Source organism: Synechococcus sp. RC10B2, assembly GCF_047502635.1.
Map to the genome: position 1 here is coordinate 57,145 of NZ_JANSHO010000041.1, position 45,573 is coordinate 102,717.

The 45,573-nt window shown below is 63.1% G+C and carries 23 protein-coding genes and 1 pseudogene (1 of these 24 only partly in view); 11 read left to right on the top strand and 13 right to left on the bottom strand.

Annotation, left to right across the window (positions count from 1 at the left end; all coding sequences use genetic code 11):
- On the bottom strand, positions 1–947 hold the 5' portion of the coding sequence (locus NW855_RS04975; protein WP_414508466.1) for an exo-beta-N-acetylmuramidase NamZ domain-containing protein. Its footprint begins 175 nt before the window's first position; only the first 947 of its 1,122 coding nucleotides appear in the window; it begins with the start codon at positions 945–947; its stop codon lies off the left edge, out of view.
- Positions 948–1,047: 100 nt separating this feature from the next.
- Between NW855_RS04975 and NW855_RS04980 the strand changes: the two genes are divergently transcribed.
- A complete protein-coding gene (locus NW855_RS04980) occupies positions 1,048–1,458 on the top strand; it encodes a hypothetical protein (protein ID WP_414508467.1) in 411 nt (136 codons plus the stop codon).
- Here the strand turns inward: NW855_RS04980 and NW855_RS04985 are convergent.
- Positions 1,445–2,188: a DUF429 domain-containing protein gene (locus NW855_RS04985; protein WP_414508468.1), complete on the bottom strand. Its 744-nt coding sequence runs from the start codon at positions 2,186–2,188 to the stop codon at positions 1,445–1,447. The two genes, NW855_RS04980 and NW855_RS04985, sit on opposite strands and share 14 nt — an antisense overlap.
- Positions 2,189–2,261: 73 nt before the next feature.
- Here NW855_RS04985 and flgF point away from each other — a divergent pair, with 73 nt between their 5' ends.
- Positions 2,262–2,987, top strand: a complete 726-nt coding sequence (gene flgF, locus NW855_RS04990) for a flagellar basal-body rod protein FlgF (protein ID WP_414508469.1) — start codon at positions 2,262–2,264, stop codon at positions 2,985–2,987.
- Positions 2,988–2,998: 11 nt separating this feature from the next.
- Positions 2,999–3,787: a flagellar basal-body rod protein FlgG gene (flgG, locus tag NW855_RS04995; protein WP_414508470.1), complete on the top strand. Its 789-nt coding sequence runs from the start codon at positions 2,999–3,001 to the stop codon at positions 3,785–3,787.
- Here the strand turns inward: flgG and guaA are convergent, their stop codons facing one another.
- The gene (gene guaA, locus NW855_RS05000; protein WP_414508471.1) at positions 3,788–5,335 is read right to left on the bottom strand and encodes a glutamine-hydrolyzing GMP synthase; all 1,548 of its coding nucleotides are present in this window, start codon (positions 5,333–5,335) and stop codon (positions 3,788–3,790) included. It lies immediately after the preceding gene.
- Positions 5,336–5,413: 78 nt separating this feature from the next.
- Here guaA and NW855_RS05005 point away from each other — a divergent pair, with 78 nt between their 5' ends.
- The 3 genes from NW855_RS05005 to NW855_RS05015 are packed head-to-tail and all read left to right on the top strand — an operon-like array spanning position 5,414 to position 8,910.
- Positions 5,414–6,658: an iron-containing alcohol dehydrogenase family protein gene (locus NW855_RS05005; protein ID WP_414508472.1), complete on the top strand. Its 1,245-nt coding sequence runs from the start codon at positions 5,414–5,416 to the stop codon at positions 6,656–6,658.
- Positions 6,659–6,662: 4 nt separating this feature from the next.
- Positions 6,663–8,327 (top strand): hypothetical protein, encoded by a 1,665-nt coding sequence (locus NW855_RS05010; RefSeq protein WP_414508473.1) that lies wholly within the window; start codon positions 6,663–6,665, stop codon positions 8,325–8,327.
- A 4-nt stretch (positions 8,328–8,331) separates the two neighbouring features.
- Complete coding sequence (locus tag NW855_RS05015; RefSeq protein WP_414508474.1) at positions 8,332–8,910, top strand: RNA polymerase sigma factor; 579 nt, start codon at positions 8,332–8,334, stop codon at positions 8,908–8,910.
- An 828-nt stretch (positions 8,911–9,738) separates the two neighbouring features.
- Here the strand turns inward: NW855_RS05015 and NW855_RS05020 are convergent.
- A pseudogene (locus tag NW855_RS05020) lies at positions 9,739–10,221 on the bottom strand (helix-turn-helix domain-containing protein); the annotation flags it as partial.
- A gap of 53 nt (positions 10,222–10,274) precedes the next feature.
- Here NW855_RS05020 and rpoB point away from each other — a divergent pair.
- Together rpoB and rpoC are read left to right on the top strand one after the other, a co-directional pair.
- Positions 10,275–14,342 (top strand): DNA-directed RNA polymerase subunit beta, encoded by a 4,068-nt coding sequence (gene rpoB, locus NW855_RS05025; RefSeq protein ID WP_414508475.1) that lies wholly within the window; start codon positions 10,275–10,277, stop codon positions 14,340–14,342.
- A gap of 12 nt (positions 14,343–14,354) precedes the next feature.
- Positions 14,355–19,058: a DNA-directed RNA polymerase subunit beta' gene (rpoC, locus tag NW855_RS05030; protein ID WP_414508476.1), complete on the top strand. Its 4,704-nt coding sequence runs from the start codon at positions 14,355–14,357 to the stop codon at positions 19,056–19,058.
- A gap of 439 nt (positions 19,059–19,497) precedes the next feature.
- On the opposite strand, the gene NW855_RS05035 is transcribed toward rpoC, so the two are convergent.
- From NW855_RS05035 to NW855_RS05075, 9 genes are all read right to left on the bottom strand, one after another.
- Positions 19,498–25,962 (bottom strand): hypothetical protein, encoded by a 6,465-nt coding sequence (locus NW855_RS05035; protein ID WP_414508477.1) that lies wholly within the window; start codon positions 25,960–25,962, stop codon positions 19,498–19,500.
- Positions 25,963–25,988: 26 nt separating this feature from the next.
- Positions 25,989–30,647: a hypothetical protein gene (locus NW855_RS05040; protein WP_414508478.1), complete on the bottom strand. Its 4,659-nt coding sequence runs from the start codon at positions 30,645–30,647 to the stop codon at positions 25,989–25,991.
- A gap of 9 nt (positions 30,648–30,656) precedes the next feature.
- Positions 30,657–33,341, bottom strand: a complete 2,685-nt coding sequence (locus NW855_RS05045; RefSeq protein ID WP_414508479.1) for a hypothetical protein — start codon at positions 33,339–33,341, stop codon at positions 30,657–30,659.
- Entirely contained in the window at positions 33,338–35,167 is a 1,830-nt protein-coding gene (locus NW855_RS05050; RefSeq protein ID WP_414508480.1) for a PilW family protein, read from the bottom strand. The genes NW855_RS05045 and NW855_RS05050 overlap by 4 nt, the downstream gene beginning before the upstream one ends.
- Positions 35,168–35,217: 50 nt before the next feature.
- Positions 35,218–37,011, bottom strand: a complete 1,794-nt coding sequence (locus tag NW855_RS05055; RefSeq protein WP_414508481.1) for a type IV pilus modification PilV family protein — start codon at positions 37,009–37,011, stop codon at positions 35,218–35,220.
- A gap of 114 nt (positions 37,012–37,125) precedes the next feature.
- Entirely contained in the window at positions 37,126–37,953 is an 828-nt protein-coding gene (locus tag NW855_RS05060) for a type II secretion system protein (RefSeq protein ID WP_414508482.1), read from the bottom strand.
- A gap of 63 nt (positions 37,954–38,016) precedes the next feature.
- Positions 38,017–39,324 (bottom strand): MFS transporter, encoded by a 1,308-nt coding sequence (locus tag NW855_RS05065; RefSeq protein ID WP_414508483.1) that lies wholly within the window; start codon positions 39,322–39,324, stop codon positions 38,017–38,019.
- Positions 39,325–40,381: 1,057 nt separating this feature from the next.
- A complete protein-coding gene (locus NW855_RS05070; RefSeq protein ID WP_414508484.1) occupies positions 40,382–41,104 on the bottom strand; it encodes an SDR family oxidoreductase in 723 nt (240 codons plus the stop codon).
- Positions 41,104–42,318 (bottom strand): acyl-CoA dehydrogenase family protein, encoded by a 1,215-nt coding sequence (locus NW855_RS05075; protein ID WP_414508485.1) that lies wholly within the window; start codon positions 42,316–42,318, stop codon positions 41,104–41,106. Before NW855_RS05075 ends, NW855_RS05070 begins: the two co-directional genes overlap by 1 nt.
- 54 nt (positions 42,319–42,372) lie before the next feature.
- Here NW855_RS05075 and NW855_RS05080 point away from each other — a divergent pair, with 54 nt between their 5' ends.
- The 3 genes from NW855_RS05080 to NW855_RS05090 all read left to right on the top strand — a co-directional run.
- Positions 42,373–43,482 (top strand): LptF/LptG family permease, encoded by a 1,110-nt coding sequence (locus NW855_RS05080; protein WP_414508486.1) that lies wholly within the window; start codon positions 42,373–42,375, stop codon positions 43,480–43,482.
- A gap of 57 nt (positions 43,483–43,539) precedes the next feature.
- Entirely contained in the window at positions 43,540–44,769 is a 1,230-nt protein-coding gene (locus NW855_RS05085; protein ID WP_414508487.1) for an AAA family ATPase, read from the top strand.
- A 450-nt stretch (positions 44,770–45,219) separates the two neighbouring features.
- Positions 45,220–45,573, top strand: a 354-nt coding sequence (locus NW855_RS05090; protein ID WP_414508488.1) for a HEAT repeat domain-containing protein, incomplete at its 3' end; no start/stop codon positions are given.

Sequence of the window (45,573 nt, forward strand, 5' to 3'; positions counted from 1 at the left end):
AGGCAGTACGCCAGCCCGATCCCAAAGGCGAAGGGGCGCAACTGCTCGCGGTTCGTGATGAACACCGACACGCCCTGACACTCGACGCCCTTGTAGACGCTGCTGGTCGGGGTGAAGACCATCGGCACAACGCGCGCGCCTGCGCTGGTGGGCAGCTCGTTCAGCATCCCTGCCAGCGCGCGCCCGTCAATCCACGGCGCGCCGACCAGCTCGAAGGGGGTGTCCGTGCCGCGCCCGACGGACAGGTTCGTGCCCTCCCACACGCCGACGCCGATATACAGGAACGCCTGCTGCAGGCGGCGCATGTTCGGCGACGGGTTCGTCCAATACAGCCCACAGGCGTCGTAGGGCATGTGCCGCTTCCAGCCCTCGCAGGGAATGACTGTGAGGTCTGCGCCGATGCCGCGCTCCATGTTGAACATCTGCGCCAGCTCGCCGACGGTCATCCCGTGCCGCAGGGCAATCGTGTGGTAGGCGGTGAACGACAGGCGGTCGGGGTCGGCAAGCGGACCTTCCACCTGCCCGCCGATGGGGTTCACCCGATCCAGCACATAGAACGGGATTTTGCGCTCGGCGGCGGCTTCCATCGCCAGCCCCATGGTGGAGATGTAGGTGTAGTAGCGTGCGCCGATGTCTTGGATGTCGAACAGCAGCGCGTCCACACCCGCCAGCTGCTGTGGGGTAGGCTTTTTGCGCTCGCCGTAGAGGCTGTAAATCGGCAGCCCTGTGCGCTCGTCGACGCTATCGGGCACAGTCTCGTCCAGCTGCCCGCGAATGCCGTGTTCGGGGCTGAACAGCGCGCCGACCGTGATGCCCAGCCGTCGCAACAGGTCAATTAGCGGCTCGCGTGTGGCGGTCAGCCCCGTGTGGTTGGTGATCACGCCCAGCCGCGCCTTGCGCAACGGCTCCAGATGCGACTCCAGTCGGTCAATCCCGTTTCGAACCATGCCTGCGCCTCCTGCAAAATTGCGACGCGACTCCCTTCGCGAATGGCAGGAGGAGTATACCTGTCGCGCGAATTGTGGGGGCACTGGGGAGGCGTTCGCCATGACCGATCAGAAATTCGCTACGCTGAAGCGGAAGTTGCAGCAGGAACCGAACCACGCCGATGTGATGCGCTACTTCTTTGACCACTTCGCCGACCATCAGGCGTTTATCAAGATGAGCCAGCCCGTCTCGGACGAGCAGCGGCAGAAGGCGATTCACACTATGCTGCTGATTAACCTGCAGGTGCTGCTGGGCAAGCCGAATGTCGCGCTGATTAATCCGTTCGTTCTTGCCGTACCGAAGCACCGCTTGTTGCACGGCGCGTTTCTCACCGAGGGGATGAGTGTGGGCGCGTTCTTCTACTTCGAGGACATCGATTCGGGGCTGGTCGGCGTTTCGGGCGGGCGACTGGGCGACCAGCTTTTGACGGCGCGGTTCACGCTGGGGTTGCTGCCGCTCAGTACCGAATAGCCATCTGCAAGCCGCGCGCGTCGTGGGCAGGGTCGCCGAGGCACAGTTCCGACTTGCCGCGGATGTGGCGCAGCGCGCTCCATGCGAGGGCGCAGGCGTCCAGCAGGTCGTCGATGCCCGCGTGCGTGGGCGCGACCTTCTGCCGAAACGCCGCCATCAGGCTCGCCAGCGCGTCGCCCGACTCGCCCAGCGCGCGGCGCAGGGCGTCCATCCGCACGGCTTGCCCCGCTTCCGTGCGCTTCGGGGAGGCGATGGGCGCGCCTGTCATCGCCAGAAAGCTCAGCTCAGGGTGCGACTCCCACACCCGCGCCTGCAGGTCGGGGGTCAGTAGCGCGTCCAGCTCGCGGATGCGCGGGATCAGGTGGTACGCCTGCACGCTCAAGCCCTGCTCGCGCAGCGGCGCATACGACTCGGCGCACAGCATTGCGCGGGTCGGCGGGATGAACACACAGCAGGCGCGCCTGCCCAGCCGCTGGCGGGCAATCTGGTCGCAGGGACGCGCCCGCGCCCGACCCGACTCGTAGAGACCGATAGGCATATCTACCGCAATCGCCGCCGCGTCGAGATGTTGCTCCAGTATCGGCGCGAAGCGCGGGTGCAGCGCGTAGTCCAGCGTGAGGCGTCCGCCCGCTGCCTCCACAAGGCGCACTGCCAGCCAGCCTGCCCGACAGCCGTCTATGCCCAGCACAACGCGCGGGGATTCATGGGTGTCTCGTCGGTCTGTGCCCACTGCGCGGGTTAGTATACCAAGGCAAACGCGCAGAACTGCAGAAAGCCTATCCCTGCGCCGATAATGCCCGCTGATGCTACGCGGACTGTATGTGGCAGCCGAGGGAATGGCTGCCCGACAAAAAGCGCAGGACGCGATTGCCAACAATCTGGCGAATCTGAACACCACAGGCTTCAAGGCAGACCGCCCCGCCTTCGGGGCGGTCTACGAACGACAGATCTATCGCGTGCAGGGGACGCGCTCGCAGCCGATTGGCGCGCTTTCGGCGGGGGTAATCCTGCGCGAACTCTACACTGATCTGCAGCAGGGCGCGCTCACCACGACGGGCAACCCGCTCGATGTCGCCATCGACGGCGCGGGCTTTTTCGCGGTGCAGACCCCACAAGGCATCCGCTACACGCGCAACGGCGCGTTCCAACTGAACGCGGGCGGTATCCTCACCACCCGCGCGGGCGACCCCGTGCTGGGCGAGGGCAACCAGCCGATTCGTGTGCCCCCGAACGCGACCGTACACATCGGCGAGGACGGCGCGGTACTGGCGAACGGGGCGCGCGTCGGGCGACTGCTTATCGTGCAGGGCAACCTCGCCAAAGCGCCCGACGGCGACTTCATCGGCGCAGCGCAACCCATCGCCAACCCGCGCGTCGTCGCAGGCGCCCTCGAAGCCTCGAATGTGAACATGGTGCGCGAGATGGTCACGATGATCGAACTCATCCGCGCCTACGAAACGCACCAGAAAATCATCCACGCGCACGACAGCACGCTCGAACGCGCCATCAACGAACTACCGAAGGTATAGGAGGCAACCCGATGATACGCGCACTCCACACTGCCGCAGCGGGTATGGAATCGCAGCAGTTCAATATCGATGTGATTGCGAACAACTTGGCGAATGTGAACACGAACGGCTTCAAGACCGTGCGTGCGGACTTCGAGGACTTGCTGTACCAGACGCTGCGTCCTGCAGGGGCGACGGCGGCGGGGGGCGCGCAACTGCCCAGCGGCTTGCAGGTCGGGCTGGGGTCGCGCCCAGCGGCGACCTACGGGCTGTTCACGACAGGCGCGCTGCAGGTCACGGGCAACCCGCTCGATATGGCGATTGAGGGCGACGGCTTTTTCAAGGTGCTGCTGCCCGACGGCGCAATCGCCTACACACGCGACGGCGGGTTCAAAATGGACGCGCAGGGCAGGCTGGTCACCTCCAACGGCTACCCGCTGGAACCCGAAATCATCATCCCGCCCGACGCCGAACAAATCATGATCGGGCGCGACGGGGTGATTAGCGTGCGGCGCGGCGGACAAGACGGCGTCGAGGAACTCGGACAAATCACGCTCGTGCGGTTTGTGAACCCTGCGGGGCTGAATCGGATTGGCATGAACCTGTACCGCCTCACGCCCGCCGCAGGCGAACCGATTGAGGGCGCGCCGGGCACCAACGGCATCGGCAGCATCGCCAGCAGCGCGCTGGAAGCCTCGAATGTGCAAATCGTCGACGAGATGGTGCGCCTGATTATGGCGCAGCGCGCCTACGAGGTCAACTCCCGCGCGATTCAGACCGCCGACGAGATGCTCAGCGTCGCCAAGGACTTGAAGCGGTAATCACTCCCACTCAATCGTCGCAGGGGGTTTGGAACTGAGGTCGTACAGCACGCGGTTGACGCCAGGGACCTCGTTGCTGATGCGGTTGGCGACGCGCAGCAGCAGGTCCCATGGCAACTCGGCAGGCTCGGCGGTCATCGCGTCCTCGCTATGCACCACGCGCAGCACAATCGGGTACTGGTAGGTGCGCTGGTCGCCCATTACGCCGACGGAACGCACATCGGGCAGTACGGCGAACGCCTGCCACACGCGCTGCGCCCAGCCTGTGCGCGTGAGTTCCTCGTTCAGAATCGCGTCCGCCGCGCGCACAATCGCCAACTTCTCCGCCGTCACCTCGCCCAGCACGCGCACCGCCAAGCCCGGTCCAGGGAACGGCTGCCGCCACACGATTTCGGGGGGCAGCCCCAACTCCTGCGCGACGCGGCGCACCTCGTCCTTGAACAGGTAGCGCAGCGGCTCGATGAGTTCCATGCGCATCCAGTCGGGCAGCCCGCCGACATTATGGTGCGTCTTGATTTTCGCCGCAAGGCGCGTGCCGCTCTCGATGACATCGGGGTACAGCGTGCCCTGCGCCAAGTAGCGGCACTGCCCAATCGCGTCGGCATGCTCCTCGAACACGCGCACGAACTCCTCGCCGATGACCTTGCGCTTCTGTTCGGGGTCGACGACGCCTTGCAGTCGCTGCAGGAACCGCTCGCGGGCGTCCACGAAAATCAGGCGGCTGGGGAAGTGCTGCGTGAACAGCGTCCGTACCTGCTCCGCCTCGCCCGCGCGCATCAGCCCGTGATCGACGAAGATGCAGGTGAGTTGCTCGCCGATGGCGCGTTGCACCAGCGCGGCGACCGTGCAGGAGTCGACGCCGCCGCTGACGGCGCACAGCACGCGCTCGCTGCCCACCTGTGCGCGGATTCGGGCGACGCTCTCCTCGATAAAGTTGCGCATCGTCCAGTCGCCCTTGCAGCCGCACACCGCATACAGGAACTGGCGCAGCAGGTGCATGCCGAACGGCGTGTGCGCCACTTCGGGATGGAACTGCACGCCGTAGAGATGTCGCTGCAGGTCGCCCATCGCCGCGACGGGCGTGTTCTCGGTCTCCGCCAGCACGATAAAGCCTGGCGGGGGCGTCTGCACCATGTCGCCGTGGCTCATCCAGCAGGTCAGGTGGAAGTCCAGCTGCTCGAACAGCGGTTCAGCATGCACGACGGTCAGCAGCGTGCGCCCGTACTCGCGCTGCGCGGCGGGCTGTACTGTGCCCCCCAGCAGATGCGCCATCAACTGATGCCCGTAGCAGATGCCCAGCACGGGGATGCCCAGCATGAACAGTTCAGGGTCAACGCGCGGGGCATTCGGCTCGTAAACACTTGCGGGACCGCCCGACAGGATAATCCCCTTCGGTCGACGGGCACGCAGGTCAGGCAGAGGCGTATCATACGGCAGAATCTCGCAGAACACATTGCACTCGCGCACGCGCCGCGCAATCAACTGCGTGTATTGCCCGCCGAAGTCCAGAATCGCGACCTGCTCGTGCGCGCCGATTGGGGTCTCCATCGGGCAATAGGATACCATGCAATGCACGGGCGGCAGGGGTGGCACAATCGCCGTCGACGCCGCATAGCAGGAATCCCCGTGCCCGCGCCGAATGCCCATAGCGCCATGCTACGCACGATATTCGGCTTCGAAATGCCGACGCGCCTGCTGTTTGGGCAGGGCGCAGTGGAGAACTTGGGCTTCGAGTGCAGTTTGAACGGTTGGGCAAGCGCGCTCATCGTCACGGACGCGGGCGTCCACGCGGCGGGTCTGACGCAGCCTGTGGAGGCGCAGTTGCAGGCGCAGGGTGTGCGCTACAGCCTCTACACGGGCGTCGTGCCCAACCCCACGATTGAAAGCATCGAGTCGGCGGTTCCCGACGCGCAGGCGGTCGATGTGGTGATTGCTGTCGGCGGAGGCAGCGTGATGGACAGCGCGAAGCTCATCAACGCCATCCGCACGCATGGCGGGCGCGTGCGCGACTACGAGGGCACGGACACCGTCCCCGCGCCGTGCAAGCCGCTGGTCGCTATCCCTACTACGGCGGGCACGGGCAGCGAGGTCACCTTCATCGCGATGTTCACCGACGCGGGCAAACGCCAAAAGATGCCCGTGCTGAGTCGCCACCTCGCGCCCCACTTGGCGATTGTCGACCCCGAGATGACGCGCAACCTGCCCCCCGACGCCACGGCGCAGACGGGGCTGGACGCGCTCACACACGCTATCGAAGCGATTGTCGACCTGCAGGCGAACCCGTTCTCGGACATGCTGGCGTTCGAGGCGATACGGCTGATCACGCGCTACTTGCCGCGTGCCGTCGCCGACGGGGGCGAGGACATCGAAGCGCGTGGGGCGATGGCGTTCGCCGCGACGATTGCGGGTGCAGCGTTCAACAACAGCATGGTCGGGCTGGCGCACGCACTGGCGCACGCGCTGGGCGGGCTGTATAACCTCCCGCACGGGCTGTGCTGCGCGCTCGCGCTGCCTGTGGCGATGCACTTCAACCTCGAAAGCCGACGCGAGCGGTTCGAGGAAATCGCGCAGGTGATGGGCTACGCGCATGTGCAATCGGAGGTCGTGCCGATGCCTGGCGCCGTGGTGCAAGGCGGCGTGTGGGACAAGACCTTCACCGCCGAAGACGCCGTGCTGCGCGTGCGCCAACTGATGAGCGAAGTCGGGCTGCCCGCGCACCTGATCGATGTCGGGGTGGAGGTCTCCGAAAGCGACTTGGAGACGCTTGCCGACCTGACGCTGGCGGACGGCTCGATTCTGTTCAACCCCGTCTCGCCGACGCGCGAGCAGGTGAAAGACCTGCTGCGCCATATCGCCACCTACACGGAGTGAACGCATGCTACGGAGGGAGATTCTGGGCATCCCGCTTGGGATATGGCTGGGCAGCGTCGTGTACGCGCTGCTGTGCATCGTGTTGCGCTCGTACTATATCGACTACGAGGGTCTGCGCCAGATTGCGGCGGTCGCAGAGGGCATCAGTCGCGCCTCGACGACTTGGTGGAGCGGGCATAGCGTGTTGGGCGTGCTGCTATTGTGGTTGGTCACACTGCCGCTGAAGGTCGCGTTGCCGTTGGTGGACGCGGCGCAGATGGTGGGCGCGCTGAGCATCTGGGCGTCGGGGCTGATATTGTATCGGATCCTGCGTTTGGCGGGGCTGAGCGTGGGGTTGCGTGGTTGGCTCACCTTCCTGTTTTATGGGACGAATGTCGCGTGGGTGAGCGCGACGATGTTGCCTGTAGCGGCGCTTTCGCTGTTGCTAACGGCATGGTGGGGGCTAAACGCGATTCGCTGGCTGGCAGAGCGCGAGTTGGATGCGGCGGGCGGGACGCGGCTGGGCGTGTTGGCGGGCGTGCTGGGGCTGGTGAACCTGTTCGCGCTGCTGCCCGCGCTGGCGGTCGGCATCCTCGGTCTGCGTCGGGGCAGCGGCGCGGGGCTATTAGGCGCAGCAGTGGGCGTCGCGCTCGTGGGCTACCTGGTCGTCTACTTTGCCGTCTTGCCCAGCACAGTGCAGGTCGGCGGCGCGACGCGACCCAAACCGTCGATTGTGGAGTGGTTCTGGACGGGCGAGGGCGCAAGCGCGGCGGACATCCCACGCTATTCGGGGCTGTACTGGCGCGCGATGGGCGAGCAGGCGCAAAACGCGATCCTCGCGCTGGGGCAGCCGTTCCGCGTGCGCGATGTGTATCAATACTATGTGCAAGGGCGGTTCATCACGCTGATCAAGGGGCTGTTTTTGCTGTTGGCGCTGGCGTTCGTGATTGTGCTGGGAGTGATACGGTTGTCGGGCGAGCGCGTGCCGACCGAGCGGCTGGTGGGCGCGGTGCGCGGCGTGGGCGGGCTAACCCTGCTGCTCGCGCTGATTGTGCTGGTGCTGTGGCAGGGTGATCGGCAGGCGTTCTACTTATGGACGCTGTTTTGGGCGATTGTGGGGCTGGGCGGCTGGCTCGGCAGTTATGTGGATGAGGATGTGCGCCGTCTCAGTCTGGCAGCGCCTGCACTGGTGGTCGTGCTGCTGCTGTTCGGGCTGATAAAGGTCGCAACCCTGCGCTCCACCGAGTACGACACCGAGCGTCAAGAGGCGGAGGCGTTCGCTCCAGGGGCACGCACAGGCGATGTGATGGTCGCCGCCACGCGCTTGGCGGAGTGGTTGCGCTACTACAGCGCAGGCAGGGCGCGCGCCATCGACGCTGCCTGCTGGCTTGACCCCGAAACCGACTTTCAAGCGCTGCTCCAAGAAGTGCAGCAAGCGACCGAGCGCGCTTCTGAAGCCGAGCAAACAGTCGCCCGCATCATCGTGTGGGGCTACGCGCTCGACCCCAACCCCCTCAAAGAGGCGGGGTTCAATTCCAACCCAGCGTGGCTCGAATCGCTGGGCAAGGCGCAGGAACTGGCGCGCAACTCAGGCGGCGCGTACCGTCGGCGCTATGTGAACATGGTGGCATATCCCACCCTGATTCCGCTGACGGGTGAAGTGCATACTTTCGGCAAACCGCGTAATTAAGAGTATGAGCGACGATACCGAATTGATTGAGGCTGCTAAGCAAGGCGACAACGAGGCGTTCGATCGGCTCTGGGCGCGCCATCGCGACAAGGTGTTCCGCTCGCTGCTACGCGCCTGCGGGGGCAACCCCGACACGACGCACGATGTGTTGCAAGACGCGCTGCTGAACGCCTTCAAGGCGCTGCAGCAGTTTCGCGGCGACGCCAACTTCGCCACATGGCTCTATACTATCGCGCGGCGGCTTTGCATCCGCGCCCGACGCGACTTAGACCGCTTCTACTCGCTGGACGACCCACTGAACACCGAAGAGGGGCAAGCCATCCTGCGCCAACTGATTGACCAACACGCGCAAGACCCCGAGGCGCTTGTGATTGAGAACGACCTGCGCGAGCGCGTGCAGCAAGCCATAGCAGAGCTGCCCGATTCGCTGCGCCCCGTGCTGGTGCTGCGCGATATCGAGGAACTCTCCACCGAAGAGACGGCGCAACGGCTGGGCATCACACAAGCGGCGGTCAAAGCGCGCCTGCACCGCGCCCGCGAACTGCTCCGCCAGAAACTGGAAGCATACCTGCACGAGCCGTGAGAACCGAGCAACGCCTACAAGTAGTGGATTCAGGGGCAAATTCCCCCCACATAGCCGCCCAATGTAATGGGTCAACACATCGTTGACAGCTGGAACGCCCTGACGCGACCATTCTAACACTATATCGTCCAATAACACTACAGGCATCAACCCCACATACGCCGAACCCTCAAAACCCAACGCCACACAACACCCATACGGCGTCCGACCCTCCATCCCATACCCAGAATGCACACGCTCGTAGTTGTAGTGATACAGCCACCCCAAGCCCGCACCCAAAAACGCCTCCACCGTGTCCAACGACAACACGCACGGCAAGTAAAACTCCTCGTCGTCCGTCCGATGACTGCGCTCCACACGACCATTATACTCTTTGCGCCCCAGCGGAATGCGCCCCAACTGCGCCCCCAACGGACGCAAAAACTCTGCCTCCAAACGAGCGATTTTGTCAGGGTTCGACCCACCCCGCTCCTCGCCCCAGTCGGTCTGGATAGTCATTTCGGTTGGCACCCCGCACAGCCGCAGCCAACTCACTGCCAAACTCAAAAACGCCATCCCGTGCAGCGTAGAAATCTCACGGCTGAACGCTAAAAGGCGCAGGCGCGTGCGGCTCTCAAGGAAAGTCCACTGGTAGCGCGGCAAGCGACGCTTGCGCAGGTGATCCCAGCGTTCGGTGCCGAGCGTGCCCTTGTCGTAGATGGCTTTGACATCGGCTTGGATGAGCGTAAACGGTTCTTGGCTCTCCCACGCCCAGTGCGCGGGATAGAAGCGTCGGCGCGGTTTGCGGGGACGGCTGGTTGCTGGTGCGTGGCGTTTGAGGATGTGTCGGATGGTGTTGGGGGAGAGGTGAATGCCGTGTTGGGCGAGGTGTCGGGCGAGGCGTTGGCGTCCGTAGTGGGTTTTTTGGTGGCGTTGCAGCACACGCTGCTCTATGTCGGGGTCGGTTTTTCTGGGTTGGCGTTTGGGGGTTTTGGGCAGGTCGTGCAGTCCTTGCTCGCCGTATTGTTGGTAGCGTTTGACCCACTTGCGCACGAGTTGTGGGGAGGTGTGGCATCGTCGTGCGGTTTCGCAGTAGTTTTGGGTCTGTTGGTAGATGTGGATGATGCGTTTGCGTGCTTCGGTAGGGTTCATGTGGTATACCTCCTGATAGGTAAGTTCCATCGTTGGCGTGCCTCCTGTTGTGCGTGTTGCATAAGAGATTCTACAGGAGGTGCGCCTGCTTTTTTCAAGTGTGGGTAGAGGATGGGGAGCAGGGGCGGGTGTAAACGATGTGTTGGCGCATGCGCCCCTCCCCCTTGACAACCCCGCCATCGCGTAGGGTATACTTTTAGACTGGGCAAATTTGCGCCTGTGGAGGGTACCGTATGCGGATTGTGCGACACAACCGAAAGCGCATTCGTGAAGTTCTGGAGCCGCCGAACCTTATCGAGATTCAATACAACTCTTACCGCTGGTTTTTGGAGGAAGGACTCAAAGAGCTGTTTCAGACCTTTTCGCCCATCTACGACATGACGGGCAACTACTTCCTGGAGTTTGGCGACTATTGTCTGGGCGAGCCGAAATACTCGGTCGAGGAGTGCCGCGAGCGCGAGATGACCTTCGACATTCCGCTGCGCGTGAAGGTACGCTTCGGCAAAGTAGACGGCGAGGTGCAAGAGAGCGAGATTTACTTGGGCGACCTACCGCTGATGACGGATGGGGGTACATTTATCGTCAATGGGCGCGAGCGGGTGATTATCAGCCAGCTGAACCGCACGGCGGGTATTCACTTTCCGTCGCCGTACCTCTCCAGCACAGGGCGCGAGATGATGTCGCGCGCGTTCGGCAAGGTGCTGCAGATGCAGATCATCCCCGCCGAAGGACCGTGGCTGGACGGCGGCACCGACCCGCAGAATGTGATTCGCCTGAAGGTGCACCAGTCGAAGCACCTGCCCATCACGCAGATTATCAAGGCGTTTGCCCACTACGAGGAGGCGCGCGTGCCCGCCGAGCTGGAGCTGGAGCGCGCCGTCGGCTGGCGTATTCTGGAGGATGTAGTGCATGCGGGGCGCACGCTGCTGGAGCCTGGCGATGTGCTGACGCTTGACCTGCTGGAGAACTTGCCCGCCGACGCGCGCGCGCTGCGCGTCAAGTGCGAGCCGCCCTATGACCCCGTGCTGGGCTTGACCAACGACGCCATCGCCGCGATGTTCGGTCGCCCGCGCGAGCGACGCGAAATCCTGCACGAGTTCACCCTACACGCGCCGCGCGCGGCGGATCTGATTGGCAAAACCGCTGCCGCAACCATCAAAAACACGCGCGGCAAGGTCATCGTCGAGGCAGGCGCGACCATCGACGAAAAAGCCGCCAAAGCCATCGAGAAACTCAAGCTGCCCGAAGTGCCCGTGCGCTTCGTCGAGGTGCAGGGCGGCGATGTGGAGTTGCCCCCGCTGCTCAAGGCGACCTTCGACGCCGACCCGACCAGCGACTCGCGCGAGGCAGTGCTGGACTTCTTCCGCCGCATGCGCCCTGGCGACCCCGCCACCGAAGAGAGCGTGCGCAGCCTGTTCTACAGCCTGGTGCTGGATCCGCGCCGCTACGACTTGGGGCGCGTCGGACGCTACCAAATCACCCGCAAGCTGCGACACGGCATCCCCAACGAGGTGCGCCACCTGACCGTGCCCGACCTGCTGCTTGCGCTGCGCCACCTGCTGGAGATGGCGGAAGATAAGCACGACTACGAAGACACCGACCATCTGGCGAACAAGCGCGTGCGGTCTGTGGGCGAGCTGCTGCAGGCGCACCTGCGCGCGGCGTTCCTCAAACTCGAAAAGACCGCCCGCGAAAAGATGAGCGCCGCCGACGATGTGAGCCAAATCCTGCCGAATGTGGTGCTGAGCGTCAAGCCCGTCGCCAGCGCGCTACAAACCTTCTTCTCCCAAAACCCGCTCAGCACCTTCATGGATCAGACGAACCCGCTGTCGGAACTGGCAAACAAGCGACGCCTGTCGGTGCTGGGCCCAGGCGGGCTGAACCGTCAGAGCATCCCGCCCCAAGTGCGCAACATCACGCCCTCCCAGTACGGGCGCATCTGCCCCATCGAGACGCCTGAAGGACAGAACATCGGGCTGGTCAACCAGATGACGCTGTACGCCAAAGTGGACGAGTTCGGCTTTTTGCGCACACCCTACCGCAAGGTGGTGGACGGCAAGGTGACCGACGAGGTGGTCTACCTGCCCGCCGACGAGGACGAGAGCGCGTACATCGCGCCCGCCGACACCCCCATCGGCGAGGACGGCGCACTGCCCGAAATGGTGCAGGTGCGCTGGCGCGACGAGTACCCTATCGTGCCGCGCGAGCAGGTGCAATATATGGATGTCGACCCCGCGCAGGTGTTCTCTACCTCGGCAACGATGATTGCGTTTTTGGAACACGATGACGCGGGACGCGCGCTGATGGGCTCCAACATGCAGCGTCAGGGCGTGCCACTCATCAACCCTGAAGCACCGCTGGTGCATACGGGAATCGAACGATACGCCGCTAAATACGCACAGAGCCTGATCACCGCGCGCGCTGATGGGCGAGTCAAGTATGTCTCGGCAACCGAAATCCGTATCGAGCGCGAAGACGAAACAGACGAGAAAGGCAACCCGATTGAGGATATCTACAAACTGCCGCACCTGGTGCAATCGAACAAGGGCACCTGTTTCACTTTCCTGCCCAAAGTCAAGCTGGGGCAGCGAGTGCGGGCAGGCGATGTCATCGCCGACGGTCCTTCCACCGAGAACGGCGAACTCGCGCTGGGACGCAACATCTTGGTCGCGTTCCTGCCCGCAGGCGGCTACAACTACGAGGACGCCGTGTTCGTCTCGCAGCGACTGCTGTACGACGACACCTACACCAGCATCCACCTCGAAAGCCACCAGACCGACGCTACCGAGACCAAGCTGGGTCCCGAAGAGATTACCAGCGACATCCCGAATGTGGGCGAGGAGGCGCGACGCGACCTCGACGAGAACGGCATCATCCGACTCGGCGCGGAGGTCAAACACGAAGACCTACTGGTCGGCAAAATCCAACCCAAAGGGCAGACCGAAGCGTCCACCGAGCAGAAGCTGGTGCGCATCATCTTCGGCGGCAAAGCGGAAGAGATGCGCGATGTCTCGTTGCGCCTGCCGCACGGCGAGCGTGGTTATGTGGTGCGCGTGACGCAGTTCGCTCGCTTCCGCTACGAGTGCCAAAGCTGCAAGAGCCTGTTCTACCGTTCCAAACCGATGGAGACCAAATCCTGCCCGCGCTGCAACGGCGCGCTCAGGCAGCTGGAGGAGGACGAACTGCCGCCCAGCGTGAACCACCGCGTGCGCGTCACGGTCGCCACGCGCCGACCGCTCACCGAAGGCGACAAGATGGCAGGACGGCACGGCAATAAGGGCGTCATCTCCAAAATCCAGCCCGTCGAGGACATGCCCTTCCTGATGGACGGCACGCCCATCGACATCGTGCTGAACCCGCTCGGCGTGCCCTCGCGCATGAACATCGGGCAGATTCTGGAGTTCCACTTGGGGCTGGTCGCTAAGCAGCTGGGCATACGGTTCCGCACGCCTGTGTTCCAAAGCTCGACGCCCGAAGAGATCAAGCAAGAAATGCACCACCTCGCCGACCGCCTGCGCCGCAACGCGCTGCGCATCCTACTTGACCATGAGTTGAACCTGCGCGATGAGGCGGGCAACCCGATTGAGTGGGGCTATCGCGCGACCTTCGCAGACGCGCTGGATGCAGTGCGCCGCGCCATCGAGTCGGCGTCCGACGAAGCGCGCGCACACCTGGCGCGACGCTTGGCGTTCGCCGACAAAAAGACGCCCAGCGTCGACGCGCTGGTAGACGCCATCCGCCAGCGCGCCATCGACCGCGCGGGCTTCGACCCCGAAACGGGCAAGGTCATCCTGCGCGATGGACGCACAGGCGAACCGTTCGGCAACCCCGTCGCCGTCGGCTACCTCTACATCCTCAAGCTGGAACACCTTGCGGAGGAGAAAATCCACGCCCGCTCGATTGGACCCTACTCGCTGGTCACGCAGCAGCCGCTGGGCGGCAAGGCGCAGTTCGGCGGGCAGCGACTGGGCGAGATGGAGGTCTGGGCACTGGAAGCCTACGGCGCAGCGCACACCCTGCAGGAGATGCTAACCATCAAATCGGACGATGTGAACGGGCGCATCCACACCTTCGAAGCCATCATCAAAGGCGCGCCCGTGATTCAGCCCTCCGTGCCCGAATCGTTCAAGATTCTGGTCAACGAGCTGCGCGCGCTCGGTCTCAAGGTGCAAATCGTCGATGAGAACGATGTCGCGCACGACCTGCGCAGCCTCGAAGACCTCGACATGCTCGACGAACCGAAGCCCAAACCCGTGCTGGGCGACCTGCAGCCCAGCGCCGCAACGGACAGCACGCTGTGAGGTGAAGATTCTATGGCGGACATCTCGCGTATCAAGGCGCTCAAAATCGGTCTCGCCTCGCCCGATGATATTCGGGCGTGGTCGTATGGCGAAGTCAAAAAGCCCGAAACCATCAACTATCGCACCTTCAAGCCCGAACGCGACGGGCTGTTTTGTGAACGCATCTTCGGTCCCACGCGCGACTGGGAATGCTCCTGCGGACGCTATAAGCGCGTCAAAAACAAGGGCATCCGCTGCGAGCGGTGCGGCGTAGAGGTCACGCGCGCGCGCGTGCGACGCGAACGGATGGGACACATTGAACTCGCCGCGCCCGTGTGCCACCTGTGGTACCTCAAAGGGCAGCCGCCCAGCCCGCTGGGACTGCTGCTCGACATCTCGCCGCGCCAACTCGAAAAAGTCATCTACTTCACCAACTACATGGTCATCGACATCGACCGCGCGGGCATCGAGCAGAACCTCGGCGACCTGCAGCGGATGGTCGACGAAGCCAAGCGCAACTTCGACGACGAGATCGAGCGCGTGTTTCTGGAGCTGGACGCGCGGCTGGAACGCGAGCTGAAAGAGGGAGCCGACACGCTCACCGAACAGCAAATCGCGGAGCGCGTGCGGATGTACGAAAGCCGCAAAGAGAGCGAACGGCGCGAGCGCGCCCGCCTGCTGGAGGAGATGGAGAAAGCCATCGAACGGCTCGCCAAACTGCAGCGCTACGAACTGCTGGACGAGAGCAGCTGGCAGGCGATTGAGCATCTCTTGATTACGGGTGCGCGCAGGCTGCAGCGCGACCTGCGCCCGCTGGTGCGCGTCGGGCAGGGCGCGGAAGCGATCCGCGAGCTGCTTCGGGAGATTGACCTCGAAAAGCTCGATCGCGAGCTGCGCGAGGAAATCAGCAAGACGCAGGGCACGCGCCGCGCCCGCGCCATCAAACGCCTGGAAATCGTCGAGGCGTTCAAAAACAGCAAGACGCGCCCCGAATGGATGATTCTGGACGCTGTGCCCGTGCTGCCGCCCGAACTGCGCCCGATGGTGCAACTCGACGGCGGGCGGTTCGCCACCAGCGACCTCAACGACCTGTATCGGCGCATCGTGAACCGCAACAACCGCCTGCGCAAAATCATGGAAATCCGCGCGCCCAAGAGCATCCTTAACTCCGAGAAGCGACTGCTCCAAGAGGCGGTGGACGCGCTCATCGACAACAGCAAGCGCTCCAAGCCCGTCACAGGCACAGGCGGACGCCCGCTCAAGTCGCTCTCCGATATGCTCAAGGGCAAGGAGGGACGCTTCCGCAAGAACCTGCTCGGCAAGCGCGTGGACTATTCGGGACGCTCGGTGATCGTGGTCGGACCGACGCTGCAACTGCACCAGTGCGGGCTGCCCAAAGAGATGGCGCTGGAGCTGTTCAAGCCGTTCGTGATGCAACGGCTGATCCGCGACCAACTCGCCAACAATGTCAAAAACGCCAAGAACGCCATCGACCGTCAGCTGCCCGAAGTGTGGAAGGCGCTGGAGTCGGTCATCAAGGAGCATCCCGTGCTGCTGAACCGCGCGCCGACGCTGCACCGCTTGGGCATTCAGGCGTTCGAGCCTGTGCTGGTGGAGGGCAAGGCGATTCAGCTCCACCCGCTGGTGTGCCACGCCTACAACGCCGACTTCGACGGCGACCAGATGGCGGTGCATGTGCCGCTGTCGTTCCCCGCGCAGGCAGAGGCGCGCACGCTGATGCTCTCCACGCACAACCTGTTCAAGCCCGCCGACGGCTCGCCTGTAGTCTCGCCCCTGCAGGACATCGTGCTGGGCGCGTACTACCTCACGATGAACGACCCGCAGCGCCAAACAGAAATTCGCTACCGCTTTGCGAACCCCGAAGAGGCGCGGCTGGCGTTCGAACGCGGCGACGCGCGACTGCACGAGCCCATCGAGGTGCGCCTTGTGCGTCCGAACGCCCCCGAACCCGAATTCGTGCAGACCACCATCGGGCGACTGATGTTCCACGAAATCATGCCCGACACGCTGCGCTATCACCCTGACTGGCTGAATGTGGTCTACAACAAGAAGATGCTCTCGGCAGTAATTCGCGCGGTGTACCAGACCTGCGGGCACGCGCGTACCGTGCGCTTCTTGGATGACCTGAAGGCGCTGGGCTTCGAGTGGGGGCTGCGCGGCGGGATTACCTTTGCGCTGACCGATATGGCGATTCCTGCGCAGCGCGACGCCATCCTACAAAAAGCCTCGCAAGAGGCACGCCTGATTGACGAGCTGTATGATCGCGGCGAGCTGACGCAGGACGAGAAGCGCCAGCGCAAAATCCAGCTCTGGCAGCGCGTGTACGAAGAGGTGTCCAAAGTGATGATGCAAGAGCTGGGCGCCAATAACCCGCTGTTTATCATCACCGACTCGGGCGCGCGCGGCTCCACGAAACAGCTGGCGCAGCTGGTGGGCATGCGCGGCTTGATGATGGGCGGGTTCGACTTCCGTTCGGGCGGCGAGCGACTGGTCGAGGAGTTGCCCGTGCAGCACAACTTCCAAGAGGGGCTGACCACGCTGGAATACTTCGTGTCGGGCTACGGCGCACGGCGCGGGCTGGCAAGCACCGCGCTGCTGACCGCCAACGCAGGCTACCTCACCCGCCGCATGTGCGATGTGGCGCAGGATGTGGTCATCCGCGAACACGACTGCGGCACGCCTGAAGGCATCGTCGTCAGCGGCATCGAGCGCGAGGGCGACCTCATCGAACCGCTGTTCCAGCGCATTCGCGGGCGCACCGCCCGACGCGACCTGCGCCACCCCATCACGGGCGAACCGCTCGTCGCCGAGAACGAAATCATCCCCGAAGCGGTCGCTGCCGAGATCGACGCGCTGGCGCAGGCGACCGAACAGTTCACCCAGACGCTGCGCGAACTGTCGGGCAAAGACGAGGGCGAACTGTTTATGCCCCCAGACGACCAGCCACTGCGCGACCCCATCACGGGCGAGGCGCTGCTGGAACCGGATGATACGCTCACGCAGGAGACGCTGGATCGCCTGCACGCGCGACGCGATGCTATCCGCGACCTGTGGCTCCAAGCGGGCTACGAGTGGGTCGAGCATGATCGCGTGGGCGTGCCCATCCGCTCGCCGCTCACCTGCAACACGCGCCAAGGTGTGTGCGCCAAGTGCTACGGGCTGGATATGGGCACGCTGCGCCCTGTGGAGCTGGGCACGGCGGTCGGCATCATCGCCGCCGAGTCCATCGGCGAACCTGGCACGCAGCTGACGATGCGCGTGTTCCACACGGGCGGCGTGGCAGGCGCAGGGCAGCAAATCGCAGGCTTCAAGGTCGGCGCGGGACGCGCCCTGACGGCTACCGAACTGGAAGAGCGCGGCGCTGCCCAAGAAGCCCTCGACCTCAGCAAAGACCAAAAGATGGTGCTGCTCAAAGTCGCCGCGAACCAGTTGGGCAAGCCCGTGCCTGTGCTTGCGACCGAAGAACCCAGCGAGGGCGAAGAGAAGCTCGAAAAGCGCACGCGCGACTCGTTGCGCCGACTCGCCAAACTGCAAGAGCCGCCCAACTCGGGCATCAACCGCGTCGAGGAGCTGTTCGAGGCGCGTAAGCCCAAAGGCGAAGCCATCACCGTCGACTACGAAGGCGAGGTGGTGGACATTATCCGCTCCGTCGGGCGCTGGGTGGTCATCAAAGCCACGCTGCCCGTCGGCGACCTGCTCGTCGGCAAGATGAGCCTGCAGACCATCGAAGACCCGCGCACGGGCAACCCCATCGTCAGCGAGATGGACGAGATTCGCGCTGCGCACCTGACGCGCCTTCTGGAGGCAGGCGTCCAAGCGGTCACGGTGCTGGACGCGGTGCTGGTACCCCCGCAAGGCTCGCTGGAGGTGGTCAAGGGCGACACAGTGCTGGCAGGCGACCGCTTGACGCCTGGACCGCTGAACCCGCACGAGCTGCTGCGCCTGCGCGGGGTGCGCGGCGTGCAGGAGTACCTCATCCGCGAGATTCAGGCGGTCTACAAGGCGCAGGGCGTCGACATCGACGACAAGCACCTGGAGGTCATCATCCGCCAGATGCTGCGCAAGCGGCGCGTGATTGACCCCGGCGACACCTACTTCCTGCCTGGACAGACGGTAGACCGCTTTGTGTTCGAGGATGCCAATCGCAAGGTCATCGCCGAGGGCGGACGACCCGCGACTGCCGAGTGGGTGCTGCTGGGCGTCTCGGAGGCGGCGCAGCAGACCGAGTCGTTTTTGTCGGCGGCGTCGTTCCAGCGTACGGTCAAAGCGCTTACGGAGGCGGCGGTGCGCGGCAAGGTGGACGAACTGGTCGGCTTGAAGGAGAATGTGATTATCGGGCGGCTGATTCCTGCGGGTACGGGCTATGTGAAGCCGCGCTTTGAGCCGAAGTTCGAGTGGGGTGCCCGCGCCGACGAGGCGGCAGCGGTCGTCGAAACACGCGAGCCGACGCTGGAGACGCTCTTCAAAGAGGAGTTGGCAGCGGACGACGGCGAGGCGCAGGCAACCGACGGCGACATGCCCAACACGGAAATCACCCTGCGCGTTGCCGAATCCTCGCCCGACGCGCCTGCCCTCGAAATTACCCTGCGTCCCGCCGCAGGCGAGGCGGACGCGCCCGCTACAGAGGCGGCGACGGACGGCGCCGAGACGCAGGCAGAAGCCGACGATGGCAGCGCGTCCAAACCTAAACGCGAGCGCAAGCAACGGGGCTTGTAAGGGTACATTCCTTGGGTTCGCTATGGACATGGAGCGCGCGCTTTTCCGCCCTCACCCCCAGCCCCTCTCCCACGATGTGGGAGAGGGGTGAGCCGAGCGCGGACATGTTTGGAGTGCTGAAGCGGCAGCTTCAGCATCAGGCGGAAGCTGCGCTTCCGCACTCCACAATCCCCCTCTCCCGCGAGGCGGGAGAGGGGGACAAAGGGGGTGAGGGCAAAAAGGCGCGCCTGCCTGCTCACACATCCGCTGGGGGAAATCGCCCCTGCCGCAGCGATTCTGTGCCGAACCGATGTACCCTTATCAGCTCGCGAAGCGGGGGGAACCTAAAGGAGGGGGGCAATTCATAAACTCTGACCGCGCGATTGGTATAACCCCGCGTCCAGAGCTCATGACATGGGGAACCGAGAGCGCACCTGCTCGGTTCCCCCTGATTGCTTGATTAGTCTTGGTCAGGGTCAAACGGGCTGATGTAGAAGCGCGGTTGCATCGCGCCGCCGTAGATGTTGCCCACGCCGTTGCGCGTGCTGCTCCAGAAGAGCAGCAGCGACTCGTCGAGTCCGCCGTAGATGTCGCCGAAGAGGCTACCTGGCGCGCGGAACTCCACATTCGGCATCGCCCACAGGTACAGCTCGTTGGTTGGCAGGTCAATCGGCACGGGCGAGGTGTACTCTACATCAGTGGCGAAGGAGCGTGCAAGGTTGCCCTCGTCGATCCAGCGCACGACCTGTCTCTCTTCCAGCTCCACAATGTTGCCTGCGCGGTCGCGGGTAAGGTAGCGTACCACGACCTCCTTGCCAAGGTCTTCTGTGGTGAAGTAGATATTGCCGCGCAGCGCGTCGTACTCGTAGAAGCCCAGCCCTGCACCTGCCACACTATTCTGCACCACCACATGGTTCGTGCCTTGCGCAAGGGTAAACGCGCCTGTTTGGACAGGCACGCGCCCGAATTGGGTCAGTATCGGCGCTTGCAGGCGCACGCCTGGGCGCAGCGTCTTGAAGAAGAAGTTGCCCGAGCTGTTCGGCGGCGCGCTCGTGCGACGGAAGAACACCCACACGCGATCCACAGGTGGGCGGTCGGTCAGCGCGCACGCGCCGTTGTTTGCACCCTTACGCACAGGCGATTCGCCAAGCGCATCCAGCCGATGGCGCGGGTTCATGGTGCGCTGGAACACGGTGCGCAGCTGCGAGTAGGTTCCTGCCGAGCCAGGCGCAATCGCGCTGATACGGTACACGCGCGGGCGGTAGGTGACCGTCACGAGGTCGTTTAGGCGCGGTGCGAAGTTCACGAAGCGTATCGTGCCGTTATTCGGGTCTATCACGATGCGCCCACGCGGGCGCAGGTCAACCACCTGCCCACCGCCGTTCAACACAGGCTGGTTGAACTCGAACTGCAGCAGCCCTGTCTGCTCGTCCACGATTGGTCGTTGCAGCACGAACTGCCTCGGGTTGTTAGGGTCGCGCATCAGCAGGATGGAGACGCCATCGACCTTGATGTCGAGATCGGGCGCATTCGGGTCGCTGTTCCAGCCGCTCCTGATGAACGCCCAGTCGAGGTGGCGCACGCGCCACACATTCTGATCAGCGTCTTTCTGGGCGACCTCGTCGACAACTCGCGGGAGGAGTCGCTCCCGCAGGAACCCAATCTGCGCTTCTGTGAGGAAGTCGCTCAGTCGGTTGTCCGTGAAGGAGAACAAATTGAGGCTGCTCCGTTGCTCCGTGTTGGGGTTCACGCAGAAGCGTTGCAGGAGTACCTCCGACTCGTTGCGGTCGCCAACTGTGCCGATGAAGTAGACATCCGCCAGGTAGATGAAGTTCGTGTTGTTCGCGCTGACGCGGTAGATGTTCGCGCTCACGCTCTCCACCGAGCGCACGATGGGCGAGAGGGGCAGCCGTTGCTCGCGACGCCAGCTGGCGAACCTATCGCCCTCTGACGCGATGTAGAAGATTTGGCTGCGTCCTGTTGGCGCAGCGACATAGAACAGCCAGTTGCCCACGCCGTCCACGCCTGTGATGGAGAGGCTGGAACGCGGTGCGACGGGGTCTAACGGTACCGCCTGCGGGTTGCCCAACGGCGCGCCAGTTCCTGTACCTACAGGCACATAGAACAGCAGTTCGTACTTCTGGTTGCGCAGGATGACCTCGCCTGTCCAGAAGAGGAACGCGCCAGCAGGCGTGAGGCGCACAAACGGGCGATGGTGCTTGATGGTCGCGATTTCCGCATCCGTGAGCGGGCGTCCCAGCCCCAGCGCCGTGCTGAACAGGCTGCCGTTCGGGTCGTTCGGGTAGGGACCGAAGGGTTCTGCCCACCAACGGTTGCGGGATGCGGGCAGCCAGCCGTTGGTTGCGCGAATACTGTTTTGAAGCGTTCGCGTGCCGTCCCAGTTGAGCGTTGAGCGGTACAGGTAGAAGCTGTTCGGGCGTCCCACAGGGTCGGCGCGGTTGCTTGCCCAATACAGGTGCAGTTTGCCTGTGGCTGGGTCGCGGAAGGCGGAGGGCGTGATGTCGCTGATGCGCGGCGCGTTGGCGGGCGGCACGGGGTCAATCATCGGCACGACGCCTTGATTGGTGCTGCCTGTGAGTTGCGTCTCGCGCACGCGCACCACGACGCGCATCGGCGGCGTGGCGAAAGTGCCGCTGACCACGCCTGGCGTGCCGTCATCGTCGTGCTGGTACGGCGCAATCAGCTGCGAGTAGACGCCCATCGGCTGGAACGGCGGGATGGCGATGGACACCTGCGGCTTGCGCGGATCGACACGGATGTTTGGGTCACGGCGCGGCGGAACGGCTGGTATACCCAGCACAGTGGGACTGTAGTCGCCCACCTGCGGCTTTTGCAGAATCGGGTACGGCTGATTGTTGCCCGGATAGAACGGGTTCGGCTGCGGCCAGAAGCGCGTGTCCAGTGTGCTGGCGACCGTCGTCCACGCGGGCATCCTCGCGGAGAAGCTCACCATGTCCGAGGTCAAAAACACCGTGCCTGCAGGGCTATTGAACGCCTTGCCCAAGTAGACGGGATAGAGGTTCACATTCCCCTCGTTGCGCACGGTGAATGGCTTCCAGAAGGACTTGAAAATGGGGTTGTCGGGGCTGAACGCCGAGAGCGGGTTGTTCGCAAACAGACTGCCCCAGTTGAAGCCGAAGCCCCCTGGCAGCGAGCCGAAGTCGATGGTCTGCTCTTCCACCACGAGGCGTTCGTCGGGCAAGACATTCAGGTTCGTGGTCAGCACGCGGTGCGCCTCGCTGATGCGCTTTTCTCTCGACTCAGTGGTGCTGAAGAGATCCTCATAACCATCGAAGCGCCCGTTATTGTTAGTATCGATGTAGATATAGCTCTTCGAGGTGTACCCTGCAGGGTTGGCAAGGTTGGCAGGCTGGTAACGCGGCACTTCGATCTGCGTGGGGACTGCGTTGCCAGTGGACAAGACGCGTCCTGCGACCCGCTGGAGGTCGGAGGCGCCTTCAAAGAGCAGTTGCGCGCGTCGCCCAGAGATGTCGGGATAGTCGGGGCTACGGTTGGGAAAAGTGGGCGGGATTTCCCACGGTAGCAGGCGCGTCACAGCGGCGGCGCCGCCCTGCCATCGGAAATCATCCACGCGCGCACGCACAGAGATGATTAGCGGGCTGTAATCGATCCCTGTCTGCGCTATTCGACGGTCAAATACCTCAAACACACCGAAGGTCGTTTTGCCGTGCTCGCCCGCGCCTACGGGAGAGTTGTTGAAGTTCGTGAATACAGGGATCGCATTCCCATCCTCGAGATTGGCTTCTGTGCCTCCCCTGCCGACCTCGCCGATGCCGCGCAGCCCCAGAGGATGGGCAACGCCGAAGCTCCACGCTACGCGCGGGTCATCTGGGTCGCTACTCCCGCGCCCGTCTCCGGGAGCGGGACGGTCAATTTCAGGGGTTCCCCAGTTGAGGTCGAAATCCGCGACGCCTGCCTGCACCCCGCTGCGATTGTAGAGAATCCCCATCGCATAGCCCTTGCCTGGGCTCCAGCTGAAGCCTGCTTTGGGGCGCAGCTCGACGCGCGTCCAGACAAACCCAGGAAGGTCTCGATTGGGCGGATTGCTTAGCACGCCGAAGTTCGTCAATGGGAGCAATTCGTTGGTGTTGTTCGGTCCGTTGATGCTGACGGTCAGCGTTGAGGTGTTCCCCGGTGTGCGTTTGAAGTTCCACGCGATGACATAGAACACTTGACCCCATTCCAGCGCCTTCGGGAAGACGCGGTCAGGGCTGTCGATGAGGTTTTCAGGGTTGAGTTCGCCGTTGAGGATGGCATCGAGATCTTCTTTGTAGAGCAGCGCCATCACTTTGAGTTTGGAGTAGTCGGAGCCGTCAGGCTCTTCGCGTGTGGGGGTCGGCGTCGGGGTTTCGAGGCGTTCGCCTGCTTCACCTGCGTTAGCGACGCCCGTAAAGTGATAGGCGTAGGCGACGCCGTCGTTGTCGGCGGCGTAGAGCCAGCCATCGAGCACGGCGGGCGAGGCGAAGGCAGCGATACCGTAGAGATCCCAGCCTTCGAACGCCTTGCCGCCACGCGCATTCGTGCGATCGTCGGCGTGCAGCGCCAGCAGTAGTCCCGAATCGGTCGCCACGACCACTGCAGGATAGTCGCCGACGACATTGCCATTGTCGTCTGTGTCGCGCACATAGGTAAACACGGGCGAGCTGAAGATCGCGCCGCCCAGCCGCTCGCTCACATAGTCGTCAAAGGGGTCGTTCGGGTCGATGTCCAGGATGACGCCCGTGTCTGCGTTGAAGCCATAGACGCGCCCATCCGCGCCGCACACATAGAGCGCCTCACGCACCTGCGTCGTTCCGTAGACCAAGTTGGGAACCACCAGCGGCGAGGAGTACGGCGTCAGCGGGAGGTACTGGTCGTCTCTCGCGTTGGGGTCTGTTGGCGCGGGTGGGTAGCGCCACTCCAGCGCGCCTGTGCGCGCGTTCACGGCGAAGATTCGCCCGCGATTGAGTGTGGAGGTCGTAAAGTAGACGCGCTGTCCCGACACAGCAGGCGTCGAGGTGACGGCGTTCACCGCCAGAACCTCTTTTTGTGGGGCATCGTCGCGGGGATACACCCAAGCGATGCGCTCATCTTCGGGCGTGTCGGGGTTGTCCAGGACGGTGGGTTTGAAGGCGAAGAGCCGTCCGAACTGGGCAGCGCCTTCCGCCGCGCCGATATACACCAGCCCCGTATCTGGGCTGTAAGCAGGCGTGGAGACAAACGCGGCGCCTGCACGGTAGAAAGTCCACTTGCGGAGGTTCTTGTTCAGCTCGTCTGGGGGCGCGTTCGGGTCGAAGTCGGTCGGGATGAAGTAGACCGTCCCCGCGAGGTTCCCAATGACGACTTTATTCAGGTTTTCCAAAAGCAGCGGCGAGGCGTAGCTAAAACTGGCGGAGTTGGGCGGCTTGAGAATCCAGTAGAGTTTGGTTTCGCCGCGGCGCGTGCCGTTGACGCCGTCGCCGAGCGCGTCGATGGCGTAGATGGCACCGTTCTGCGCCCCGAACACCACCACCCAGCGTGTGTCGATGCGGTCGTCGTCGCGCACTTGCACGCGCCCAACAGCAGGCGTCGAGAAGACCGCATTCGTCAGCCCGTCCGCTTTCACCACGCGAATCGCGTCCGCTACGACGCGCTGCGCGTTGTCTCGAACATCATCGGGCGAGTAGTTGTTTACGGAGATCTCATAGGTGCGCTGGAATCGCAAAGGCACGGGAGTTTGATTCAGCAGCACCCATCGCCCGCCGAAACGCTGGTCGACGCGGATGCGGGACTCTCCGTCCTCATGCGCAATCACATACTCGGCGCGGCGCGCGTTCTGCGCGTCGGATGGAAACCACGCAAATACATAGTATAACCCCGATTCGCGTACTTCAATCTTCCAGTAGGCGCGTTGGGTGTCGCGCGGGTTGTCTGTGGGCGCGATTTCGTGATAGCGTCGTCCGTAGCGGTCGCCGAGCGCGTTGTTTGGCGTGAAAGAGCCTGCCGTGAAGGTGCTGTCTTCGTCGTCGTAGATTTGCCCGATGCCTTGAGTGGGCAGGTCGGGCACGCGGAAAGTCCAGCGCACGCGCACGCGCGCGTCGCTGGCGCCGACAGGGTTCTCGATGCAGGTAATCGTGCCGTTGCCGTTGGCGAAGTAGACCAAGTGAGTATTGCCATTATCCAGCGGGCTTCGGATGGCGACGGGCGAGGCTTGCACCGTACCGTAGTCAGGCACGAACTCCACAGCGTCGGCGATGACGATGCGCGGCGGGTCTTCGTCGTAGTCAGGGCTGTTGCGCACGACCAAGTTCGTCAGCGTAACGACGATTTCACCTTCGCCGTTGTGGTAGACCACCTCTCCCAGCTGCACCCAGCCGCCGCGCGCCGCTTGGTTAAGGAACACGCGACGCTCTGACTGTGCGCCTGTGGTAACGAGGTACAGCGCGCTGCGGGCATAGGGTCGCTCCGTTTGCCCGATTTTGGTTGGCTGCGCGGGGATGTGGACACGGATGCGGTAGTAGCCAGGCTTGACGGGTCCGCTACGCCAAGTGAACCGCGACTCTAAGGGGATAGGCTGGCCGGGCAGGGGTTCTCTTATGGTCTCGGCGTACACATACGGTTCTGTGGAGTCGGGGTCGGCTTGGTAGAAGTCGGCGGCGCGTTCGTCGCGCGATGGAACACGCCACCTGCCCGCACGGCTGGCGCGCGTGCGATTGTCGTTGTCGGTAATCACGGGCGCCTGAAGCGCGTCGATGTCGGGCAGCGTCCACGCCAGCAGGAAGTTCACCGCGTTGTTTCGGTTTTGCGCGTTCGTGGTGGTTCCTGTGCGCTGGTTGCTGCCGCGATGCGTGTGCCAACTATCCAGCGCGACGCCCAACGCCAGCGTCGCGATGCCTATCCAGAACCCCGCAATCAGTCGCTTCATACCGTATCTCCCGTGATGCGCCATCGTTAGAAACCTCCCCTATCTGCCGAACTTGGCTTGCGCAGCTGCGACGAGCCACTCAACTCTGGGCGATCCAGCGTACTCCACACGATGGAAGCGTTGCTGAAGCCCAAGTCGTCACTCCGTGGATAATCCTGTGGATTGTAATTGTTCGCGTTCAGTTCGAAGACCTCGCCAGGGAACTCGCGCTCGACAACGCTGTTGCCCGACCGCACCAGCGTTGTGCCGTTATAGCCGTTCACAATCAGCACATTCCCGTTCGGTAGGTAGCGCGCTTGGCGCGGCTTGAACAGGATCGGGCGCAGCAGGTTGCCGTTGCCATCGTCAGCGAGGTCGTTGCCGCCGATGCGTCGACGCACAGCATTCGTGTACGCCTCGTTGGTCAGCATCCATGTGACGGGCAGCGTGTCGCCGACGGTTCCCGTCAGCGGCACTTGCAGTTCGTAGACGCCCGTGCTGGTGGTCACCAGCAGGTAGAGTCCCGCCTCGTCCCCCCCGCGCGCGCTCCTTTTGGCGGTGTCGATAGCAACAGGCGCGAGGATGGGCACATCACGCCTGTCGGGCAGGGTCATTCGGCGGATGTAAATCGTTTGGTCGCGCCCGTTCACGATGAGTTGCAGGGTAATCATGCCTGCTTCGGGCGTGCGTGGGTCAAGCGGGTCACCCATACCCGTCGCCTCGAACGCGCTGGCGGCAGTGTTTTGCACCAGCGTGGCGAAGCCGATGCGCGTCTGGCTGCCGTCCCAGTACTCGAACCGCTGCGCCGACACATAGCGGTAGTTGCGTTCCAAGCGTTGGCTGGGCGTCATCCAATACAGCACGCCCAGCATCGGACCGAGGTCTGGGTGATGTACGGGCGCGCCCACCGTGTAGGTTTGCGGGTCTGCCTGGTAGCGATCCACGATGTCCACCACGCGCGCGTTGCCCGCGTCGGTAATCGTGTAGTGAATCCAGTATTCCAGCGGTTGGGGGTTCGTGTACGGGTTGCGGCTGGCGAGCACGAACTCCGTCCACACCGTGACATCGGTCGGATTGCGCAAGTTGGTGGGCGCGCCCGCGATATAGTTCGAATTAGGCGCCACTGACTCGTTGCGCAGGTTGACGATCTGCGTGATGTTCCCGTTGGTGTCGCGCAGCGGCACGCGGTCAGGGATGAACTGCGTGATGGTGCGGATCTCTGCGCCTGCGCGGTCGATAATCGCCACACGGTTGCGCTCTGGCTCCACAATCAGCAGTTCGTTCTCGCCGTAGCGGTAGACGCGCGCGTTAGGTGTAATCGGGTAGCGCGCCTTGCTGGAGACAATCGAGCCTGTGTAGAAATCGAGTTGCGTGTTCTCGGTAGACCACACGACGCGCCCTGCGGTATCCACTTCCAGCAGGCGGCTCTCGTCAGCGATAATCGTGCTTTGGCGGCTGTAGGCGTGCAGCCCCTGCCCAGAGCTAATCACCAGTAGCCCCTCGCCGACCGCAATCGGCGACAGCCCTGTGCCCAACTGAAAGCCCACCGCGAAGCGACGGAACAGCTCGCGCAGGAACGCGCCAGGATCTGGGTTATTCTCCAAGTCGGTAATCAGGTCGTCGATGAACGGCCAGCGGATGATGGACTGGTACTTCAAGGGGTTGTTGGGATCCACGCGCGGTATTGTACCCGCTTGGTCTTTGCGCTGCGCCAGGTCGGGCTGCAGGCGGTACGGGTCGGTCGCGATGCCCAAGATGCCGCCGAAGGTCTGCAAGCCGCTGTCTGTGGGCACGGTAATTTCGCACGGCAGGTACATCGTGTCGCCCACCACCACAGGGTTCGCCTGCAGTTGTTGCCCCAACAGCACGGCGTACCAGCGCAGGTTGTTCCAGTTGCCCGCGATGGAGTCGGGGTCGACCAGCGTGTTGAAGGTATTGCCAATGCTGATTTGCACGGGCTGCGTCAGGCTCAGCACATTCTCCAGCAGCCGAATCTGTCCCCCGCTTTCTGCTTGCGCGAAGCCCGTGATGCGAATCTGCCCCGCGGTGAAGTCCACCTTAATGTCGGGGTTCGGGCTGTTGGGCGAGTAGGTCAGTGTTGAGACAATGTTGGTGATGGGGTTCGGTCCCGAGCGTCCGTAGTCGCGCTGGCTGATTCGGATGTCGCCTGTGGCGGCGATGGGCGCGCCGAGGTCAATCACGAACTGCTCTGGCTCGGCGTCCAGCGCGACGATGACGGTGTAGGGGAAGCCGAACGGACCAACGCGCGCCTGTCCTTCCGCGAAGGCATAGACCGCGCCGTCGTAGTAGATGGGCGCGCCTCTGAAGGTGAAGTTCATCCACTGGCGTTGTGGCTCGGCGTTCGCGTTCGGCGCGAAATCGTGGCTAAAGCGCAGGAACTGCCCCACGAAGCGCATAAAGTATTCGTTCGGCTCGCGGTAAACCGTGCTTGGGGGCACAATCACGGGGTTAGTGCGTTCGGGTCCGGGCACAATCTGCGAGTAGCCCCCGTGCGACTGCCACCGCCAGAGGACTTTCGAGCCGCCGCGCGTCTGCTGCTGCGTCGGCGGGGATTGCTCCTGCAGCGCGATCACGCTGCCGCTGGCAGTGTTGGGGTCGGTTCCGTCCGTGCCTGTGGTGATGTAAAGCACCCCATTCGGCGCGAGGGTGAAGCCGCGCAGTTCTTGCGGCGGCACGGTAGGGCTGTCTGAACGGGGCGGCAGGCTCGCGAAGGTGCGGAACATAATGTTGAAGTTCGCCGCATGCGCCCAGTCGATGTAGTAGTCGGCGATAAAGGTATATCCTGTAGTGTCCTCGTCGTAGGTGATACGCCCTTGCTCGGCTTGGTTGAACCTACACCGTTCAGTGATGTCGACGATTTCTTCTATTTCTCCTGTGGTGTTGTTGATTTTGATTCGGAACACGCGCGGGTGGAGCGGGTTGCGGACGCCGTCTGTGGGCACATAGTAGCGGGCGCGCCCAGTAATGCGCGAGCGGAGGTAGCGCTGGTAGGCGCCCGCGCTGTCAATGGCAGGGGTCAACACTTCGCCTTTTGCGCCAATCCAGAACGCCTGGATGCCTTGTATCTCGCCTGTGCCTGTGCCGCCCACATCGCGCCTCGTGCCGAAATAGACCACGATGTCGTTGCCGCCGCCTTGCCCATAGTTGGGCACATAGCCCGCCACAGGCGGCAGCAGCCAGTTGCCTGCACTGCCCGTGCGTGGCTGGTACCATAACTCTTGGCTCCCGCCCGAAGTCACGGTGGTCACAATCTGGGGTGGGTCTGTGGTGAGGGACACGGCGAAGAAGCCCGCTGATGTCTGCGCACCTAATGACAGTACTGCAGGTACAAGCAGGAGCGTATTGTCGATTACGATTGGCGCAGGGATTTGTTGGTCGCCTGTCGTGGGCGGTGTTCCTGCGGGGGGTGGTAATTGGATAGACCACACACTCCGCGGGTCGGTAGGGATGCGCCCTTGCGAGTCGCGTGGCAGCGCCCAATAGCCCCGCACCTGTGCGCCGACCAGCACCACCACTTGCAAGCCGCGCGGGGTCTCCACCACCACAGGCGGCGACGACTGCCCGCCAAGATTCACTTCCCACACCATGTCGAAGCTCTCGCCGCGTTCGTAGTCGGGGATGCCGTCGTCGGCGCGTCCGTCGCCGTCGAGGTCGCGGCTGGGCACGGCGTCATAGCAGATCAGTCGGTTGCCGCTCACGACAAACACCAGTCCGCCGTAGACGACGGGCGCGCCGTTTTGCAGGCTGTATTGCGTGTTGCTGTCGCGCCAGCGCATGCCTAAGGGCGCGCCATACTGGTCGGCGACGGCGTTCGCGCGTCGGGCGTTGAAGGCGTCGCTGCTGCCTGCCCCTGCCCAGCGCACGAGGTTGTACGCAAACTTGAGTTCGAGGTCGGGTACGGAATCCATGCCGAGTTCGAAGGCTTGCCCTTCTCGTCCAGGTCTGGTGCTTACGAGAGGTGCGTTAATCGCTGCCGCAATCCCCGCCGCGCTCACGATGATGCGCCCTGAGCCGTAGGTCGCGGCGGCAATCACGGGCGTGTTGGCGTTCACGGCGGTCACAATCTGCAGCACGGGTCGGTTCGCGCTGATATTGAGTGCGCCGCCGCCGAACCCGCGCCCGCGAAGCCCCATGCTCGCCATCTCGGCAGGGGTCAGCGTGTAGTAGCCGCGTAGCAGCGGATGGTTCAGGTTCACGATGTTAATCGCCGCCGTGTTCGCCACAGGCGCGACTTCGGGGAAAAAGAGCGTGCCCGACGCGCCCTGTTGGGGCATATCCACCCACAGGGTCCCGCCGCCGTCCACGAAGCGGCGCAGCTTCTCGCGAATCTCGGCGTCCATCCCCGCCCAGCTGGTACGGCTAATGAGCAGGATTCGGTAGCGTGCGAGCTGGTTGTCGTTCAGGCGACTCACATCCACCAGCCAGTACGCCGCTTGGTTGCGCGTTGTGCCTGCTTGCGCAAACGGGTTGCGGAACGACAGCCCCAGCGGTTTGAGATCGGTGCGCCGATCCATCGCGTAGAAGGTGTAGACATCGCGCACGAGGTTGTCGCTCGCGCTGAACATCACGACGCCTGCGTTCACGGGCACGGTGCGCGGTTCGTAGCCGCGTCCGTCTGCCCACGCGCTCAGCATGCTCGCGCTCACTACGCCTATCAGAAACCACTGAATCCATCTCATAGCCATATCCCCGCCTTATGGTCGTATATCGCCTGCGTAAATCGGTTTCGGGCACACGGGCAGCCGCGGTATTGGCGGTAATATCCTGCCAGGGTGCTGCCCCGACGGGTCTTGCGCTGCAGTATACGCCACCCGCAGCAGCTGTCCACCAACTACGGGGTTGCGGAAAATCGGGTCGTAGCGCATCAGCAGGTTCACCGCGTACTGCCCTGCCGAATCGTACTGCCCTGCCGAATCGTACTGCCCTGCCGAATCGTGAAACGCAGTCTGGTGCTGCAGCGGAATCTCGAAGTTGGAGCTGCCGTAAAAGCGCGGGATCCAGCCCCATTTGCGCAGCCATTCGGTCTGGTCGCCCAGCGGCGCAGTGAAGTTCTCGGCGATTGCGCCTTCAATCGTAATTCGAATGTCCAGTGGCTCGCCGTAGAAGGGGAACTCAGGCGACGCCACGCCTGCAGGGCGCGCGCCGCGCGCCGCGAAGTTCGCCCGCGTATCTTGCGGGTCGGTGTTGAACCAGTAGCCTGGAATGACGAAGAAGCACCCCTCCTGCGCGAACAGTGCGGCTTGAATCTTGATGTCCAGCGGTTGAATCGCCGCTGCGCTGAAGCGGTACTGCGTGTTGCCCGTCGGCAGTTGGAAGTCGCCCAGATTGCCAATCGGCTGGAGCTGCAACTGCAGCAGGTTCACGATTCCTGGGCGCGGGTCTAACTCGTAGCTGGCGCCACTGGGACGCGGCACAAGCGGGAAGGCGACCTTCTCGTAGTTCGGGTAGACCTGAAACGGCGTGCGCCCCAGCGGGTACATCACATTCGGGAAGCCCGCGATATTGAACCGATAGAACGAGTAGAACGGGTCGGCGAACTCCGACGGATTGACCGGATTGACCAGTAGGTTGATGAACGAGCCTGCGCCGCTGGAGGCGTGGCGCAAGTAGAGCCGCAGCCCGCCAAAGTTGCCCGAATACCCTTGTGGGTCTTCGCCGAAGCTAAACAGCAGGCGCATCGGCTGGTCGGGCAGCACCTCGAAGAAGTAGGGCGCTTCAACATTCGTCGGGTCGCCTTGCGCGCTGGCGGGGCTATCGAAAGTGCGCTGCAGAAACTGCGTCGTATTGATGCACACATAGTCCTTCGCGAGAATCGCCAGCGCGGAGCGTTCGTCGCCCTTCACGATATTGCCCTCGATATACGCCGTGCCGTTCGTGACGATGATAATCTGCCTGCCCGACGGGATGCGCCCCTTGACACGCACATTGCCTTCGGCGTAAATCACGCCGTTGAAGGGCACATCGAAGCTGCGGTCGCCCTGCGTGATTTCGCTGGTGAGCGTTGGATCGTTTGGGTTGTCCGGGTCGCGGAAGAAGAAGTTCATCGTCTTCAGGCTGGTGGGCAACCCGGTGATGGGGTTGTACCACACATCGCGCGGCTCGGCTTGGTTGCGCGTGATGCGGAACCCCTGCGCCAGAATATCATTAGGGTTATTAGGATCCAGCACCTCCACCAGCTCGATGAACACGCCCGGCGGCTCGTAGAACGGACCGTTCCAGTAGCGCGACTTGCCGGGGTTCACCCAGTCGCCGCGTAGGGTGTAGCCGCCGAGGAAGCCGCGGCTCTCCTGCTGGATGTCGAGCGCGTTGTTGATGTAAATGCCGCGCCCGTAGCCGTACTGCCCTGTGTTGAACCACACGCCGTTGGGTCGCTGGCGCCAGACGCCCGATTCGCGCGTGGCGGCGACATAGCGGGGCAGGTCGGTCGCGGGGTCTACCGTGTCCATGCGTGGCGGCTCCAAGTAGGCAATCGCCCGCGGATAGCCATCGGCGGCGGTGGTCGGTCGCCCGTCGCGGTACAGCCCGTTCACCGTTCTGAAATTTGGATCACTGCTGGGGAGCAACGGGAAACGCTGGGTTCCTTGCTGATCTGTAACCACCATCTGCACCGTCGTCCTTGCGTTCTGCACCACTTCGCCCGCCACATAGACGCGCTCGCCCAAGTCGGGGTTGATGACGATCTCCACATTCCCGCTGAAGCGCAGGTTGCCGTTCACGAAAATCGAGCCGCCTTGCCCTGGTACGCCCAAAATCGTGCGGTACGGGACACTCTCCCCCCGTGCGTTGAGCAGCCCCACATCGGGCACGCCGATGTCCATCAGCGTGCCGCGCTGCTCCTTATTCATCACGAAGCGCAGGTAGTCGATTGTGCCGATTTGCAGATACGCGACGCGCTCGGCGCGGCTGGTGCGATCCGCTAACTTGAAGGTCGTCGGGTCGTTCGGGTCTACGATGCCTACGCGCCCGATGGACTCGATTTTAATCACGGGCTGGCGATGCACGGGACCCGACGGCTGATACGAGACGCGAATCAGCGCGCGCCCATTCTGCAGGTTGATGCGCGTGAAGCCGCCCGTGCCGTCGGCAGGGTTGTAGGGCTTGAGCCAGAAGTAGTCGGGGTCTTCAGGCGTGGTGATGTTGTCGGGGATGGGTCGCCAGTCCGCGCCGAACTCGCTGCGCACCAGCTGGTCAATCGCGAACTGCAGTCCCGACTCGGCGAAGTAGTCCGCGCGGAGTCGCTCACGCGCCTGCTGCACATTCAGGATGTTGCGGGCAATCACCGTGATGAACACCCCGCCCAGCACCAGCAGCACGAAGCTGACCAGCAGGGCAATCACCAGCGTTTGACCGCGTTCCGTAAAGCGATGTGGTCTCCTCATCTTGCCCTAATCCCTCCGCGCACCTGCACGATGTTCGGCGCTTCCAGTTGCGTCGTCAGCGAGTAGTTCACGGGCTGTTGCGCCCCGTAGAACTTCAGCCCCATCTTGAGGTTCATCAGTCGTCGCGTCTGGTAGTCTGCCACATAGCTGTCGCTCTCCAAGTTGAACCGATAGAAGAAGGTCACAATAATCTCGGTATCAGGCGGCAACGGCATGCGCGGGTCGCTGTAGAACTCGATGTAGCCGCGCAGCAGTTGCGGCGTGAAGCCGTAGTTTCGCAGTACCTCTTGGTACGGCACAGCGTCTTGATACAGAATGCGGTACTGGTTCGGACCGGGCGTCGCATTCGCCGCCGACACGCGCTGGTAGCGAATCGGGCGTCTGTAGTTGGGTCCGAAGCGTTGGTCGGGACCGATTACGACCTCCGAGCCGGGCACGATGGACGCCGTTGGGAAGGTCAGGTGGTTGCGGGCGTCGTCCATCACGCCGTCGTTGTCCAAATCCAGCAGCGACACATAGCGGCGGATATTGGGCGCGTCGTTCGGGACTTGCGACAGTGCGGTGTTGTAGCGTGCGTTGATGGCGTCGGTCGCGAAGGTTAGATCCTCTATACGGTACTGGAACCACCACGGCAGCGCGAGATCAACAAGCCCTGCCTCGGTGTTTACATAGAACGCCATCGGCTCGGCGTCGGTATAGTAGTTGAGCGCGTTGTTGAGCCAGTTGGGTTGGGGCTGTCCCGTTTCGGTCATCTGCTGGATGCGGGTCAGGTTCGCCACCCAGTCGTCGCGCTCTTGCCCGTCGGGTGTGGCGCGATAGTAGCGGATGTACCATTCGCCGTTGTCGTTCGGCGCGAGGTAAAAGTAGCGCAGCGGCTCGCCGCGTTGCAGCGCGTCGGGGCGGCTGCGGAAGGCGACCAGTCGGAAGCTTTCGGGGCTAACATCCCACAGTCCCAGCGGGAAGCGGATTTGCACGGGCGGTGCGCCCGCGCCCTCGTCGCCCAGCGTGTCGGTCTCAATCGGCGCGCCCATCTGGTTCACTACCAGCGCAGGCGTTAGTTGCATCAGCGGCTCCACGCGCGGGTTGCCGTTATCATCGTAGGTCACATTCACCATATCCACTTGCCCCAGCGGCACGATGGGCTTGGCATACTTGCGCCACGCAGCGGCGCGCTCGTCGTCGTAGAAAAAGTTCGGGTCGAAAAAGTCGGCAATGCTGTCAAACAACTCAGGGTTCAGCACCCACTGGTTGCCCTGCCGCACATAGAGACGGAACTCGGCGCGGTACAGGATGGCATAGTTTTCGGGATCGGTCGCCGCTGCTAAGCGCACCTCGTCGGGGTTGAAGTACGGTCGGCTGTTGTCCATCAGCCCAATGAAGTAGCGCACCACCGTGCGCCCTGGCGAAATCGGCACGGCAATCTCGGCGTTGTAGGAACCGTCGGGATTAATCGGGATGTCCGAAGTCGGGTCGTTCGACTCCTGCGATGGGTCGCCGTAGGCAGGCATCACCATATCGATAACCGCGTAGCGCAGCGGCACATTCACCACCTGTCCCTGTCCGTTCTGCACGGGCAGGTAGATGACCCGATCCGCGCTGTCGAACACATAGGCGGCGCGCTTAAGGTCGTTGGTGAACTGATTGAGGGCAAGGCGCACCGTGTCCTGCGCCTGCGCCTGAATCTGCCCTTGGCGGGTCAGGCGGAAGCCCTGCACCAGCGGGATGAGCAGCAAGCCGAGCAAGATGGCGGTAATGGCGATCACCACCAACAGCTCCACCAGCGTAAAGCCCGCTTGCCGCTCTCGATATGCCTGCCGAAATCGCATGCCTTCTGCCTCCATGATAGGACTCAACCTGCAGCGTTCAAGTTCCCGCATCAATCCCTGACGGGCAACAAGATATCGAAGTCGGTGCGTGTGCGTCTGCCGGGCGGTTCGTGCGTCACGCGCACTTTGACCGACAGCCCCTGCACGCCGCGCACGGCTTGCCCCGTAACGCCGGGATCCCAACGCACAGCGTTCGGATGCACATCGCGCAGGTCGATGTAGACCAGCCCCGTCGCATCATCGGGCACTTCGCTGATGCGGAACACGCCGTTCGTGCCGCGCTGAGTGTTGCCGTTGTCGGGGTCGTCGTCCACATCGTACCAGTACTCGCGCAGCAGAATGGTCTTGCCTGCTTCACTGCGCGTGAAGTAGAGCCGTCGGGCAGAAGCGCCGAGGTCATACCAGCAGGTGTCATAGGTCATCGCCGCGCGGTTCTGCACCAAGTAGTATCGGTTCGCCGCCTTCTGCACGGAGATTGCCCAGTTCTCATGCACCTTGTAGAAGACGCGAATCTTGCGCCCCTGCATCTGCGGGTTGCCGATTTGTAGGTTGCCTGTGGCGTAGTCGATGGTCGCGTTGAGGTCCGGTAGCGTCTGGGTGCGCAGTTCGAATGCAAGCTCCCTGTCGGGTATCTGCCTTCCCTGTCGGAAGTACGCAGTACGCCCTGTCAGCAGGTCCACGATTATCAAGTCGGCTTGAAGTGGTCGACCGCGCTCGTCAAGCCCCAGCCCAAGCCCATTATACTGGGTCTGGTCATCTTGCAGGTCGCCAACCTGCTTCAGGTCGGAAAACGCGAGTCGGATGCGCCCACTGTTGGGCACGGTGAACTCCTCGCGCATAATCGTCCAGTCATGCACATAGTAGCTCACATAGGCTTCCAGCGGTCGCGTGCCGCGCCAGTACCGCTCATAGTAGCCCGATGCAAGCGGGTTAATCAGAATCGTGCCCGTCAGCAGGTTTAGCACCTTGTATTGGTACGGGTTCACAGGCGACCACGGCGCGTTGGGTTCCAGCCGGACGAAACGGCGCGCCACGACATCCGAGTAGGGCACAATCCCTAAGACTCTCCCGTGTGGAGGACCTGCCAGCCCCAGATCTCGCCACTGAGGCTCTGGTGGGTTAGGATCCGTGGGCGGAAACTGTATCACTTCTGTAACGAACCGCGTTTCGAGGCGGCTATCTGTCTGGTACACGACGATATATTCCACCTGATACTCGATGGGTTCGTTGCGCAGCGGGCGCAGCAGCACGCGCCCCGCCTCGTAGTCGATACCGTACTCGAAAAGTCGAATGTTGGGGCGCTGGAAGTCGGAATCGAGAATCAGGCGGCGCATTGGCGCGCCTGTGAGCGACAGGTATTCGTCAAGGCGGTTCGCAGGCGGCTGCGCGATGGGTGCGAACAGGGTGGTGTACGCGATTCCTTCCGTCAGCTGGTTGCGGCTCCCCAGCAGGGGACCCGGCAAGCCCAGCGAAACGCGCTCGCCCACAATCCGACGGAAGCGGTTCACCCCGCTGGCGTATAGGGCAGGCACGCCTCGAGGGAGGTCGGGCTGCTGACTCAAATCGTCGGGGGAGACACTTGCATCGACTGTGAGCGCAGGCGTGTCGCCCTCATACCTGATAGGCACAATCGCGCGCGGTAGGTTGTCCGCTCGCGTCTTGAGCCGCTCCAGCTCCTGTTGCGCGTAGCGCGTCGCCGAGTCGCTCTGACCCGACCGCTTGAGCGCGAGGAAACCACTGGGATACAGGCGAATAAACGCTAATATCGCAATCGCCAGTATCCCGATGACCACCAGCACCTCGACCAGCGAGGCGCCCTTCTGTCGCCTACCCATGCCTACCATGCTCTCGCTCCTGATTTCAGGCGTGGCGAGACAGCTCGCTGCGCCCTGATTCCCAACGCTTCGACACAGGGTCGCTGCGCTGGGTTCCACTCCAGCTGTAGTCGTAAGACGCGCCTATGGACGCACCGTGTAGGGTGACTCGTACATGTCAGACGAGTCCATCGGTTTGACATTCCCTGTCAGGAACAGCACGAGGTCGTTTTTGGCGCGTGTCGGTACATCTCCATTATAAGAGCGATGATAGCTGCACCAGGTAACTACAGCCGTCGTGTCAGGATTGCGATAGCCCAGTTGGCGTGGGTTGTCAGTCGCTTTCGGTCCTAACGTTCCCTCTTCTATCGTTCCGTCGAAGTAGCCTAAGCCATAGTTGGTTGTGCCTCCGTTCAGTTGGTTCTCCAGTTGATTCAACGCCTCGTTCGACCAGAAAAGCGTGTAGCGCAGTTCATATCTGTCGGGATTCGGGACGCGCCCGACAGAGTAGCTGTCGTAGCGGTAGAAGCAGACGATAGGGCTGCTGTCGTCGCCGGGGCGCAGGCGCACAGGCTTACCTGCCAGCGCGTGCCCCTTCGGGTAGACCGCCTGCGTGATGAGGCGCTTATCGTCAATCGGATTGTTCGGGCAGTAGAAAATCTCGGCGTTGTTCTGCAAGTAGCTCCCCAGCGGCTTCGGGGCGAGGTTGAACGGTAGTAACTCCGGATCATTCTGATTGCAGGTTAGATTTCCGCTCTTGTTAACAGCATACGCGCCCAGCACGGGCGGGTAAGCGCGGTAATCTTCCTTGTATTTCTGCAACGCCAAGAAAATTTGGCTCAAATTCGACATGCATCGGCTTTTGCGGGCGTTCTCGCGCACTGTGCCCGCCACCGGAAAGATGATCGCCGCCAGAATGGCGATAATCGCGATCACCGTCAGCAACTCCACCAGCGTAAATCCGCGTCTCATGGTTGTGCCCCTTCGTCCTCGCTGCCTTAGACTGCGCAGCGGTCGTTATGGTTCCCGCCCTAATTATGACACACCCGCCGACTTTCCTGCAATTTGTGTTGGGGTTTCGCGCACGGGTCTAAGCAGGAACGCTGACGCCAGGAAATAGAGGGGCGCCAGCGCGAAAATCCAGCGCCAGCCCGCGCCCAGCCCGTACTGCGCGTTCCAGTAATCGCCCAGCGGTCCCGCAATCAGCGGCGCAACCACCTGCGGCATGGTCATCGCGATGTGCCAGATCGCCATGTAGCGCCCCGACTCTTGGGTGGGCACGAGGTTGCTCGCCAGCGCCCAGTCCACGGCGGCGTATGCGCCCCATGCAACGCCGAACAGCGCGCCCGTCGCGTAGACCATCAGCAGCCCCTGCGCGGTCAGAAACAGCGCGGCGCAGGCGCACATCAGCGCGATGCAGGCGTAGATGATGCGCTTTTTGCTGATGCGGTCTGCCAGTACGCCTGCCAGCCAGTTGCCCAGCACGCCCGTCAGCGTCGCCGTCGCCATAAAGCCGAACGCATGCTGCGGCGCTGCGCCACCAAGCCCAATTGTGTCGCGCAAGTAGAACTCCAGATAAAACAGCGCGGTGAAAAAGCCCATGTTGAACACGAAGCGCGAAATGACCACCCAGCGGAAGTTGGGCTGCTCGTTTAGCAGGATGTTCACAAACAGCGTCCAGCGCAGGCGTTTCTCGTCGGGGGTACGCGGCTGCCAGCGGGGTTCGCGCATGCCCAGCACCGTCCACAGCATCGTGGCAAGCAGGAAGCCGACCAGCGTATAGCCCACAATCTGCAGGCGCACGCCCCGCTCCAGATGCCCCGCAATCAGCGGCGGCTCGCCCAACAGCGCGCCTGCCAACGCCAGCCCTATCAGGTTGCCCGCCAGCGTCATCATCCCCATGTACGCCGACGCCAGCCCATGCCGATGCACAGGCACATAGTCGGGAATCACCGCCTGATACGGACCGTTCGCCCAGTTCAGAAAGAGTTGAATCGCCACGAAGTGCAGGATCAGCAACGCGAAGCTCTGCGTGGTCATAAACAGCACGACGAACGGCAGGCTCAGCAGCGTGCCCCACAGGATAAACGGGCGTCGCCTGCCCATCGGGGAAGTGCAGCGGTCGCTAATCGGTCCCGCGATGAGTTCAACGATAGTGGAAATCAGCGCGCCCGCCGCCGCCAGCCACGCAAGGTATAGCCCGCGCTGCTCCAGCGGCGCAAGGTCGTTCACCCGCGCCTGCATCGCAATCGTCAAAAATGCCGCCCAGTGGACGCTCACGCCCAGCCAAAACGCGCTGAGTGCCCAGTAGTTGATGCGTGCTTGCGCCGTCGGAACACTCATTTCACGAGGCACTTGGAAATTGTACCTGACGCGACCAAGTAGATTCCTTCGCACGGGTATAATCACATACATGCAGGTGTTGCGTATCACAGTAGAAGACCAGGACTGGGAACGGCTCCAGCAGGCGGCTGCACGATTGAACTGCTCCGCGGAGGAGTTTGTTTCGCGTACATTCCATTATCTGCTGCAGCGCGTCGCTCCCCCTGACCAGGAGTGGCAGGCGCGATTCGATCGTCTGCTCCAACAAGTTCATGCGCATACATCCGCATTTACACCTGAAGAGATAGAAGCTGACATCACTGCCGCTTGGGAAGAGTATAGACGAGAATGCGGGGCGTGATTGATACCAATGTGTGGGTCTCGGCGTTCCTTGCTCAGCGAGGATATCCTGCCCAGTTGATTGAAGTAGAACCTAAGCAGTTGAGTACGGCAATTGGCGGGCAGATGCCCCAACTCCAGCAAGAAAGCTACCAGCAAATGCGTAATACCAATCGCAAGGGCAGAGTTTACAATTGCCCCCCTCCTTAAGGTTCCCCCCGCTTCGCGAGGGGAACCGCGTGGGGCGCGTGGGTTCGGTTCCCCCTGCTTGCAGGGGGAACCTTAAGGAGGGGGTTATCGGGCATACTCGTTTTTGTGAACTTTGGCTGCGCGATTGGTATAAGTCCCATGAAGGGTCAGACGCGAAACCAACCAAAAAGTATTGTGAAATAAGCACGCCAAAGTGGGTGACGTTACTGATTGAGTAGTGGGTGTTGACCCGTAGCCCCTAAGTAGGCACCGACAGCCGCATTCGCAACCGTCGCTATCAGCCCCAGCGAAGAGAGCACAATCCCCACGATTGCCATCACGCGCATCGAAGACGATTGAAGTCCGCGTATGCCCAGAACTATCCCAGCAATGGTTACGGGCGCGCCGCAAATCGGTATGCACCAAGCCAATAGCGACATAATTCCAAGCACAAACGCGATAATCGCTTCGGTTCGTCCTGTTTCTTGCATTTCGATTACCTCCTTCGAGAGTCTTCGCTTCGCGGGAAGTTCTTCCTGCTCGAATAACGCTACGAAAGCCCATACACAGGGATTGCCGCGCCGTGGATGGCGCGCGCGGCAGGCGAGCAGAGGAACATGATGACCTCGCCGAGCGCTTCAGGCGCGACCCAGCGCGAGAAGTCGGCGTCGGGACGCGCCGCGCGATTCGACGGCGTGTCAATCGTGCCAGGCAGTATGCAGTTGACATTCACGCCATGCTCTTTCAGTTCGGCGGAGAGGGTTTCAGTGAGGCGGATCACGCCCGCTTTGGCGGCGCAGTAGCCCGCCCCGCCCGCAAAACCTGACATCCCCGCCCTGCCCGATACATGTACAATTGCGCCCCCACCCGACCGTATCAGCAGCGGCGCAATCGCCCGCGAGACCAGAAACGCCGTGCGCAGGTTCATCGCCAGCATCGCGTCCCAGTCCTCCAGTGGCGTCTCGTGGACGGGCGGACCTGCCGTGAAGCCGCCGACGGTGTTCACCAGCGCATCCAACCTGCCGAACCGCTCCTGCACAGCGCGGGCGAGGCGGTCGCAGTCGTCAGGCTCGCGCAGGTCAATCCCGCCGACCAGTAGGTGCTGGGGGGCTGACGCGAGGTCGGCGAAGAGGTGGCGGAGTTCGGCGTCGTCGCGGGCGCACAAGGCAAGCGTCGCCCCCGCCTGATGAAACTGGCGGGCAACCACGCGCCCCAGTGCGCCCGTCGCGCCTGTAATCAGCACCACCTTGCCCGTGAAGTCGAACGCAACCATCAGCCCTCTGCGTCTTCCGCAAACGGGTAAGTCGGCAGGCTCACGCGCAGCGGCTTATCCACGCGGTAGCCCAGCGCGTAGTCCGCCTGCAGCAGCGTGTGGATCTCCGAAGTGCCCTCGTAGATGGTCGCGCCCTTGCTGTTGCGATAGAACCGCTCCACAGGGTACTCGTCGGAGAAGCCGTAGGCACCGAACACCTGCACGGCGGCGTTGGCGGCGCGCTGCGCAGCTTCGGTGTTGTGCCACTTCGCCAGCGAGGTCTCGCGCGTGTTGCGCAAGCCCACATTCTTCATCCAGCCGACTTTCTGGTACAGCAGCACGCTGATCTCGTAATCTGCTGCCATCTGCGCGATTTTCTGCTTGATGAGTTGGTGGTGCGCCAGCGGCTCGCCGAAGGTCTTGCGCTCTTTGGCGTAGCGTACCGATTCATCCAAGCAGGCGCGGATGAGTCCCGCTGCGCCCGCGGCGACCGTGTAGCGTCCTTGGTCGAGCGCGAACATCGCGACTTTGAAGCCCTCGCCCTCCTCGCCGATGCGGTTTTCAACGGGGATTTCCACATTCTCGAACACGACGCCGCCTGTGTTGCCCGCGCGCACGCCGAGTTTGCCCTTCAGCGTGTAGGGCTTGACGCCCGCACGCTCGCGCTCCACAAAGAACGCGCTCATGCCCGAATGGTCGCGTTTGGCTTTCTTGTCGGGGTCGGTCCAGGCGACCACGAGGTACTGGTCAGCGACTTCGGCGAGCGAGATCCAGATTTTCTCGCCGTTGAGGATATAGCGGTCGCCCTCGCGTCGCGCGGTGGACTGCATGCCGACCACATCGCTGCCCGCGTTGGGCTCCGTCAGGCAGAACGCGCCGAGCCGCTGACCCTGCGCTTGGGGTACCAGGAACCGTCGCTTCTGCTCCTCGTTGCCCCACGCCATCAGCGTCATTGCGGTCAAGCCGACATGCACCGACATCACCACGCGCAGGAAGGTGTCGCCGTACTCCAACTCTTCGCAGGCGATGCCCAGCGCGATGTAGTCCAGCCCTGACCCGCCCCACTTGCGCGGGATGCAGATGCCCAGCAGCCCCAAGTCCGCCATGCGCTGATACACCTTGGGGTCTGCGCCGTGCCGATCCCAGTCGCGGATGTGGGGCTTGACTTCGTTCTCTACAAAGCGGCGCACAGTCTCGCGCACCATCAAATGCTCTTCCGATAGTCGAAAGTCCATAGAAGACGCCTCCTTCGAGTAGGATTGTACCCGACGGTGGGTATCCTGTTATCGATGCGCCTACTCGATCGGCTGATTCTGCGCGAGTTGTTGCCCCCGCTGCTGTTCGGCGTGAGCTTGTTCACCGCGCTGGTGTTTGCGGGGGGCTATGTGTTTATGATTACCGAGTACGCGGTGAAGGGCGCGCCGCTCAGGCTGGTGATTGAACTCGCGCTGCTCTATCTGCCGCAGATTGCGGTGCGCACGCTGCCGATGGGCATGCTGTTGGCGACGCTGCTGGGGTTCGGGCGGCTCTCGTCGGATTGGGAGATTACAGCGGCGCGCGCGGCGGGGGTGAGCCTGCGACGGATGATGATGCCCGTGTTCTGGCTGAGCCTGCTGGTGAGCCTCGCGGCGATTGGCTTCAACGAGACGCTCGTGCCGTGGGCAACCGCACGCGCCGCCGAAATCCGCAAGTCCATCTTGGAGCAACTGCGCCTAACCGAGCAGGAGGCGTTCGGCTTCCCCCAGTTCCGCGACGGCAGGCTCGACTCGTATGTGATTGTGGCGGGCGGGCGCGACCCCCAAACGCAGGAGCTGTACCAACTCACGCTGCTGAAGTACCGTGCGGACGGCGCACGCGAACCCGAAGTGGTGCTGTACGCCCAACGCGCCCAGTGGGACGGCGAAGCGCAGTGGACGCTCTACAACGGCTGGTGGCGCACCGCCGACGGGCAGTACGGCTCGTTCGTGGTGTTCCGCGCCGAGCCGCGCCTGAACCTCGCCATTCGGCGCACGCCCGTGCAAATCGAAGCCCTGCTGACCAATGTGGACGAGCGGTCGTTTCGCCAACTGCGCGAGCAGATCGAATTCTTCAGGCGCGAAGGGGCAGACGAGGCGCAGCTGCGCCAACTCACGGTGGAACTCTACAATAAGATTAATGTGCCGCTCGCGAGCTTGGTATTCGCCTTGTTGGGCGCGCCGTTGGGTATCCGCCCGCAGCGTTCCAGCCCTGCCAGCGGCTTCGCGCTCAGCGTCGCCATCATCTTCGCCTACTGGGTGATGGCGCGCTACTTGGTGATTCTGGGGCGCGGCGCGATTGACCCGCTGCTCGCCAGCAGTTTGCCCAACCTGATCGGGATTGCGCTCGCCGTGTGGTTCATCCACCGCAAGGAGCGGGCGTAGGCAGTTCAGCAGGAATCCCCCCACCCGTGTCGTATACTCTTAGCAGAGGCGATTCCGATGAGCAATCTCGCAACGGGCGCACTGGAACTGATGCTGGCGATGCAGACGCCGACGCCGAAAGGCTACTGGGGCGTGCCTGTGTTGGTGTGGGGCATGCCAGGCACGGGCAAGTCCACCTTTATCGAGAGCCTGCAGCGCGACGGCTTCCCCGTCTACACGATGATTGCCAGCCTGCACGACCCGACCGACTTCAACGGACTGCCTGTGCTGCACAACGGGCGGATGCGCTTCGCACCCCCCGAATGGGTTTACCTGTTCGAGGAACACGGGCAGGGCATCCTGTTTCTGGACGAGTTGACCACCGCGCCGCCGACGGTGCAAGCCGCGCTGCTGCGCCTGGTGCTGGAGCGCAAGGTCGGCGCACACAGCCTGCCCGCAGGGGTGCGCATCGTCGCTGCTGCCAACCCGCCCGACATCGCCGCCAGCGGCTGGGAACTCTCGCCCCCGCTCGCCAACCGCTTCGTGCATCTGAACTGGCAGTTGGACGGCGACACCTACCGCCGCGCGCTGGAAGAGGGCTTCGCGCCCCCGCCCGCGCTGACCACCGACCCCGAACGGCACGCCGCACGCGCCCTGTTCTGGAAGCAGCTTGTGGCGGGCTTCCTGAAACGCAACGCGGGCATGGCGTTCACCCAGCCCGCCGAAGACGAGTACGCCTACGCCACCCCGCGCAGCTGGGACTTCGCGATTGCGCTGATGGCGACCTGCGACCTGCACGGCTACGCGCCCCGCCCCGGCGAGCAGTCGCCCCCCAACACCCAGCCGTTTGTGAACCTCGTCAAAGGCGCGGTCGGCTCGGGTGCGGCGACCAGCTTTTTGCAGTACCTGCGCCAACTGCGCATTCCCGACCCCGAAGCGGTGCTGGACGGCGCGGCGCAGGTAGATCCCACCCTGCGCGAGGACGAGCTTCAGGTGCTGTTCGAAACGATGTCGCACCTACTGCAGAAGATGTCCGAAGACGCTAAGAACGAAGACGCTGAGAACAAAGAGCGTTTGAAAGCGCGCACGCGCCGCTTTCTGGAAGCCGCGCAGGTCGTCGCGCGCGCTCGCAAGGCGGATAGTATTTATACTGTCTTTCGTAAGCTTATCGGAAAGAAACCAGTCGGGAATAAAGGCTGGCTGCAGCATCAGATTGAACAAGACGCAACCCTGCAACCCATCCTCCGCGAACTCGGTCAGCACTACGAAGAGCTGACGGGCATCCTGGAGCGTCTGAAGCCGAAGTAGTGTTTGCCCTCACCCCCTGTGTCCCCCTCTCCCGCAAGCGGGCGAGGGGGATTATGGAGTGCGGAAGCGGAGCTTCCGCCCGATGCTGCAGCTGCACTTCAGCACTCCAAAGGGGCGGCGCGCAGCTCCCCTCGCCCGCGAGGCAGGCGAGGGGGAACGGCAGGGCGCACCGCCGTGCGCTCCTACACCTCTCTCCCACCCTGTGGGAGAGGGGCTGGGGGTGAGGGCGAAAAGCGTGGCTCCCCTCTCCCACCCCGTGGGAGAGGGGCTGGGGGTGAGGGCGAAAAGCGTGGCTCCCCTCGCCCACCCTGTGGGAGAGGGGTCGGGGGTGAGGGCGAAAAGCGTGGCTCCCCTCTCCCACCCCGTGGGAGAGGGGCTGGGGGTGAGGGCTACAGACGCGACTATTCGGTACAATAACAGTGGGCACTCAACAGGGAGCAGGTGATACCTATGGCTTGGCAAGGCGTAGAGATTGAGATTGAAGTCCCCTGCGCGGGGGGGCAAAAGCACCCCGTGCGCCTGCGCTTCACGGGCTGGGGCGAGTTCGAGGTTGCCTACAACCCCTGTGAGGAGCTGCTCGGTCCCGTGTTCGCGCGTATGGCAGCCTGCACCCACTACCTGCACAAAGCGTTCCCCGAAGCGTTCCACGACGACACCGACTTGAAGCGGCGTCTTGTGGAGGCGTTTGGTGCGGCGGGTGCGCCTGCCGTGCCCGCGCTCATCCAAGCACTGGGGGATGACGAGTTCCAGGTTCGCCGTGCGGCAGCGGAGGCGTTGGTGAAGATAGGCACTCCTGCCGTGCCC

What these genes read in the sequence shown, in the direction of transcription:
- NW855_RS04980 (WP_414508467.1), top strand. Translation starts at nt 1,048, where the DNA reads ATGACCGATCAGAAATTCGCTACGCTGAAGCGGAAGTTGCAGCAGGAA.
- flgF (WP_414508469.1), top strand. Translation starts at nt 2,262, where the DNA reads ATGCTACGCGGACTGTATGTGGCAGCCGAGGGAATGGCTGCCCGACAA.
- flgG (WP_414508470.1), top strand. Translation starts at nt 2,999, where the DNA reads ATGATACGCGCACTCCACACTGCCGCAGCGGGTATGGAATCGCAGCAG.
- guaA (WP_414508471.1), bottom strand. Translation starts at nt 5,335, where the DNA reads ATGGAGACCCCAATCGGCGCGCACGAGCAGGTCGCGATTCTGGACTTC.
- NW855_RS05010 (WP_414508473.1), top strand. Translation starts at nt 6,663, where the DNA reads ATGCTACGGAGGGAGATTCTGGGCATCCCGCTTGGGATATGGCTGGGC.
- NW855_RS05015 (WP_414508474.1), top strand. Translation starts at nt 8,332, where the DNA reads ATGAGCGACGATACCGAATTGATTGAGGCTGCTAAGCAAGGCGACAAC.
- rpoB (WP_414508475.1), top strand. Translation starts at nt 10,275, where the DNA reads ATGCGGATTGTGCGACACAACCGAAAGCGCATTCGTGAAGTTCTGGAG.
- rpoC (WP_414508476.1), top strand. Translation starts at nt 14,355, where the DNA reads ATGGCGGACATCTCGCGTATCAAGGCGCTCAAAATCGGTCTCGCCTCG.
- NW855_RS05035 (WP_414508477.1), bottom strand. Translation starts at nt 25,962, where the DNA reads ATGAAGCGACTGATTGCGGGGTTCTGGATAGGCATCGCGACGCTGGCG.
- NW855_RS05040 (WP_414508478.1), bottom strand. Translation starts at nt 30,647, where the DNA reads ATGGCTATGAGATGGATTCAGTGGTTTCTGATAGGCGTAGTGAGCGCG.
- NW855_RS05045 (WP_414508479.1), bottom strand. Translation starts at nt 33,341, where the DNA reads ATGAGGAGACCACATCGCTTTACGGAACGCGGTCAAACGCTGGTGATT.
- NW855_RS05050 (WP_414508480.1), bottom strand. Translation starts at nt 35,167, where the DNA reads ATGCGATTTCGGCAGGCATATCGAGAGCGGCAAGCGGGCTTTACGCTG.
- NW855_RS05055 (WP_414508481.1), bottom strand. Translation starts at nt 37,011, where the DNA reads ATGGTAGGCATGGGTAGGCGACAGAAGGGCGCCTCGCTGGTCGAGGTG.
- NW855_RS05060 (WP_414508482.1), bottom strand. Translation starts at nt 37,953, where the DNA reads ATGAGACGCGGATTTACGCTGGTGGAGTTGCTGACGGTGATCGCGATT.
- NW855_RS05065 (WP_414508483.1), bottom strand. Translation starts at nt 39,324, where the DNA reads ATGAGTGTTCCGACGGCGCAAGCACGCATCAACTACTGGGCACTCAGC.
- NW855_RS05070 (WP_414508484.1), bottom strand. Translation starts at nt 41,104, where the DNA reads ATGGTTGCGTTCGACTTCACGGGCAAGGTGGTGCTGATTACAGGCGCG.
- NW855_RS05075 (WP_414508485.1), bottom strand. Translation starts at nt 42,318, where the DNA reads ATGGACTTTCGACTATCGGAAGAGCATTTGATGGTGCGCGAGACTGTG.
- NW855_RS05080 (WP_414508486.1), top strand. Translation starts at nt 42,373, where the DNA reads ATGCGCCTACTCGATCGGCTGATTCTGCGCGAGTTGTTGCCCCCGCTG.
- NW855_RS05085 (WP_414508487.1), top strand. Translation starts at nt 43,540, where the DNA reads ATGAGCAATCTCGCAACGGGCGCACTGGAACTGATGCTGGCGATGCAG.